Annotated in this window: 53 protein-coding genes and 1 tRNA gene (2 of these 54 cut by a window edge); 19 read left to right on the forward strand and 35 right to left on the reverse strand. The window is 70.9% G+C overall.

The genetic code is table 11. From position 1 onward, the window contains the following. The 8 genes from mce to ACFYO9_RS01935 form a co-directional block, all read left to right on the forward strand. Nucleotides 1–29: the final stretch of a methylmalonyl-CoA epimerase gene (mce, locus tag ACFYO9_RS01900; RefSeq protein WP_355802740.1), read on the forward strand. It extends 412 nt beyond the left edge of the window; 29 of the gene's 441 nt are visible here — the last part of the coding sequence; the start codon falls outside the window, past its left edge; its stop codon occupies nt 27–29. Nucleotides 30–268: 239 nt separating this feature from the next. After that, complete coding sequence (scy, locus tag ACFYO9_RS01905; RefSeq protein ID WP_355802742.1) at nt 269–4273, forward strand: polarized growth protein Scy; 4005 nt, start codon at nt 269–271, stop codon at nt 4271–4273. 182 nt (nt 4274–4455) lie between these two features. Beyond that, nucleotides 4456–5391, forward strand: coding sequence for a cellulose-binding protein (locus tag ACFYO9_RS01910; protein WP_355802744.1), 936 nt, complete (start codon nt 4456–4458; stop codon nt 5389–5391). A 73-nt stretch (nt 5392–5464) separates the two neighbouring features. After that, nucleotides 5465–6439: an ABC transporter ATP-binding protein gene (locus ACFYO9_RS01915; RefSeq protein ID WP_355802745.1), complete on the forward strand. Its 975-nt coding sequence runs from the start codon at nt 5465–5467 to the stop codon at nt 6437–6439. A gap of 3 nt (nt 6440–6442) precedes the next feature. Further along, the gene (locus ACFYO9_RS01920) at nt 6443–7213 is read left to right on the forward strand and encodes an ABC transporter permease (RefSeq protein WP_355802747.1); all 771 of its coding nucleotides are present in this window, start codon (nt 6443–6445) and stop codon (nt 7211–7213) included. Between the two features lie 73 nt (nt 7214–7286). Next, nucleotides 7287–8114, forward strand: a complete 828-nt coding sequence (locus ACFYO9_RS01925; RefSeq protein WP_358776815.1) for a hypothetical protein — start codon at nt 7287–7289, stop codon at nt 8112–8114. A gap of 132 nt (nt 8115–8246) precedes the next feature. After that, nucleotides 8247–9455, forward strand: a complete 1209-nt coding sequence (locus ACFYO9_RS01930; protein WP_358776816.1) for an ABC transporter ATP-binding protein — start codon at nt 8247–8249, stop codon at nt 9453–9455. Nucleotides 9456–9577: 122 nt separating this feature from the next. Further along, the gene (locus ACFYO9_RS01935; protein WP_388665988.1) at nt 9578–10432 is read left to right on the forward strand and encodes an ABC transporter permease; all 855 of its coding nucleotides are present in this window, start codon (nt 9578–9580) and stop codon (nt 10430–10432) included. Nucleotides 10433–10454: 22 nt separating this feature from the next. Here ACFYO9_RS01935 and ACFYO9_RS01940 read toward each other — a convergent pair whose 3' ends face one another. Beyond that, nucleotides 10455–10787, reverse strand: a complete 333-nt coding sequence (locus tag ACFYO9_RS01940) for an ATP/GTP-binding protein (protein ID WP_355802753.1) — start codon at nt 10785–10787, stop codon at nt 10455–10457. Nucleotides 10788–10995: 208 nt separating this feature from the next. On the opposite strand from ACFYO9_RS01940, the gene ACFYO9_RS01945 reads away from it, so the two are divergent. Beyond that, entirely contained in the window at nt 10996–12030 is a 1035-nt protein-coding gene (locus ACFYO9_RS01945; RefSeq protein ID WP_358776817.1) for an LLM class flavin-dependent oxidoreductase, read from the forward strand. Between the two features lie 73 nt (nt 12031–12103). Here the strand turns inward: ACFYO9_RS01945 and ACFYO9_RS01950 are convergent, their stop codons facing one another. Then, nucleotides 12104–12496 (reverse strand): SCO5389 family protein, encoded by a 393-nt coding sequence (locus ACFYO9_RS01950; RefSeq protein ID WP_355802756.1) that lies wholly within the window; start codon nt 12494–12496, stop codon nt 12104–12106. A gap of 253 nt (nt 12497–12749) precedes the next feature. Here ACFYO9_RS01950 and nucS point away from each other — a divergent pair, with 253 nt between their 5' ends. Next, the gene (nucS, locus tag ACFYO9_RS01955; protein ID WP_355802758.1) at nt 12750–13421 is read left to right on the forward strand and encodes an endonuclease NucS; all 672 of its coding nucleotides are present in this window, start codon (nt 12750–12752) and stop codon (nt 13419–13421) included. An 85-nt stretch (nt 13422–13506) separates the two neighbouring features. Here the strand turns inward: nucS and ACFYO9_RS01960 are convergent, their stop codons facing one another. The 4 genes from ACFYO9_RS01960 to ACFYO9_RS01975 form a co-directional block, all read right to left on the reverse strand. Further along, the gene (locus ACFYO9_RS01960; protein ID WP_358776818.1) at nt 13507–16035 is read right to left on the reverse strand and encodes an ATP-binding protein; all 2529 of its coding nucleotides are present in this window, start codon (nt 16033–16035) and stop codon (nt 13507–13509) included. Between the two features lie 248 nt (nt 16036–16283). After that, on the reverse strand, nt 16284–16607 hold the full coding sequence (locus tag ACFYO9_RS01965) for an STAS domain-containing protein (RefSeq protein ID WP_030792181.1): 324 nt from the start codon (nt 16605–16607) through the stop codon (nt 16284–16286). 196 nt (nt 16608–16803) lie between these two features. Further along, nucleotides 16804–17652, reverse strand: a complete 849-nt coding sequence (locus ACFYO9_RS01970) for a 3-hydroxyacyl-CoA dehydrogenase family protein (RefSeq protein WP_358776819.1) — start codon at nt 17650–17652, stop codon at nt 16804–16806. A gap of 158 nt (nt 17653–17810) precedes the next feature. Beyond that, nucleotides 17811–18452, reverse strand: coding sequence for a TetR/AcrR family transcriptional regulator (locus tag ACFYO9_RS01975; protein ID WP_358776820.1), 642 nt, complete (start codon nt 18450–18452; stop codon nt 17811–17813). A gap of 84 nt (nt 18453–18536) precedes the next feature. On the opposite strand from ACFYO9_RS01975, the gene ACFYO9_RS01980 reads away from it, so the two are divergent. From ACFYO9_RS01980 to ACFYO9_RS01990, 3 genes are read left to right on the forward strand one after another with little or no spacing between them, the layout of a single operon-like run. Further along, a complete protein-coding gene (locus ACFYO9_RS01980; RefSeq protein ID WP_358776821.1) occupies nt 18537–19319 on the forward strand; it encodes an ATP-binding cassette domain-containing protein in 783 nt (260 codons plus the stop codon). Nucleotides 19320–19346: 27 nt separating this feature from the next. Next, nucleotides 19347–20102 carry an ABC transporter permease gene (locus ACFYO9_RS01985; RefSeq protein ID WP_358776822.1) on the forward strand — a complete coding sequence of 252 codons (756 nt, stop codon included), beginning with the start codon at nt 19347–19349 and terminating at the stop codon, nt 20100–20102. A 13-nt stretch (nt 20103–20115) separates the two neighbouring features. Further along, nucleotides 20116–20703, forward strand: a complete 588-nt coding sequence (locus tag ACFYO9_RS01990; protein ID WP_358776823.1) for a cob(I)yrinic acid a,c-diamide adenosyltransferase — start codon at nt 20116–20118, stop codon at nt 20701–20703. Between the two features lie 3 nt (nt 20704–20706). On the opposite strand, the gene ACFYO9_RS01995 is transcribed toward ACFYO9_RS01990, so the two are convergent. Next, a complete protein-coding gene (locus ACFYO9_RS01995; RefSeq protein ID WP_355802771.1) occupies nt 20707–21246 on the reverse strand; it encodes a hypothetical protein in 540 nt (179 codons plus the stop codon). A 153-nt stretch (nt 21247–21399) separates the two neighbouring features. On the opposite strand from ACFYO9_RS01995, the gene ACFYO9_RS02000 reads away from it, so the two are divergent. The 3 genes from ACFYO9_RS02000 (at nt 21400) to ACFYO9_RS02010 (ending at nt 25287) form a co-directional block, all read left to right on the forward strand. Next, complete coding sequence (locus ACFYO9_RS02000; protein WP_358776824.1) at nt 21400–22590, forward strand: histidine kinase; 1191 nt, start codon at nt 21400–21402, stop codon at nt 22588–22590. Next, nucleotides 22587–23237 carry a response regulator transcription factor gene (locus ACFYO9_RS02005; RefSeq protein ID WP_355802774.1) on the forward strand — a complete coding sequence of 217 codons (651 nt, stop codon included), beginning with the start codon at nt 22587–22589 and terminating at the stop codon, nt 23235–23237. The genes ACFYO9_RS02000 and ACFYO9_RS02005 overlap by 4 nt, the downstream gene beginning before the upstream one ends. A gap of 235 nt (nt 23238–23472) precedes the next feature. Next, nucleotides 23473–25287, forward strand: coding sequence for a glycoside hydrolase family 18 chitinase (locus ACFYO9_RS02010; protein WP_355802776.1), 1815 nt, complete (start codon nt 23473–23475; stop codon nt 25285–25287). Between the two features lie 131 nt (nt 25288–25418). On the opposite strand, the gene ACFYO9_RS02015 is transcribed toward ACFYO9_RS02010, so the two are convergent. The 25 genes from ACFYO9_RS02015 to ACFYO9_RS02135 form a co-directional block, all read right to left on the reverse strand. Then, nucleotides 25419–25868, reverse strand: coding sequence for a DUF2550 domain-containing protein (locus tag ACFYO9_RS02015; RefSeq protein WP_355802778.1), 450 nt, complete (start codon nt 25866–25868; stop codon nt 25419–25421). A gap of 146 nt (nt 25869–26014) precedes the next feature. Beyond that, nucleotides 26015–26386: a F0F1 ATP synthase subunit epsilon gene (locus ACFYO9_RS02020; RefSeq protein ID WP_355802780.1), complete on the reverse strand. Its 372-nt coding sequence runs from the start codon at nt 26384–26386 to the stop codon at nt 26015–26017. Nucleotides 26387–26516: 130 nt separating this feature from the next. Next, entirely contained in the window at nt 26517–27959 is a 1443-nt protein-coding gene (gene atpD / locus ACFYO9_RS02025) for a F0F1 ATP synthase subunit beta (RefSeq protein ID WP_355802782.1), read from the reverse strand. Then, a complete protein-coding gene (locus ACFYO9_RS02030) occupies nt 27959–28876 on the reverse strand; it encodes a F0F1 ATP synthase subunit gamma (RefSeq protein ID WP_355802783.1) in 918 nt (305 codons plus the stop codon). Before ACFYO9_RS02030 ends, atpD begins: the two co-directional genes overlap by 1 nt. Before the next feature lie 21 nt (nt 28877–28897). Continuing rightward, nucleotides 28898–30487 (reverse strand): F0F1 ATP synthase subunit alpha, encoded by a 1590-nt coding sequence (atpA, locus tag ACFYO9_RS02035; protein ID WP_355802785.1) that lies wholly within the window; start codon nt 30485–30487, stop codon nt 28898–28900. Between the two features lie 111 nt (nt 30488–30598). Continuing rightward, a complete protein-coding gene (locus ACFYO9_RS02040; protein WP_355802787.1) occupies nt 30599–31423 on the reverse strand; it encodes a F0F1 ATP synthase subunit delta in 825 nt (274 codons plus the stop codon). Next, nucleotides 31420–31968 (reverse strand): F0F1 ATP synthase subunit B, encoded by a 549-nt coding sequence (locus ACFYO9_RS02045; RefSeq protein WP_355802788.1) that lies wholly within the window; start codon nt 31966–31968, stop codon nt 31420–31422. Before ACFYO9_RS02045 ends, ACFYO9_RS02040 begins: the two co-directional genes overlap by 4 nt. A gap of 37 nt (nt 31969–32005) precedes the next feature. Next, nucleotides 32006–32248, reverse strand: a complete 243-nt coding sequence (gene atpE, locus ACFYO9_RS02050; RefSeq protein ID WP_355802790.1) for an ATP synthase F0 subunit C — start codon at nt 32246–32248, stop codon at nt 32006–32008. Nucleotides 32249–32324: 76 nt separating this feature from the next. Continuing rightward, on the reverse strand, nt 32325–33095 hold the full coding sequence (gene atpB / locus ACFYO9_RS02055) for a F0F1 ATP synthase subunit A (protein WP_355804134.1): 771 nt from the start codon (nt 33093–33095) through the stop codon (nt 32325–32327). Nucleotides 33096–33371: 276 nt separating this feature from the next. Further along, the gene (locus tag ACFYO9_RS02060; protein ID WP_355802792.1) at nt 33372–33809 is read right to left on the reverse strand and encodes a hypothetical protein; all 438 of its coding nucleotides are present in this window, start codon (nt 33807–33809) and stop codon (nt 33372–33374) included. Between the two features lie 290 nt (nt 33810–34099). Beyond that, complete coding sequence (locus tag ACFYO9_RS02065) at nt 34100–35425, reverse strand: MraY family glycosyltransferase (protein ID WP_355802793.1); 1326 nt, start codon at nt 35423–35425, stop codon at nt 34100–34102. 149 nt (nt 35426–35574) lie between these two features. Next, nucleotides 35575–36846, reverse strand: a complete 1272-nt coding sequence (gene glyA / locus ACFYO9_RS02070) for a serine hydroxymethyltransferase (RefSeq protein WP_355802795.1) — start codon at nt 36844–36846, stop codon at nt 35575–35577. Nucleotides 36847–36922: 76 nt separating this feature from the next. Next, nucleotides 36923–37576: a protein-tyrosine-phosphatase gene (locus ACFYO9_RS02075; protein ID WP_355802796.1), complete on the reverse strand. Its 654-nt coding sequence runs from the start codon at nt 37574–37576 to the stop codon at nt 36923–36925. Next, nucleotides 37573–38220: an L-threonylcarbamoyladenylate synthase gene (locus ACFYO9_RS02080; RefSeq protein ID WP_355802798.1), complete on the reverse strand. Its 648-nt coding sequence runs from the start codon at nt 38218–38220 to the stop codon at nt 37573–37575. Before ACFYO9_RS02080 ends, ACFYO9_RS02075 begins: the two co-directional genes overlap by 4 nt. A gap of 49 nt (nt 38221–38269) precedes the next feature. Continuing rightward, the gene (gene prmC, locus ACFYO9_RS02085) at nt 38270–39115 is read right to left on the reverse strand and encodes a peptide chain release factor N(5)-glutamine methyltransferase (RefSeq protein WP_355802799.1); all 846 of its coding nucleotides are present in this window, start codon (nt 39113–39115) and stop codon (nt 38270–38272) included. A gap of 48 nt (nt 39116–39163) precedes the next feature. Beyond that, complete coding sequence (gene prfA, locus ACFYO9_RS02090; protein WP_355802801.1) at nt 39164–40240, reverse strand: peptide chain release factor 1; 1077 nt, start codon at nt 40238–40240, stop codon at nt 39164–39166. Between the two features lie 116 nt (nt 40241–40356). Continuing rightward, nucleotides 40357–40578 carry a 50S ribosomal protein L31 gene (rpmE, locus tag ACFYO9_RS02095; protein WP_355802802.1) on the reverse strand — a complete coding sequence of 74 codons (222 nt, stop codon included), beginning with the start codon at nt 40576–40578 and terminating at the stop codon, nt 40357–40359. Nucleotides 40579–40764: 186 nt separating this feature from the next. After that, nucleotides 40765–41895 (reverse strand): LCP family protein, encoded by a 1131-nt coding sequence (locus ACFYO9_RS02100; RefSeq protein WP_355802803.1) that lies wholly within the window; start codon nt 41893–41895, stop codon nt 40765–40767. 330 nt (nt 41896–42225) lie between these two features. After that, a complete protein-coding gene (gene rho, locus ACFYO9_RS02105; RefSeq protein WP_358776825.1) occupies nt 42226–44313 on the reverse strand; it encodes a transcription termination factor Rho in 2088 nt (695 codons plus the stop codon). A gap of 393 nt (nt 44314–44706) precedes the next feature. Continuing rightward, entirely contained in the window at nt 44707–45624 is a 918-nt protein-coding gene (thrB, locus tag ACFYO9_RS02110; protein ID WP_355802805.1) for a homoserine kinase, read from the reverse strand. Nucleotides 45625–45897: 273 nt separating this feature from the next. Further along, nucleotides 45898–46956: a threonine synthase gene (thrC, locus tag ACFYO9_RS02115; protein WP_355802807.1), complete on the reverse strand. Its 1059-nt coding sequence runs from the start codon at nt 46954–46956 to the stop codon at nt 45898–45900. A gap of 6 nt (nt 46957–46962) precedes the next feature. Next, a complete protein-coding gene (locus ACFYO9_RS02120; RefSeq protein ID WP_358776826.1) occupies nt 46963–48255 on the reverse strand; it encodes a homoserine dehydrogenase in 1293 nt (430 codons plus the stop codon). Between the two features lie 106 nt (nt 48256–48361). Further along, entirely contained in the window at nt 48362–49753 is a 1392-nt protein-coding gene (gene lysA, locus ACFYO9_RS02125; RefSeq protein WP_355802811.1) for a diaminopimelate decarboxylase, read from the reverse strand. A gap of 239 nt (nt 49754–49992) precedes the next feature. Further along, nucleotides 49993–51063, reverse strand: coding sequence for an ArgS-related anticodon-binding protein NrtL (gene nrtL / locus ACFYO9_RS02130; RefSeq protein ID WP_358776827.1), 1071 nt, complete (start codon nt 51061–51063; stop codon nt 49993–49995). 196 nt (nt 51064–51259) lie between these two features. Further along, nucleotides 51260–51781, reverse strand: a complete 522-nt coding sequence (locus tag ACFYO9_RS02135) for a response regulator (RefSeq protein WP_388665914.1) — start codon at nt 51779–51781, stop codon at nt 51260–51262. A 211-nt stretch (nt 51782–51992) separates the two neighbouring features. Here ACFYO9_RS02135 and ACFYO9_RS02140 point away from each other — a divergent pair. Next, nucleotides 51993–52064, forward strand: a tRNA-Arg gene (locus ACFYO9_RS02140). A 328-nt stretch (nt 52065–52392) separates the two neighbouring features. Here ACFYO9_RS02140 and ACFYO9_RS02145 read toward each other — a convergent pair. Beyond that, complete coding sequence (locus ACFYO9_RS02145) at nt 52393–52959, reverse strand: hypothetical protein (protein WP_358711711.1); 567 nt, start codon at nt 52957–52959, stop codon at nt 52393–52395. Nucleotides 52960–53025: 66 nt separating this feature from the next. Next, nucleotides 53026–53391, reverse strand: coding sequence for a hypothetical protein (locus ACFYO9_RS02150; RefSeq protein ID WP_355802818.1), 366 nt, complete (start codon nt 53389–53391; stop codon nt 53026–53028). Between the two features lie 316 nt (nt 53392–53707). Between ACFYO9_RS02150 and ACFYO9_RS02155 the strand changes: the two genes are divergently transcribed. Then, nucleotides 53708–54493 (forward strand): alpha/beta fold hydrolase, encoded by a 786-nt coding sequence (locus ACFYO9_RS02155; RefSeq protein WP_358776829.1) that lies wholly within the window; start codon nt 53708–53710, stop codon nt 54491–54493. 43 nt (nt 54494–54536) lie between these two features. Here the strand turns inward: ACFYO9_RS02155 and ACFYO9_RS02160 are convergent, their stop codons facing one another. Next, a complete protein-coding gene (locus tag ACFYO9_RS02160) occupies nt 54537–55640 on the reverse strand; it encodes a Ku protein (RefSeq protein ID WP_358776830.1) in 1104 nt (367 codons plus the stop codon). 85 nt (nt 55641–55725) lie between these two features. Here ACFYO9_RS02160 and ligD point away from each other — a divergent pair, with 85 nt between their 5' ends. Further along, nucleotides 55726–56545, forward strand: partial view of a non-homologous end-joining DNA ligase gene (gene ligD, locus ACFYO9_RS02165; RefSeq protein ID WP_358776831.1) — the 5' portion only. Its footprint extends 65 nt past the window's final position; 820 of the gene's 885 nt are visible here — the first part of the coding sequence; it begins with the start codon at nt 55726–55728; its stop codon lies off the right edge, out of view.

A 56545-nucleotide genomic window follows, 5' to 3' on the forward strand; every position in this document is an offset into this window, starting at 1 on the left:
CGGCACCTTCCGAGGCCCTGGAGCACTGACCTCCGTATATCTGGGCCGGTAGGGTGAGGGGCGGCCGTCCGAAGTTTTGGGCGGCCACATGCCGGGGTCCGGGTTTCGGGGGACGAGCGTCGGGGCAGCAGCCCATGCTCCACTGTTGATCTGACACCATTCCCCCGGGGGCCTCGTCCGGCGGATGGACGGGGCTCGTTGGAGAGACGTGCGACCAGGGTTGGGGTATCCCCTGCTCGACGAGCTTGGGGAAGGATGGGACCGCGCAGTGCGGGGCTACGAACGCCAAGAGAACTCGCGGGCTGAGACCGACAGTCTGTCCCGGTTCGAGGCCGAGATGGACCGGCTGAAGACCGAGCGGGAGAAGGCCGTCCAGCACGCCGAGGACCTCGGCTACCAGGTCGAGGTGTTGCGCGCCAAGCTGCACGAGGCGCGCCGCAACCTCGCGTCCCGCCCTGCCTACGACAGCGCGGACATCGGGTATCAGGCCGAGCAGATGCTCCGCAATGCCCAGATCCAGGCCGACCAGCTGCGCACCGACGCCGAGCGCGAGCTGCGCGACGCCCGTGCCCAGACCCAGCGCATCCTCCAGGAGCATGCCGAACAGCAGGCCCGCCTGCAGTCCGAGCTGCACGCCGAGGCCGTCTCCCGCCGCCAGCAGCTCGACCAGGAGCTGGCCGAGCGCCGCCAGACCGTCGAGTCGCACGTCAACGAGAACGTGGCGTGGGCCGAGCAGCTGCGGGCCCGTACCGAACAGCAGGCCCGCCGCCTCCTCGACGAGTCGCGCGCCGAGGCCGACCAGGCACTCTCCGCCGCCCGCGCCGAGGCCGCCCGGATCGCCGAGGAGGCGCGCCGCCGGCTGGCCGGTGACGCCGAGGCCGCCCGCGCCGAGGCGGAGGCGATCCTGCGCCGCGCCCGCACCGACGCCGAGCGCCTCCTGAACGCCGCGTCCACGCAGGCCCAGGAGGCCACCGACCACGCCGAGCAGCTGCGCTCCACCACGGCGACCGAGTCCGAGCAGGCGCGCCGGCAGGCCGCCGAGGCGAGCCGGGCCGCCGAGCAGCGGATGGCCGAGGCCGAGACGGCGCTGCGCGCGGCGCGCGCCGAGGCGGAGAAGGTGCTCGCCGAGGCCAAGGAGACCGCCTCCAAGCAGCTCTCGGCCGCCGAGGGCGCCAACGAACAGCGCACCCGCACCGCCAAGGAGCAGGTCGCCCGGCTGGTCGGCGAGGCCACCAAGGAGGCCGAGTCCACCAGGGCCGAGGCCGAGCAACTGGTCGCCGACGCCCGCGCGGAGGCCGAGAAGCTGATCGCGGACGCCGCCGAGAAGGCGCGCACGATCACCGCCGAGGAGACCGCGGGCCAGCTCGCGAAGGCCGCGCGGACCGCCGAGGAGGTCCTCGACAAGGCCTCCAAGAACGCCAAGGAGACCACGAAGGCCGCCACCGAGGAGGCCGAGCGGATCCGCTCCGAGGCGGAGACCGAGGCCGACCGGCTGCGCGCCGAGGCGCACGACATCGCCGAGGAGCTCAAGGGCGCGGCGAAGGACGACACCAAGGAGTACCGCGCCAAGACCGTCGAGCTGCAGGAGGAGGCGCGCCGGCTGCGCGGCGAGGCCGAGCAGCTGCGCGCCGACGCGGTCGCCGAGGGCGAGCGCATCCGCGGCGAGGCGCGGCGCGAGGCGGTCAAGGAGATCGAGGAGGCGGCCAAGTCCGCCGAGGAGCTGCTCGCCAAGGCGAAGGCCGACGCCGAGGAGCTGCGCACCGCCGCGACCACCGAGAGCGAGCGGGTCCGCGCGGAGGCCGTCGAGCGCGCCACGACCCTGCGCACGCAGGCAGAGGAGACCCTGGAGCGCACCCGCGCGGAGGCCGATCGCCACCGCGAGGAGGCCGCCGAGCAGGCCGAGGCGACGAAGTCCGAGGCCGAGGAGGCCGCGCGGGCGCTGCGCGAGGAGACCGAGCGGGCCATAGCGGCACGACAGGCGGAGGCCGCCGAGGAGCTGACGCGGCTGCACACGGAGGCCGAGGAGCGTCTTTCCGCCGCCGAGCAGGCGCTGACCGACGCCCGCGCGGAGGCCGAGCGGATCCGCGGTCAGGCCACCGAGGAGACCGACCGGCTGCGTGCGGAGTCCGCCGAGCGGATCCGCACGCTGCAGGCGCAGGCCGAGACCGAGGCGGAGCGGCTGCGCACCGAGGCCGCCGCCGACGCCTCGCAGGCCCGCGCGGAGGGCGAGAACATCGCCGTACGGCTGCGTTCGGAGGCAGCCGCCGAGGCCGAGCGGCTCAAGACCGAGGCGCAGGAGTCCGCCGACCGGGTCCGCGCGGAGGCCGCTGGCGCCGCCGAGCGGGTCGCCGCGGAGGCCGCCGAGGCGCTGGCCGCGGCCCAGGAGGAGGCGGCCCGGCGCCGCCGCGAGGCCGAGGAGACGCTGGGCTCCGCGCGCGCGGAGGCCGACCAGGAGCGCGAGCGCGCCCGCGAGCAGAGCGAGGAGCTCCTCGCCTCCGCACGCAAGCGCGTCGAGGAGGCGCAGGCCGAGGCGGTCCGCCTCGTCGAGGAAGCCGACCGCCGCGCCACCGAGATGGTCTCGGCCGCCGAGCAGACCGCCCAGTCCGTACGGGACTCCGTGGCCGGGCTGCACGAGGCGGCGCAGGAAGAAGTCGCGGGGCTGCGTTCGGCCGCCGAGCACGCCGCGGAGCGCACCCGGACGGAGGCGCAGGAGGAGGCCGACCGCGTCCGCGCCGACGCCTACGCCGAGCGGGAGCGCGCCACCGAGGACGCGGGCCGCGTCCGGCGCGAGGCCGCGGAGGCGTCCGAGGCGGCGAAGTCCCTGGCCGAGCGGACGGTTTCGGAGGCCATGGCGGAGGCCGAGCGGATGCGCTCGGACGCCTCGGACCACGCCCAGCGGGTGCGTACGGAGGCGTCCGACACCATCGCGCAGGCCGAGCAGGACGCGTCCCGTACGCGCGCCGACGCCCGGGAGGACGCCAACCGCATCCGCGGCGACGCCGCGACCCAGGCCGACCAGCTGATCGGCGAGGCCCGCAGCGAGGCCGAGAAGCTGCAGAACGACACGATCGCGGAGGCCGAGCGCGTCCGCACGGAGGCCGCCGAGCAGGCCGAGCGGCTGCGCGCGGAGTCGACGGCACAGGCCGAGCGGCTGCGTGCCGAGTCGACCGCCGAGGCCGAGCGGCTCACGGCGGAGACCGTCACCGAGGCCGAGCGGGTGCGCGCGGAGTCGGTGGCGAAGGCCGAGCGGCTCATCGCGGACGCCTCCGGCGACGCGGAGCGGCTGCGCGCCGAGGCCGCCGAGACGGTCAACTCCGCGCAGCAGCACGCCGAGCGGATCCGCAGCGACTCCGAGCGGCTCAAGGCGGACGCGGCGCGCGAGGCCGAGCGGCTCACGTCCGAGGCGCGCGACGAGGCGGAGCGGACCCTCGACGAGGCCCGCCAGGCCGCCAACAAGCGCCGTCAGGAAGCCGCCGAGCAGGTCGACACGCTCATCACGGAGGCCGCGTCGGAGGCCGACAAGCTGACCTCCGACGCGCAGGAGAAGGCCCTCAAGGCGACCACGGAAGCCGAGGCGCAGGCCGACACGATGGTCGGCGCGGCCCGCAAGGAGGCCGAGCGGCTCGTCGCCGAGGCGACGGTCGAGGGCAACTCCCTGGTGGAGAAGGCCCGTACGGACGCCGACGAGCTGCTGATCGGCGCCCGCAGGGACGCCACCGCCATAAGGGAGCGCTCGGAGGAGCAGCGCGACCGCCTCACCGCCGAGATCGAGGAGCTGCACGAGCGCGCCCGCCGCGAGTCCGCCGAGACGATGAAGACCGCGGGCGAGCGCTGCGACGCGCTGGTCAAGGCCGCGGAGGAGCAGCTCGCCGAGGCGCAGGCGAAGGCCAAGGAGCTGCTGTCGGACGCCACTTCCGAGGCGAGCAAGGTGCGGATCTCCGCGGTGAAGAAGGCCGAGGGCCTGCTGAAGGAGGCCGAGGCGAAGAAGGCCGCGCTGGTGGGCGAGGCCGAGCGGATCCGGGCCGACGCCGAGGAGGAGGCGACGCGTACGGTCGAGGAGGGCAAGCGCGAGCTGGAGGTCCTGGTCCGCCGTCGGGAGGACATCAATGCGGAGATCTCCCGTGTCCAGGACGTCCTTGAGGCGTTGGAGTCCTTCGAGGCCCCGTCAGGCGGTGCGAAGCCGGGGGCCGGTGGCGGCTCCGGAGCGGGCGGCGTCAAGGCCGGGGCCGCGGCGGGGTCGACACGATCGGGTGGCAAGCAGTCGGAGGGCTAGCCAAAGAGCATCTGCCGTGCTCTGTAAGGACCTTTGGCCCTGTCGCTGGCAAGTGCTCTGGCGGTTAGCCACTCAAAAGGGGTGTCATTCTCCAGATCAAACGGGCATCTGCTCGATGACACGCCGCCTTGACCCCTAGGATTCCCTCTATCACCTCACCGGTCTCATTCGACAGGAACCCCATGAGCGACACTTCCCCCTACGGCTTCGAGCTTGTGCGGCGTGGGTACGACCGCGCTCAGGTGGACGAACGTATCTCCAAGCTCGTCTCCGACCGTGACAGCGCTCTTGCCCGTATCACTGCTCTGGAAAAGCGCATCGAGGAACTGCACCTCGAGACGCAGAACGCCCAGGCCCAGGTTGCCGACGCCGAGCCGTCGTACGCCGGTCTCGGTGCCCGCGTCGAGAAGATCCTCCGCCTCGCCGAGGAGGAGGCGAAGGACCTGCGCGAGGAGGCCCGTCGCGCGGCCGAGCAGCACCGTGAGCTCGCCGAGTCCGCGGCCCAGCAGGTGCGCAACGACGCCGAGTCGTTCGCCACCGAGCGCAAGGCCAAGGCCGAGGACGAGGGCGTCCGGATCGTCGAGAAGGCCAAGGGCGAGGCGAACGCCCTGCGTGGCGAGGCCCAGAAGGACGCGCAGTCCAAGCGCGAGGAGGCGGACGCCCTCTTCGAGGAGACCCGCGCCAAGGCCGCCCAGGCCGCCGCGGACTTCGAGACGAACCTCGCCAAGCGCCGCGAGCAGTCCGAGCGCGACCTGGCGTCGCGTCAGGCCAAGGCGGAGAAGCGCCTCGCGGAGATCGAGCACCGCGCGGAGCAGCTGCGTCTGGAGGCGGAGAAGCTGCGGACCGACGCCGAGCGCCGGGCCCGTCAGACCGTCGAGACCGCCCAGCGCCAGGCCGAGGACATCGTGGCCGACGCGAACGCCAAGGCGGACCGGATCCGCTCGGAGTCCGAGCGCGAGCTCGCGGCCCTGACGAACCGGCGCGACTCGATCAACGCGCAGCTCACCAACGTGCGCGAGATGCTGGCGACGCTCACCGGCGCGGCCGTGGCCGCCGCCGGTACGCCCGCCGACGACGAGCCGGTCTCGCGTGGCGTTCCCGCGCAGCAGACCCGCTGAAGCGGTCCGTCGGAGCAGCGAAGCCCCCCGCCACCGAGTGGCAGGGGGCTTTGTCCCGTTCTAGCGTGGGCGCATGATCGAGCTCCAGGGGCTGACCAAGCGGTACGGCGAGAAGGTGGCCGTCAACGAGCTGACCTTCACCGTGCGCCCCGGCATGGTCACCGGCTTCCTCGGCCCCAACGGCGCGGGGAAGTCCACGACCATGCGCATGATGCTCGGCCTCGACAACCCCTCGGCCGGCTCGGTGCGCATCGACGACCGGCAGTACGCGCAGCTGAAGGATCCGCTGAAGTACATCGGCGCGCTGCTCGACGCGAAGGCGATGCACGGCGGCCGCAGCGCCTACAACCATCTCCTCTGTCTGGCGCAGAGCAACGGCATTCCGCGGGCCCGGGTCTCCGAGGTCCTCGACACGGTCGGTCTGACCGCCGTCGCCAAGAAGAAGGCCAAGGGCTTCTCGCTCGGCATGGGCCAGCGGCTCGGCATCGCGGGCGCGCTGCTCGGCGACCCCGAGATCCTGATGTTCGACGAGCCGGTCAACGGCCTCGACCCCGAGGGCATCCACTGGATCCGGAACCTGATGAAGTCCCTTGCCGCCCAGGGCCGTACGGTCTTCGTCTCCTCGCACCTGATGAGTGAGATGGCGCTCACCGCCGACCACCTCGTCGTCATCGGGCAGGGCCGGCTCCTGGCCGACATGTCGATGTCGGAGTTCATCCGCCAGAACTCACGGTCGTACGTCAGACTCCGCTCCCCGCAGCGCGAACGTCTCCTCGACGTCCTGCACGAGGCGGGCATCACCGCCGTCGAGGCGGGCAACGGCGCCCTCGAAGTGGACGGGACGCCCTCGGAGCGGCTCGGCGAGCTCGCCGCGAGCCACCAGCTCGTCCTGCACGAACTGAGCCCCCAGCAGGCCTCGCTGGAGGAGGCCTTCATGCAGCTCACCGCCGAGTCGGTCGAGTACCACGCGCACACGGACGACAGATCGGCCGATCCGCCGCCGCCCGCCGGCTGGGGCGACGGCTGGCAGCAGCAGAAGGGGGTCTGAGCGATGGCCGCCGCACAAGTGCTGAAGTCGGAGTGGACCAAGATCCGCTCGGTCTCGTCGACCGTCTGGACGCTCGGTCTCGCCGTCGTCGTCACGATCGCGCTGGGCATGCTGATCAGCATCCTGTCCAAGAACGACTACGACAGCCTGGACACCGAGGACAAGCTGACGTTCGACCCGACCTTCATCAGCTTCGCCGGGATGTCGCTCGGCCAGCTCGCGATGATCGTCTTCGGGGTGCTCGTCGTGTCGAACGAGTACAGCACCGGCATGATCCGCACCTCGCTCGCCGCGGTACCGCAGCGCGCCACCTTCCTGTTCGGCAAGATCGCCGTCGCCACGCTGCTCGCGTTCGTGGTGGGCCTGGCGACCAGCTTCATCACCTTCTTCGTCGGCCAGGCGATGCTCGGGCAGTACAAGGCCCAGATCGGCGACCCCGGCGTGCTGCGCGCCGTGATCGGCGGCGCCCTCTACATGACGCTGATCGCGATGTTCTCGATGGGCGTCGCGGCGATGCTGCGCAGCCCGATGCTCTCGCTGGGCATCCTGATGCCGTTCTTCTTCCTGATCTCCAACATCCTCGGCAACGTCTCGGCGACCAAGAAGATCGGCCGCTTCCTGCCCGACCAGGCCGGCAGCAAGATCATGCAGGTCAAGACGCCGTTCGACGACGACACCCCGTACGGGCCGTGGGGCGGCCTCGGGATCATGCTGGTGTGGGTGGTGGCCGCGCTGATCGGTGGGTACGTACTGCTGAAGAAGCGGGACGCGTGATCGCGGCGTTCCGACGGGCGTACGGCCGATGCGTCGGGCGGGAGCGTACGGCAGAGGGGCCACAGGGGGGCGTGTGACGGCGCAGGGCCGCGGACTCGCGGCGCTCGGTCTCGACGGGGTGCCCGCCCTGCAGCCCCTCACCTACCCCGGACTGCCGGTCACGGTCCCCTCCCTGCTCACCGGCGCCGAACTGCTGCCGCTCCTGGCCCGGCGGGGCGGGCTCGGCGCGTGGACCGTCGACGGGGGCCACCGGCCCCACCTCGCGCTGGACGACGTCCTCGACGGCCTCGGGCAGCCGCCCGTCGCCGGCCGGCTGCCCGTGATCGCCGTCGGCTCGAACGCCTCCCCCGGGCAGCTCGCCCACAAGCTCGCCCGGCTCGGCGTGCCCGGCGCCGTGCCGATGGTGCCGGTGCGGCTGCGCGGCATCGGGGTCGGCCACTCCGCCCACATCGGCCGCGCCGGGTACGTCGCGGCCGCCCCCTACACCGCCCCCGAGGCGCACGGCACGCTCGTCGTCTCCTGGCTCGACCCGGCCCAGCTGGCCGCGGTCGACGCCACGGAGCTGCCCAATTACCGGCGGGTGGCGCTGCCCGGAGGGGCGTACGGGATGGTCCTGCCGACCGGCGAGCGGCTCGACGCGGCCCAGGTCTACGTGAGCGTGCGCGGGCTCCTCGCCGACCCGGCCACCGGACTGCCCCGGCCGGGCGGCGGCGACCAGGCGGCGCTCCTCGACCGGCTCCTCGACGCCTCGCCGCGGCTGCGCGAGCTGCTCGGGCCGGACGCCGCGACATGGGTGCGCCGTGCCGCGGGCGACCCGGAGCTGCGTGCACGGGGCACGCTTCTCTTCGCCGAGGAGGGCTGGGTGCTGCCCTGGACGGAACTTAACGCTCCGCCCGGCTGACCCCGGCCCTGGCCCCTCCCCCGCTCTTGAGTTCTGCTCGCTCTTGGCTGGAACCGTCAGCTCCCCGTTATCCTCCTAACCCTTACGGGGGCGTGTGCCCCGACGTCCTGAACCATTCGATGGGTGCGGAGAATGATCGAGGCAGTCGGCCTGACGAAGCGCTACGGCGCCAAGACAGCCGTGTACAACCTTTCCTTCCAGGTGCGGCCCGGTACCGTCACCGGCTTCCTCGGGCCCAACGGCTCCGGCAAGTCGACGACGATGCGCATGATCCTCGGGCTCGACGCTCCCACCACCGGGCAGGTGACGATCGGCGGCTACCCGTACCGCAAGCTCCCGAACGCGCCCCGCCAGGTCGGCGCGCTGCTCGACGCCAAGGCGGTGCACGGCGGCCGGCACGCCCGCAACCACCTGCTCTGCCTCGCACAGCTGTCCGGCATCCCGGCCCGCCGGGTCGACGAGGTGCTCGGCGTCGTGGGTCTGCAGGACGTGGCGAAGAAGCGCTCCAAGGGCTTCTCGCTCGGCATGGGCCAGCGGCTCGGCATCGCGGCGGCGCTCCTCGGCGACCCGCAGGTGCTGCTCTTCGACGAGCCGGTCAACGGCCTCGACCCCGAGGGCATCCTCTGGGTCCGCAACCTGATGAAGTCCCTCGCCGCCGAGGGCCGTACGGTCTTCGTCTCGTCCCACCTGATGAGCGAGATGGCGCTGACCGCCGAGCACCTCATCGTCATCGGCCGCGGCCAGCTCCTCGCCGACATGAGCGTCAAGGACTTCATCTCGCACAACTCCGCGGACTTCGCGCGGGTGCGGACCCCGGACACCGAGCCCCAGCAGCGCGAGAAGCTGACCGCCGCGCTGACCGAGGCGGGCGGCCAGGTGCTGCCGGAGGCGGACGGGGCCCTGCGCGTGACCGGCCTGCCGCTCCCCCGCATCAGCGACCTCGCGCACGACGCGAACGCCCGCCTGTGGGAGCTCTCCCCGCACCAGGCCTCCCTCGAAGAGGCGTACATGCGGATGACGCAGGGCGCCGTCGACTACCGCTCCACCGCCGACCAGCGCGCCGGCTTCGAGCAGCAGGCGCCGCCCGGCGCGCTGCCGCCGGGCGGACCGCAGCCGCCAGTGCCCGGCCAGGGCCAGCCCGGCTGGTACGCCCCGCCGCCGCCCCAGCAGGGCGGTCAGCCCTTCGCGCCGCCGCAGGGACCGGGCGCCCCCGGGACGCCGAACCCGTACGCGACGGCGCCCCAGCAGCCCCCGGCCGCAGCCCCGGCCGCCCCCGCGGCCCCCGCCCCCGCAGCCCCGGCCCCCGACATGACCAAGCGCGACAGCGAGGACCAGCGATGACCACGCCTCCGACTCCGCAGCCGCAGCCGCAGCCGCAGGCACAGCCCCAGCAGGCGTACGCACAGGCGGGCGCCCCGATGCCGGGCGCACCCGCACAGGGCGCCCCGATGCAGGCAGGCCCGATGCCGGGCGTCCCCGCGGCCCCCGCGCCCGCCGCCCCCGCGCCGCCCTCCGCCTGGCAGCAGGCGATGGCCAACGCCTACACCTCGCCGATCCCGGTCAAGAAGACCCACCTCGGCAACGCCCTCGCCTCCGAGTGGACGAAGATCAAGTCGGTCCGCTCCACGATGTGGACCCTCGGCGTCTTCCTGCTCCTGGTCATCGGCATCGGTCTGCTCGCCGTCGCGAACACGGACCCGGCCGACTACGCGGACATGCCGTTCACCGTCCCGGCCTTCTTCGGCCTGATGCTCGGCCAGATCTGCCTGATCACGCTCGGCGTGCTTGTCACCTCGTCCGAGTACGGCACGGGCATGATCCGTACGACGTTCACCGCGTCCCCGCAGCGCCACCGCGTCCTCACGGCGAAGATCCTGATCTTCTTCGTGGTCGCGTTCGTCGTCTCCGCCGGCTCCATCCTGCTGGTGGGCCTCACGGCGTCGGCCGTCAACAGCGGCCCGGAGGCGGGCGACCTGCCGTGGGCCGGCACGGTCTTCAAGGGCGGCCTGTACGTCTCGCTCCTCGGCGTGCTCGCGCTCGCCGTCGGCTCCATGCTGCGGCACTCCGCGGGCGCCATCACGGCGATGCTCGGCGTGGTGCTGCTGCCCGCGATCCTGGGCGGCTTCCTGATGATCTGGGAGAGCACGCAGCCGCTCGGCGAGAAGATGAACGACTACAACGCCATCACCGCCCTCGCCAAGGTCTTCGGCGCGGACGAGACCGGCGGCAGCGGCGGCTCGCAGCTGATGCTGCTCGTGGTCGTCACGGCCCTCGCCGTCGCGGGCGCCTTCGCCCTCCTGGAGAAGCGCGACGTGTAAGACGCGCCATCCGAGGGGGAGTTCAGTACCTCGGCGCGTTACGGGACCGCTGCACCCGCGTGGTGCGGCGGTCCTTCGCGTTCCAGCACGCCTTGTGCCAGTGCCTGCGCTCGTCCACGCCCGAGTGCTCCGGCCACGCCACCACGTGCGCGAGCCCCGAGGGGATCTCCTGGTCGCATCCCGGGCAGCGGTACCGCTTGCCCGCCGCGCTCGCGCCCGCCACATGGCGCACGCTCCACTCCTCGCCCTGCCAGCTCTCGGCGCTCTGGAAGCCGCCGTAGCGGCCGGACGGTTCCGCGTCCGCGGACGTCCTCGGCTCTCCGGCGCCCTTGGGGCGGTTGCGACGCGGGGACACGAAACACCTCACGGGCTGTACGGCGGTCAGGAGGGTGACCAGCCTACGCGCCGCGCCGAGGGGCGGCCGTCCCGCGCGGGACGGCCCGATCCCGGCCACTGCACGGAAAATCCAACAATCTTTCTGCCAGGCCGTGCCTTTGGCACGTGTCACGCGTTGTTGCCCGTAGGGGGAGTGCCTGCGTCGGCGCCAAGGAGGCAGGAGTTCGATGCGTGTAGGTAGTTTTGTTCTCGCCGCTCAGTTTCCCGGACAGGGGCAGGGGGAGGCGCTGCACCGTGCGGTGCGGTCCGCCGAGGTGGCCGAGGAGGCGGGGCTCGACTCCGTCTGGCTCGCCGAACACCACTTCGTGCCGTACGGCACCTGTCCGTCGGCGGTGACCCTCGCGGCGCTGCTGCTCGGCCGGACCCGGCGGATCCACGTCGGCACAGCCGTGAGCGTACTCCCGACCGCCCACCCGGTGGCGCTCGGCGAGCAGGCCGCGCTGTTGCACGTGACGTCCGGCGGACGGTTCTCGCTCGGGGTCGGACGCGGCGGCCCGTGGGTGGACCTGGAGGTCTTCGGAGCCGGCCTGGAGGCGTACGAGAAGGGGTTTCCCGACTCCCTCGACCTGCTCCTGCGGTGGCTGCGCGAGCCCCGTGTCGACGGCCGGGGCGAGCGGTATCCCTTCCGCGAGGTCGCCGTCGTCCCGCGTCCGCAGGAGGCCCTCGACGGTTCGGGCGGCAAGGGCCCCGAGGTCGTCGTCGCCTGCACCTCGCCGTCCAGCGTCCGGCTCGCCGCCGAGCGCTGTCTGCCCATGCTGCTCGGCATGCACGTGGGCGACGACGAGAAGGCCGAAATGGTGGCCTTGTGGATTCGCCATGCGCGTGCCTCCGGCCACCCGCCCGAGGACATCACCGCCGCCTCACACGTCTCGGCCGGTGTCGCCCAGGTCGCCGACCGTCGTCCGGAGGCGGCGGAGGTCTTACAGAAGGCCATGCCCGGCTGGCTGAGGCAGGGGCTGGAGGCCCATGTGACCGTCGACGGCCGCCACCGCGCCATGCGGGACCCGCTCGCGTACACCGAACTGCTCTGCGGGCTGCACCCGGTGGGCACCCCGCAGGTGTGCGCGGACCGGCTCGCCGCCACCGCGGAGCGCACCGGCATCACACGCTTCGCCCTGCTCGTGGAGGGCTCGGGCGACCTCGCGGCCACCGAGGAGAACGTACGCAGGCTGGGCGCCGAAGTGCTCCCCCAGCTCGGCTGAGACCCGCCGTCGGCGGTGGAGCTGCCGCTCCGGACTGACACACCTCCCGCGTACGGAGCGGCAGCAACAGACGTCAGCAGTCCCGCAGTTCCGGTGACTGGTTGAGCAACTGGCCCCGGATCGAGGTGAAACGGGCGAGCCGGTCGTCCACCGACGGATCCAGCGGGAAAACCGCCACACGGTGGCAGTTCTGGAAGGCGAGGCGTACGCCGAAGTGCCGCTGCAGGGCACCGCGGATGGCGTCGCTCGCGAGAGCGCGCAGCAGCTGGCCGCGCGCCTGCTCGTCCGGCGGCGGGGTCTGGTTGTCGGCGAACTCGCCGCCGTCAACCTTCAGCTGGGCCACCAGGGAGCTGATCATCTCCCACGCGTAAGGCAGGGAGGTCCGGACGCAGTCGACGAATTCCGCTTCGTCCACCTCGCCTCGCTCGGCCTGTTCCAACAGTGCCGGTGAGACGTCGAGCGACATGGGTTCTCCTCTCGCACCCCCGTGGAGCGGGGGCCTACGGACAGGGATGGAGTCCGCCTACGCAGCGTGCACGGATGACGACCTCTTGCTTCTACGGTAGGCACCGGGCCGTGACCGCACCAGGAGATTGGGCGCATAACCGGCCAGGATCGAACAGGTCCATCGGCGGACAAGTCGCGCGGCCGCGGCCTCGCCGCGGCCCGGCGGCGGGCGAATCGCGTACACCGCCCCGAGTCGAGTAGCGTTGCGCCCCATGCGTCTCGTCATTGCCCGATGCTCCGTGGACTACGCGGGCCGGCTCACCGCCCATCTCCCGTCGGCCCCTCGCCTGATCCTGGTGAAGGCGGACGGCAGCGTCTCCATCCACGCGGACGACAGGGCCTACAAACCGCTCAACTGGATGTCGCCGCCGTGCACCTTGAAGGAGGGCACCGGGGACGACGCGGGCGTGTGGACCGTCGTGAACAAGGGTGGCGAGAAGCTCATCATCACGATGGAGGAGATCCTGCACGACTCCTCGCACGAGTTGGGCGTGGACCCGGGTCTCATCAAGGACGGCGTGGAAGCACACCTTCAGGAGCTCCTCGCCGACCGGATCGAGACACTGGGTGAGGGATATTCGCTCATCCGCCGCGAGTACATGACGGCGATCGGCCCGGTGGACATCCTCTGCCGCGACGCCGAAGGGCAGACCGTCGCCGTGGAGATCAAGCGGCGCGGTGAGATCGACGGCGTCGAGCAACTCACCCGCTATCTGGAGCTGTTGAACCGCGACCCGCACCTGGCGCCCGTCCGGGGCATCTTCGCCGCCCAGGAGATCAAGCCGCAGGCACGCGTGCTCGCCACGGACCGCGGGATCGGCTGCGCGGTCCTCGACTACAACGCGCTGCGCGGCATCGAGGACGACAAGCTGCGGCTGTTCTGACCTGTCGCGGCAGTACCTGTCGCGGGGAGTCCGCAGGAGGGCCGGGTCCTGGTGGACCCGGCCCTTCGTCGTGCGTACGGGACGCTCAGCCCGCCGTCGCCGACGCGCCGTCCGCGCCGTCCGTGTCGCTCGGGGACGCGCCGGAGCGGCTCGCCGAGTCGGAGATCTCGGGCGAGGAGGGGGCGTCGCTGGAGTCGGAAGGGGTCGGCTCCTGCGTGGGCGGGTCCGTCGGCTCGTGCGTCGGCGGGTCGGTCGGCTCGTGCGTGGGCTTGGTGGGCTCGTCGGTGGGCTTGGTCGGCTTGTCCGTCGGCTTCGTGGGCTTGTCGGTCGGCTCGGTCGGCTTGCCGCTCGGGGTGCCGGAGGGCTTGCCGCTGCCGCTCGGACTGCCGGAGGGGTCGGCGGCGCTGCCGCTCGGCGTCGGGTCGTCGGCGGTGCCGGTGACGCCGTCCTCGCCGGGGTCGACGGGGCGGCTCGTGGAGTCCTGCCCGGGCGGGTCGGCGTTGGTGCCGTCGCCCTCGCCCTCCGGGGTCGCCGACTGCTCCGTCTTGACCTTGTCGCCCTGCGGGGCGTCGTTGTCGGAGGTGGCGCCGAGAGTGACGACGGTGCCGAGGACGGCGGCGAGCAGGGCGCCCGCGCCCGCGGCGACGAGGTTGCGCCGGGTGCCGTGGATGATGGAGCGGCGGCTGGGCGCGGGCCCCGGGGCGACGACGGTGGGCGTCACCTTGTGGGTGACCACGGTCTCCGGTTCCGCGGGCGGTACGGGCAGCGCGAAGGCGGCGGGGATGCCGCCGGGGGGCGACGCCGACTCCTCGTGCCGGGCTTCGGGCAGCTCCTCGCCGGCCGTGGCGTCGCCGATCGCGACGGACCGCATGCCGCCCGAGCGGTCGGCGACCAGCGCGAGGGCCCTGCGCCCCGAGATCATGCCGCGCTTGTCGGCGAGCACGCCGCGCAGCCCGATGGACGCCTCCAGCTCGGCGCGGGCCCGGTCGAGCTGCCCGCCGCAGAGCGCGAGGATCCCCAACTCGTGGTGGAAGTACGCCTCTTCGGCGACCTCACCGGCATTGCGCGCCGCCTCCTGGCCGGACCTGAGGGCCCGCTCCCAGGCGGCCCAGTCGAGCCCCCCGGCGAAGGCGGGCGCCGCGGTCCTGGCGAGCAGCACGGCGGCGCCGCTCTCCGTGGCGACCAGGGCGGCGAGCGCGGCCTGCACGGCGTCCGCCTCGGCGGCGACCCGCTCCGGGGAGACCGAGGGGTGCCCGGCCCACCAGGCGTAGTGCTGGGCGGCGGCCAGGGCGTGGGCGGCCGCGTCGTCGGCGTACCCGACGGATTCCAGTTGGGTCCGCACCCCGGCGGCGAGGCGGTAGTGCGCGCCGACCGGGGTGACCAGGGCGCAGCTCACCAGCTCGGCGAGGGCGGCGTCGGCGTGGGTGTCGCCGACGAGGGCGGGCAGGTGGGCCTGGTGCGGCAGCTCGCCGCCGAGGGCGACGGCGAAGGTCAGCGTGGCGCGGGCGGCCGGGCTCAGGCGTGAGGCGAGCAGAGCGGCGGGCGCGGCGCCGTCGGCGAGCGAGGGCAGCGGTACGTCCGGTGCGTCGTCGTCGAAGGGCGCGTCGGCCGGGGCGCCGTCGAAGGGGCCGTGCTCCTCGAAGGCGTGCGGGTCGGCGCGGAGCTGGTCGCGCTGGCGGAGCAGGGCGCCGGCCTGGGCGAAGCGCAGCGGCAGTCCCTCGGACTCGAACCACAGGTCGCCGGCCCAGTTGGCCTCCTCGTCGTCGAGGATCCGGCCGACGGCGCGCTCCAGGAGTTCGAGGCCGCCGCCCCGGCCGAGGCCGCCGAGGAAGACCTCTTCGAGGTGGGAGTCGGCGGAGGGCGCGGCGACGTCGGGGGTGGCGGCGACGAGGAAGGCGCACTCGGGGGTGGCGTCGAGCAGCTCGTCGAGTCCGGCGCCGCCGAACTCCAGGTCGTCGAGGACGACGACGGCGCCGATGTCGCGGACGAGTTCGAGCAGCAGGCCGCGCTCGGGGCGGTGCAGCGGAGCCTCGTAGACGACCGCGAAGAGGTCGTGGAGGAGTTCGGTGGGGGTCCTGCGGTAGCCGGAGAGGCGGACGACGCCGTCGGGCGCGAGGTCGGCGCAGTCGTCCGCGACGGCGTTCAGGAGCGCCGTGCGCCCCGATCCGGCGGGTCCGGTCAGCCGTACGGAGCGGCCGCGGGCCAGGAGCCGTACGAGGCGCTCGCGCTCCTCCTGGCGCTCAAGGAGCGGCAGCCGGGGCAGCGCGGGTCCCGGCGGCACGGGCGGCAGGGCGGCGCGGCGCAGTTCGGCGCGGTCGTCGGCGGTGCGTTTGGCGGGCCGTTCGGGGCGCTCTCCCCCACTCTCGGCTTCGCTCGAGCGGGAGGTGCCCCCAGGCGGGCAGGGTTCGATCTCGCTGCCGTCGACGGGGTTGACGGTGAGCAGGAAGTCGCCGGAGACGAGCCGGACGGTGCGGGCCTGGGCGGGCGCCGGCTGGCCGAAGTCGGGCGTCGCGGGCTCGCGCGGCGGGCGTCCGGGGCCCGGCGTGCCGTCGCCGCGGTCGTCGTCCATGCCGTCGTGGCCGTACTCTTCGGGTCCCCGGTTCATCGGGTTCATGGTCCTAGCCCCCCAGATGCGTGGTGTGCAGAGCCCCCTCCGGCCTTCGTGCACACTGCGCTGTCGCTTCTGGTCCGGTGCCCCCGTGCGGGTTCGTATATCGGTGGCGACCGAACCCTAGACGTTGGCCCAGTATCTCCGGGAGGGCGGGGTGCCGTCCCGTCCGAGACGTCACAGGTTCGTGAGGATTGTGCGCCCTCGGTGTGCTGTCGGGCGGTTCCGGGTGCGATGGGTGCCCGGGCGGTGCGTCAGGCTCTGGGGAGCGATTCGACTCCGATGCCGCCCTCGATGGCGAGGATGCGGTGCAGTCGGGTGGCCACGAGGAGGCGCTGCATCTGGGGCGGCACGTGGCGCAGGACGAGTCTGCGTCCGCACCGCCCGGCGCGGCGGTGCGCGCCCATGATGACGCCGAGTCCCGTGGCGTCCCACGAGTCGAGTTCGGACAGGTCGAGCACCAGGTCGCCGGCGCCGTCGTCGACGGCCGAGTGCAGGACCGTGCGGGCGTCCGCCGCGCTGCGTACGTCGAGGCGGCCCCCGACGACCAGCTGGGCCTGGTCGCCCCTGATGTGCATATGCGCTCCCCGAGAGTGCTGTGTCTGCGGTGACGCCCGATACGTAGGGCGTCTGCGTATGTCACTGCAACTGACTGCCGCGTGGGCGAGGAAGTTGCCGTCTGTAAGCGAACCGATACCGAATTCACTCCGAGGGGTGACCCGTGGGGCGGCGATGCGCCCGACGGGTCGTCAGACGGCGTACGTCAGTGCTGGTTCAGTGCTTGTAGAACCCCTGCCCGCTCTTGCGCCCGATGTCACCGGCGTCAACCATCCGGCGCATCAGCTCCGGCGGCGCGAACTTCTCGTCCTGGGACTCCGTGTAGATGTTGCTCGTGGCGTGCAGCAGGATGTCGACGCCGGTCAGGTCGGCCGTCGCGAGCGGCCCCATGGCGTGCCCGAAGCCGAGCTTGCAGGCGATGTCGATGTCCTCGGCGGTGGCGACGCCCGACTCGTAGAGCTTCGCCGCCTCGACGACGAGCGCGGAGATCAGACGGGTCGTCACGAAGCCGGCCACGTCGCGGTTGACGACGATGCAGGTCTTGCCGACGGACTCGGCGAACTCCCGGGTGCGGGCGAGGGTTTCGTCGCTGGTCTTGTAGCCGCGCACCAGCTCGCAGAGCTGCATCATCGGCACCGGCGAGAAGAAGTGGGCGCCGACGACGCGCTCCGGACGCTCCGTCACGGCCGCGATCTTGGTGATCGGGATGGCGGAGGTGTTGGAGGCGAGCACGGCGTCGTCGCGCACGAGCTTGTCGAGCGTGCGGAAGATCTCGTGCTTGACCTCGAGCTTCTCGAAGACGGCCTCGACGACGATGTCCGCGTCGGCGACCGCGTCCAGGTCGGTGGTCGTGGTGATGCGGGCGAGCGCCGCCTCGGCGTCGTCGGCCGCGAGCTTGCCCTTGCCCACGAACTTGTCGTACGACGCCTTGATGCCGTCGGTGCCCCGGGTCAGGGCCTCGTCGGTGACGTCGCGCAGGATGACGTCCCAGCCCGCCTGGGCGGAGACCTGAGCGATGCCGGACCCCATGAGTCCGGCTCCGATGACGGCGAGCTTCCCTGCCACTGTTCCGACTCCCCTACCGCTGATCACGCTTGGCTCACACGCTCTTTACGTATGCCTCTTCGGCGCACGTTAGCGGTCGTGAGGTCGCCTGTGGCAGTGAAGTAACGCGCGTCACGTCTCACATGACGGACATCACACCGGTACGCACCCGGTACGTGTCATTCGGCGGCGCGCGGCGCGTAGTTGAGGACCTTCTCGCTCAGCAGGTCCTCCATCTCGTCCAGCAGGCCGAGGGCGTCACGGGAGACTTCGGCCGGCGGCCGGCCCTTGGTCATCTCGTCGCCGATCCACGCCATCAGCGTGCTGTGCACCCAGGAGAGCTGACCCGCGACGAGCCCGGGCAGCGGGTCGCCCTCGGCGGCCCCGGTCTCCTCGGCGAGGGTCCTGGTGAGGTTGTCGAGGGCCTCCTGCTGGATGGCCCAGAGCCGGGAGCGCAGGGCGTGCGCCTCGGTGATGACCTTCATGAAGTCGGCCCAGCCGGGGAAGAGCCCGACGGTCGGCGAGACGCCCTCCACGTCGGTGCGCAGCTCGCGCAGGACGGCGTCGGCCGCGGACTCCCCGGCGCGGCGGCCGCGGACGTGGCGGGAGAGCCGGTCGACGACGTCGCCGCCCCGGTCGAGGAAGAGGTCCTCCTTGGCCGGGAAGTAGTTGTAGACCGTGTTCACGGAGACGTCGGCGGCTTCCGCGACGTCCGCGACGGTCACCGTGACGAAGCCGTGCTCCAGGAAGAGCCCGGTCGCGATGTCCGAGATCCGCTGCTTCGTCTGCCGCTTCTTGCGCTCCCTGAGACCTTCAGCCATGGCCCCACCCTACGGCCCCTTTCTTGGGGAACTGAAAACTTGGGGCGATTGCAGAATTTAAGAGACTCTGTTTTTGTGGTCGCCATGGCAATCATCAGCACGGCCGGACTCACCCGGACCTTCCGGACCAAGCGCGGCCCCGTCGACGCCGTGCGCGGCATCGACCTCACCGTCGCCGCCGGCGAGATCCTCGGCTTCCTCGGACCCAACGGCGCGGGCAAGACGACGACGCTGCGCATGCTGACCACGCTCCTGGCCCCCACCGGCGGCGCGGCCACCGTCGCCGGCCACGACCTGGCCCGCGACCCGGCCGCCGTGCGGCGCGCGATCGGGTACGTGGCCCAGTCGGGCGGCGTCGACCTCAGCATCTCCGTACGCGAGGAACTGGTCACCCAGGGCCGCCTCTACCGCCTGACGAAGGATCACGCCACGGCGCGCGCGAGCGAGTTGGCGGACGACCTCGGCCTCACCGACTTCCTCGACCGCCCCTGCGCGACCCTCTCCGGCGGTCAGCGGCGGCGCCTGGACATCGCCATGGGCCTCATGCACCGGCCCGAGGTCCTCTTCCTCGACGAACCGACGACGGGGCTCGACCCGGGCAGCAGGGCCGACCTGTGGGCGCTGGTGCGGCGGCTGCGCGACGACCACGGCACCACCGTCGTCCTGACCACCCACTACCTCGACGAGGCCGACGCGCTCTGCGACCGCCTGGTGATCATCGACAAGGGCGTCGTGGTCGCCGAGGGCATGCCGAGCGCGCTCAAGCTGCGGTACGGCGGGTCCATCGACGCCTCGCTCCAGGACACGTTCCTTGCGATCACCGGGCGCGACCTCACCCCCAAGGACGCGGCACCGGCCGCCGTCTGAGCCCTCACACCCCACGGGATTCCACCTATGTCTGCGTTTCTCACCGACACCGCGCTGATCTTCGGGCGGTACGCCCGCCAGACCCTGCGCTCCCCGTTCCAGATCCTCTTCGGCGTCCTGATGCCGCTGCTCTACCTGCTCTTCTTCGGCCCGCTCCTGACCGGCCTGCCGCTCGGCTCGCGCGGCGACTCCTGGCAGGTGCTCGTGCCGGGGCTGCTGCTCCAACTCGGCCTGTTCGGCGCCTCGTACAGCGGGTTCGCGCTCATCATCGAGAAGCAGTTCGGGGTGGTGGAGCGGATGCGGGTGACGCCGGTCAGCCGGCTCGCGCTGCTGCTCGGCCGGGTGCTCCGCGACGCCGCGCTCTTCGTCTTCCAGGCGGTGCTGCTCGTCCTCGCGGCCGTGGCGATGGGGCTGCGGGCGCCGCTCGCCGGGATCCTCGTCGGCTTCGCCTTCGTCGGGGTCCTGACGATCGTCCTCGCGTCCCTCTCGTACGCGCTCGCGATGCTCGTCTCCAAGCCGCACGAGTTCGGTCCCGTCGTCAACGCCGTCAGCATGCCCGCGATGCTGCTCTCCGGCCTGATGCTGCCGATGGCGCTCGCGCCCGGCTGGCTGGACGTGCTCTCGCACTTCATGCCGTTCCGCTATCTGGTGGACGCGGTGCGGGCCGCGTACGTGGGTGACTACGCGAGCACGGCGATGCTGTACGGCGTCCTGACGGCGGCGGCCCTCACGCTCGGGTCCGTGACGGTGGGCACACGTGTCTTCCGCAGGGCGGGCGCGTAACTAGGCTGACCCCATGGTCAATCTGACGCGCATCTACACCAGGACCGGCGACCAGGGCACCACCGCCCTCGGCGACATGAGCCGCACCGCCAAGACCGATCTGCGGATCGCGGCGTACGCGGACGCCAACGAGGCCAACGCCGCGATCGGCACGGCGATCGCCCTCGGTCAGCTCGACGCGGAGGTCGTCAAGGTCCTGGTCCGGGTGCAGAACGACCTCTTCGACGTGGGCGCCGACCTCTCCACCCCCGTCGTCGAGGACCCGAAGTACCCGCCGCTGCGCGTCGAGCAGTCCTACATCGACAAACTGGAGGCGGACTGCGACCGCTTCCTGGAGGAGCTGGAGAAGCTCCGCAGCTTCATCCTGCCGGGCGGCACACCCGGCGCGGCCCTGCTGCACCAGGCGTGCACGGTGGTGCGGCGGGCCGAGCGCTCGACCTGGGCCGCCTTCGAGGTGCACGGCTCCGGTGCGGAGAACGGCAGCATGAACCCGCTCACCGCCACCTACCTCAACCGCCTCTCCGACCTGCTCTTCATCCTCGCCCGTACGGCGAACAAGACGGTCGGCGACGTCCTGTGGGTGCCGGGCGGCGAACGGTAGGCCTCACGCCCCGACGGGCGCCTTCTTCGGGAAGAGCGTGTACGTCCCGGCGATGATGACGTTGATCCCGATCACCCACAGCATCCGCTGCTGCCACATCCGCAGCGAGGAGACCTCGCCGTCCCCGCCCACGTACCAGATGGCGCCCTGCAACAGCGCCATCGCGATGAGGGCGGCGAGGACCCAGCGGGCGGCGATCTTCCACTCGTGGACGGCGCGGGCCGCGCCGTACTTCGGGGTCGAAGGGGCGGGGCCGCCCGCGAAGCGGTGGGCGACGCGGACGTCGACCCACTTGACCGTGTAGTGGCCCAGGGCGATCGAGTAGCCGATGTACACGGCGGCCAGGCCGTGCTTCCAGTCCGGCTCGGCGCCGTTCTTCAGGTCGATCGCGGTGACGACGAACAGCAGGACTTCGAGCAGCGGCTCGCACAGCAGCACGGCCACGCTCGCACGCGGCATCTTCGCCCAGTAACGCAGGACGAGCCCGGCGGCCAGCAGCACCCAGAAGCCGGCCTCGCAGATGATGATCAGCGCGACGATCACGACGCTCTCCTCTCGTTCACCCCTCCAGACTTCCGTCGCACCGGGTCACGATCATCGTCGTCAGTGACGAAACGGCACTGCATCCTTCGATGTAGCGGGCGGTTCCTCCCTCAGGACCAGGCAGGCCACCACCCCACCGTGTTGGATGGACGCATGGCCCCGACCCTCCCCCGCCCGCAGCGCGTCGACGTGCAGATCGCCGTGGGCAGCCTGCTGTGCGGGCTCGCGCTGTGGGCGCTCGGCCTCGAGTCGCAGAGCGGCCGGCCGCTGGGCACCCACTGGGCGCTGGTGCCGCTCCTCGTCCTGGCCGGGCTCGAACTGCTGCGCAGCAGCAGACCGCAGTTCGCCCTCGTCGTCGCCACCTTCGCGCTGGTGGCCGACCAGTTCACGGCGGGCAACCTCGCGTCGATCCTGATGTTCACGGACATCATGTACGCGGCCGTCGTCTACGGGACCCCGGCCGCCGCCCGGCGCATCCCGATCACCACCGGCCTCATCACGGTGGCCCTGACCATCGCCTTCCTCGCCTGGTGGCAGGACCCGCAGGCCGTCCTGCTCGGCGTGGCGACCGCGATCGTGGCCTTCACCCCCGCCGCCACCGGCGTCCTGGTGCGCAACCACCGCGAGGCGACGGCCGCGGCCAAGCTGCGGGCCGAACAGACCGCGCTGCTCGCCGAGATGGACCGCGTCCAGGCCGTCTCCGCCGAGCGCGCGCGGATGGCCCGCGAACTGCACGACATGGTCGCGGGCCACCTCTCCGCGATCGCCATCCACTCCACGGCCGCGCTCTCCCTCGACGATCCGGCGACGAGCAGGGACGCGCTCGCCGTCATCCGCGAGAACAGCGTCGAGGGGCTCGCCGAGATGCGCCGCCTCATCGGCATCCTGCGCGACCAGAGCGGCGACCTGGAACCGGCAGCCGCGCCCACCCTGGAGGGCCTGACCGCCCTGCTCGACGGTTTCCGCACCAACGGCCTCGACGTCGCGCTCGACGACGCCCGCACCCCCGCGGGCCCGAAGCTGCCAGCGCCCGTGGAGCTCGCGGCCTACCGGATCGTGCAGGAATCCCTGACGAACGCACTCAAGCACGCCTCGCCCGGCGTCGTCACGGTCGCCATCGAGCAGCTGCCGCGCGCCCTGACGATCCGGGTGAGCAGCCCGTACGGCGATCGCTCGGGGCCCCGCGCGCCGGGCTCGGGAGCCGGGCTCGTCGGCATGCGCGAGCGCACCGAACTCCTCGGCGGCGCCTTCGAGTCGGGCCCCGAGAGCAGCCCCGACGGCAAGGTCTGGAACGTCTGCGCGACCCTGCCCGTCGACCCCGCGGACGAAGGAGCCAAGGAATGATCCGGGTGTTGGTCGCCGAAGACCAGTCGGCCGTGCGCGCGGGGCTGGTGCTGATCCTGCGCAGCGCCCCCGACATCGAGGTCGTCGGCGAGGCCGCTGACGGCGAGGAGGCCGTCGCGCTCGCCCGCGAACTCCGCCCCGACCTGGTCCTGATGGACATCCAGATGCCGCGCATGGACGGGGTGGCGGCGACCCGGCAGGTCGTCGCCGAGCGGCTCGCCGACGTCCTGGTCCTGACCACCTTCGACCTCGACGCGTATGTGTTCGGGGCGCTGCGCGCGGGCGCCGCCGGCTTCCTGCTGAAGAACACCGAGGCGAAGGACCTCCTGGAGGGCGTCCGTACGGTCGCGCGCGGCGAGGGGCTCATCGCGCCGGCCGTCACCCGTCGGCTGATCGCCGAGTTCGGCGCCCCCTCTAGGGCCGTACGGGACCAGAACGCGCCGGACCCGGCCGTCCTCGACAGCCTCACCCGCCGCGAGCGCGAGGTGCTCTCCTGCATCGGCGAGGGCCTGTCGAACGCGGAGATCGCCGCCCGGCTCGCCATGGCGGAGGCGACGGTGAAGACGCACGTCAGCCGGATGCTCGGCAAGCTGGAACTGCGCAGCCGGGTCCAAGCCGCCGTACTGGCGCAGGAGTTGGGCGTCTGACCGGCGCGGCCGAGGTTTCGACCGGCGCGAACCGGCCACTGGTACAGACCTCTTGACCGATGGTCCAGACCTTTCTATTCTCACCGCACTGCGGTGAGCACTCCCCCACGTGTCCACGTGCTCACGGGCGGCGCAGGGTCCCAACCCCTCAGACCCCCCGGAACTCACCCGAGGAGCACTCGTGCGCTTCACTCACAGCACCGCACGCCCGAGAGTCCGATCCAGACACCGGGCCGTGGCGGCGGTCACCACACTGCTGCTCCCGCTCGCCACCCTGGTGGCCCTCGGCGGATCCGCCGAGGCCGCCCCGGACGCCGCGCCCGCGGCCACCGCCACGTACGCCAAGACCCAGGACTGGGGCAACGGCTTCGAGGGCAAGTGGACCATCAAGAACACCGGCACCACCGCGATCAGCTCCTGGAACGTCGCCTGGGACTTCCCCTCCGACACCAAGGTGACCTCCGCCTGGGACGCCACCGTCACCAACTCCGGCACCCGCTGGACCGCCAAGAACCTCGGCTGGAACGGGACGCTCGCCCCCGGCGCCTCGGTCTCCTTCGGGTTCAACGGCAGCGGTCCCGGCGCCCCGTCCAAGTGCGAGCTGAACGGCGCGAGCTGCGACGGCGGCAGCGTCCCCGGTGACAACCCGCCGAGCGCACCCGGCACCCCGACCGCGTCCGGCATCACCGACACCGCGGTCAAGCTCGACTGGAAGGCCGCCACCGACGACAAGGGCGTCAAGAACTACGACGTCCTGCGCGACGGCGCCAAGGTCGCCACGGTCACCGGCACCTCGTACGGCGACACCGGACTGACCGCCGGCACCGACTACTCGTACACCGTCCAGGCCCGTGACACCGCCGACCAGACGGGTCCCGCGAGCGGCGCCGTCAAGGTCCGCACCACGGGCGGCGGCGGCCCCGACCCCGAGCCCGGCGACAAGGTCAAGCTCGGCTACTTCACCGAGTGGGGCGTCTACCAGCGCAACTACCACGCGAAGAACATCGCGACCTCCGGCTCGGCGGACAAGATCACGCACATCAACTACAGCTTCGGCAACGTCCAGGGCGGCAAGTGCACCATGGGCGACTCCTACGCGGCGATCGACAAGGCCTACACCGCCGACCAGAGCGTCGACGGCGTCGCCGACACCTGGGACCAGCCGCTGCGCGGCAACTTCAACCAGCTGCGCAAGCTCAAGGCCAAGTACCCGAACGTCAAGATCCTCTGGTCCTTCGGCGGCTGGACCTGGTCCGGCGGCTTCACCGACGCCATGAAGAACCCGGCGGCCTTCGCCAAGTCCTGCCACGACCTGGTCGAGGACCCGCGCTGGGCCGACGTCTTCGACGGCATCGACCTGGACTGGGAGTACCCGAACGCCTGCGGTCTGTCCTGCGACACCAGCGGCCCGGCCGTCTTCAAGACCATGATGCAGGCCTTCCGCAACGAGTTCGGCGCCAAGAACCTCGTCACCGCCGCCATCTCCGCGGACGGCTCGGACGGCGGCAAGCTCGACCTGGCCGACTACGGCGGCGCCTCGCAGTACGCCGACTGGTACAACGTGATGACGTACGACTTCTTCGGCGCGTGGGACGCGAAGGGCCCGACGGCCCCGCACTCCCCGCTCACGTCCTACCCGGGCATCCCGAAGGAGGGCTTCAACTCCGCCGCCGCCATCGCCAAGCTGAAGGCGAAGGGCGTCCCCTCGGCCAAGCTCCTGCTCGGCATCGGCTTCTACGGCCGCGGGTGGACGGGTGTCACCCAGAAGGAGCCGGGCGGCACGGCCACGGGCGCGGCGCCCGGGACGTACGAGGCGGGCATCGAGGACTACAAGGTCCTCAAGAACTCCTGCCCGTCCAACGGCACGGTGGCCGGGACCGCGTATGCCCACTGCGGCACCAACTGGTGGTCCTACGACACCCCCGCGACGGTGCGGGCGAAGATGACGTGGGCCAAGCAGCAGGGGCTCGGCGGCGCGTTCTTCTGGGAGTTCAGCGGCGACACGGCCAACGGTGAGCTGGTGTCTGCCATCAACGACGGCCTCAAGTAGTCCTCGGGGCCGTTCCACGAACGAAGCCGGGAAGACGGGTTCGCCCCCTGTCTTCCCGGCTTCTCATGTTTCGCGGCTGCGGGTTGTTCGTGGCTGGTCGCGCAGTTCCCCGCGCCCCTGGGAGACTGCGCCTAAGCCACGTTCACGCGCTGGCCCGGCGGTGCCGCCTCCAGCCAGGCCAGGAAACCCGTCAGGGCGTCCTCGCTCATCGCCAGTTCCAGGCGGGAGCCACGGTGCAGACAGCCGAGGACGATCGCGTCGGAGAGCAGGGCCAGTTCCTCCTCGCCGTCCGGCGCGCGCCGGTCCACGACCTCGATGGCCGAGCGCTCCAGGACCCGGCGGGGCCGCGGCGCGTACGAGAAGACGCGGTACCACTCGACCCGGTCGCCGTTGTAGCGGGCGACCCCGTACCCCCAGCCCTTGCCGGAGGTGTCGCCCTTCTCCGGGGCGTTCCAGCGCAGGCTGCAGTCGAAGGTGCCGCCGGAGCGCTGGATCAGCCGGCGCCGCAGTCCGAAGACGAAGAGCCCCACCAACACCAGCACGATCAAAGCAAGTCCGCACACGAGCAGAGTGAGGATCATCGGCACCGACCTCCTCGCCTCTACCGTCGGCCGAAGGGCCGACAACGGACCAACACATTGCACCCGCATTGCCTCAGCCGCGACCCGGTCCGGAATGTTCCCGGACCTGGCCGCGGCTGAGTCACGTTACGCCGCGCGCGCTGAGGTCAGCGCGTCGCCGCACGCAGTCGGACGTCGGCACGCCGCTCGGCGGAGGCGTCGGCCTCCGACTTCGCGCGCTCCAGCGCCCGCTCCGCGCGCTGGACGTCGATCTCGTCGGACAGCTCCGCGATCTCGGCCAGCAGCGACAGCTTGTCGTCCGCGAAGGAGATGAATCCTCCGTGGACGGCGGCGACGACCGTGCCGCCGTCGCTCGTACGAATGGTCACCGGGCCCGATTCCAGCACACCGAGCAGCGGCTGGTGACCGGGCATGACGCCGATGTCGCCGGACGTGGTGCGCGCGACGACCAGGGTGGCCTCACCGGACCAGACACTGCGGTCCGCTGCGACCAGCTCGACATGCAGCTCAGCAGCCAAGGGTGGCTCCTCGGGTCACCACCCGGCGGCTTCGCCGGGTGTTGGGTCAAATTCTAGTGGGCGTACGGAGAGGGGCGGGACACGGCCCCTGCGCGGGGTGTCCCCGCCCCTCTCCGGATCGAGCGAAGGCTCAGGAGACGCCGAGCTCCTTGGCGTTCTTCTTGAGGTCCTCGAGACCACCGCACATGAAGAAGGCCTGCTCGGGGAAGTGGTCGTACTCGCCGTCGCAGATCGCGTTGAAGGCCGTGATCGACTCCTCGAGGGAGACGTCCGAGCCGTCCACGCCGGTGAACTGCTTGGCGGCGTGGGTGTTCTGCGACAGGAAGCGCTCCACGCGACGGGCACGGGCGACGACGAGCTTGTCCTCTTCGCTGAGCTCGTCGATGCCGAGGATCGCGATGATGTCCTGGAGGTCCTTGTACTTCTGGAGGATCCCCTTGACACGCATGGCGGTGTTGTAGTGGTCCTGCGCGATGTAGCGCGGGTCCAGGATGCGGGACGTGGAGTCCAGCGGGTCCACGGCCGGGTAGATGCCCTTCTCCGAGATCGGACGGGAAAGCACCGTCGTCGCGTCGAGGTGGGCGAACGTGGTGGCCGGGGCCGGGTCGGTCAGGTCGTCCGCGGGGACGTAGATCGCCTGCATCGAGGTGATCGAGTGACCGCGGGTCGAGGTGATGCGCTCCTGGAGGAGACCCATCTCGTCGGCCAGGTTCGGCTGGTAGCCCACCGCGGAGGGCATGCGGCCGAGCAGGGTCGAGACCTCGGAACCGGCCTGCGTGAAGCGGAAGATGTTGTCGATGAAGAACAGCACGTCCTGCTTCTGCACATCGCGGAAGTACTCCGCCATGGTCAGACCGGCCAGGGCGACGCGCAGACGCGTGCCCGGCGGCTCGTCCATCTGGCCGAAGACCAGCGCGGTCTTGTCCAGAACGCCGGCTTCCTCCATCTCGACCATGAGGTCGTTGCCCTCACGGGTGCGCTCGCCGACACCGGCGAAGACGGAGACACCGTCGTGCAGCTTGGCCACACGGACGATCATTTCCTGGATCAGCACGGTCTTGCCGACACCGGCACCACCGAACAGACCGATCTTTCCACCCTTGACGTACGGGGTGAGAAGGTCGACGACCTTCAGGCCGGTCTCGAACATCTCGGTCTTGGACTCGAGCTGGTCGAAGGCCGGGGCCTTGCGGTGGATCGTCCAGCGCTCGGCGTCGGCGACCGTGGACGGGTCGTCGTTCAGGACCTCGCCGAGGGTGTTGAACACCCGGCCCTTGGTCACGTCGCCGACCGGCACCGAGATGCCCTTGCCGGTGTCGGTGACGGGCGCCTGGCGGACCAGGCCGTCGGTGGGCTGCATCGAGATCGCGCGGACCACGCCGTCACCCAGGTGCTGGGCGACCTCGAGGGTCAGCGTCTTCTTCTCGCCCGGCGTGGCCGGGTCGTCGACCTGGGCGTGCAGCGCGTTGTAGATCTCCGGCATCGCGTCGACGGGGAACTCCACGTCGACGACCGGGCCGATGACCCGGGCGACGCGGCCCGTGGCAACGGCCGTCTCAACAGTGGTCGTCATTACTTGTCACTCCCCGCGGTCGCGTCGGCCAGGGCTGCTGTGCCGCCGACGATCTCGCTGATTTCCTGGGTGATTTCGGCCTGGCGGGCCGCGTTGGCAAGCCGGGAGAGGCTGTTGATCAGATCCCCGGCGTTGTCGGTCGCCGACTTCATCGCGCGGCGCGTGGCGGCGTGCTTGGAGGCAGCCGACTGGAGCATCGCGTTGTAGATACGGCTCTCGACGTAGCGCGGCAGCAGGGCGTCGAGGACGTCCTCCGCCGACGGCTCGAAGTCGTACAGCGGAAGAAGCTCACCCTTGGTGGGCGACTCCTCCGCGACGTCCTCGAGGCTGAGCGGCAGCAGCCGGCCGTCGATGGCCGTCTGCGTCATCATCGAGATGAACTCGGTGTAGACGATGTGGATCTCGTCCACGCCGCCCTCAGCCGTCTCCTTCTCGATGGCCTCGATCAGCGGCACCGCGACCTTCTTGGCGTCCGCGTACGTGGGCTCGTCGGTGAAGCCCGACCACGACTCCGCGACCTTGCGCTCGCGGAAGTTGTAGTGGGACAGACCGCGGCGGCCGACGATGTACGTGTCGACCTCCTTGCCCTCGGCCTCGAGACGCTCGGTGAGCTGCTCGGCGGCCTTGATGGCGTTGGAGTTGAAGGCGCCGGCCAGTCCGCGGTCGCTCGTGAGGAGCAGAACCGCGGAACGGGTCGCCGTCTCCGCCTCGGTCGTCAGCGGGTGCTTCGTGTTCGAACCAGTGCCGACCGCCGTGACCGCGCGGGTGAGCTCGGTCGCGTACGGCGTGGAGGCCGCCACCTTGCGCTGCGCCTTGACGACGCGCGAGGCGGCGATCATCTCCATCGCCTTCGTGATCTTCTTGGTCGCGGTGACGGATCGGATGCGACGCTTGTAGACCCGGAGCTGGGCTCCCATGAGTCAGGTCCCTTCCTTACGTCACTTGGCGGCGGCCGGAGCGTCCTCGCCGAGAAGCTTCCCGTCCGAGGTCTCGAACTGCTTCTTGAACTCCGCGATGGCGTCGCCGACGGCCTGCAGGGTGTCGTCCGACATCTTGCCGCCCTCCTTGATGGAGGTCATGAGGCCCTGCTCCTTGCGGTGCAGGTACTCCAGGAGCTCGCGCTCGAAGCGGCGGATGTCCTTGACGGGCACCTCGTCCATGCGGCCCGTCGTACCGGCCCACACGGAGACGACCTGGTCCTCGGTCGCCATCGGCTCGTACTGCGGCTGCTTGAGCAGCTCGACCATGCGCTGGCCGCGCTCGAGCTGGGCCTTGGACGCCGCGTCCAGGTCGGAACCGAAGGCGGCGAACGCCTCCAGCTCACGGAACTGGGCGAGGTCCACGCGCAGCCGTCCGGAGACCTGCTTCATCGCCTTGTGCTGCGCGGAACCACCGACTCGGGAGACGGAGATACCGACGTTCAGCGCGGGGCGCTGACCGGCGTTGAAGAGGTCCGACTCCAGGAAGCACTGGCCGTCGGTGATGGAGATGACGTTGGTCGGGATGAACGCCGACACGTCGTTCGCCTTGGTCTCGACGATCGGCAGACCGGTCATCGAGCCCTTGCCCAGCTCGTCCGAGAGCTTCGCGCAGCGCTCGAGCAGACGCGAGTGCAGGTAGAAGACGTCACCCGGGTAGGCCTCGCGCCCCGGCGGGCGGCGGAGCAGCAGGGACACGGCGCGGTAGGCGTCGGCCTGCTTGGAGAGGTCGTCGAAGATGATGAGGACGTGCTTGCCCTCGTACATCCACTGCTGGCCGATGGCCGAACCGGTGTACGGCGCCAGGTACTTGAAGCCGGCCGGGTCGGACGCCGGGGCGGCGACGATGGTCGTGTACTCCAGCGCGCCGGCCTCTTCGAGGGCACCGCGCACGGAGGCGATGGTGGAGCCCTTCTGACCGATGGCGACGTAGATGCAGCGCACCTGCTTGTTCACGTCGCCCGAGCGCCAGTTGTCGCGCTGGTTGATGATCGTGTCGACGGCCAGGGCGGTCTTGCCGGTCTGACGGTCACCGATGATCAGCTGACGCTGGCCACGGCCGATCGGGGTCATCGCGTCGACGGCCTTGTAGCCGGTCTCCATCGGCTCGTGCACCGACTTGCGCTGCATGACCGTGGGGGCCTGCAGCTCGAGGGCGCGACGTCCGCTGGTCTCGATCTCGCCGAGGCCGTCGATCGGGGTGCCGAGCGGGTCGACGACGCGGCCGAGGTAGCCCTCGCCCACGGCGACGGAGAGCACCTCACCGGTGCGCTGCACCGGCTGGCCCTCCTCGATACCGCTGAACTCGCCGAGGACGACGGCGCCGATCTCGCGCTCTTCGAGGTTCAGCGCGAGGCCGAGGGTGCCGTCCTCGAACTTCAGCAGCTCGTTCGCCATCGCCGAGGGCAGGCCCTCGACCTTGGCAATACCGTCGCCGGCGACGGTGACCGTACCGACCTCCTCGCGCGAGGCCGCGTCCGGCTTGTACGCCTGGACAAAGTTCTCCAGCGCGTCCCGGATCTCCTCCGGCCGGATCGTGAGCTCCGCCATCTGGGTTCCCTGCTCTCCTTGTTGGGCCCGAAGTTTTCTTGGGGGGTCTGGGGTCAGCCCCCAGGAATCCTCTGCACGGCCCAACTAGGGCCGTAGGTCGTGCTTGTTGTCTTAACTGCCGGCCACGCGGCGACCGGCTTCCGCGATGCGGTCCGCGACGCTGCCGTTGATGACCTCGTCACCCACCTGGACCGTGATCCCGCCGAGGACCTCGGGGTCCACGTCGAGGTTGAGGTGCATCGGACGTCCGTACACCTTGGCCAGGACGGCGCCGAGACGCTCCTTCTGCCGGTCCGAGAGCGGAACGGCGGAGGTGACGACGGCGACCATGCGGTTGCGGCGGTCCGCGGCCAGCTTGGAGAGGGACTCGAGTCCCTCTTCCAGGCTACGTCCACGCGGCGCGGTCACAAGGCGCTCGATCAGCCGCTCCGTGACGTCCTCGGCGCGGCCGCCGAGCAGGCTGCGCAGCAGCTCGCTCTTGGCCGAACCGGTCGCGGCGCGGTCGGTCAGCGCGGCCCGCAGGCCGGTGCTCGAGGCGACGATCCGGCCGAACCGGAACAGCTCGTCCTCGACGTTGTCCAGCGCGCCCGTCTTCTGCGCACCGGTCAGGTCGGCGAGGTTGGCGAGCTCCTCGATGGCGTCCACCAGGTCACGCGACTGCGACCAGCGCGAGCGCACCATGCCGGCGACCAGGTCGGCGGCCTCGCCGCCCACCTGCCCGGACAGCAGGCGCGCCGCAAGCTCGGCCTTGGCCTCGCCGGACTGCGCCGGGTCGGTCAGGACCCGACGCAGCGAGACCTCGCGGGCGAACAGGGCCGTGACGGCCGCCAGCTCGTCCGCGAGCCGCTTGGCGTCGACCGAGGTGCTGTCCGTCAGCGCGTCGAGGCGCTCGCGCGCGGCGGCCAGGGCCTCGCGGCTCGCTCCGTGCGCTGTCATCGAGCAGCCTCGGCCTTCTCCTCGAGCTCGTCGAGGAAACGGTCGATCGTGCGGCTCTGCCGGGCGTGGTCCTCGAGGGACTCGCCGACGAGCTTGCCGGCCAGGTCGGTGGCCAGCTGGCCGACGTCCTGACGCAGCGCCTGCGCGGCGGCCTTGCGGTCGGCCTCGATCTGGGCGTGCCCGGCGGCGACGATCTCCTCGCGCTGACGCTGGCCCTCGGCCCGCATCTCGGCGATGAGCGTGGCGCCCTGCTCCTGCGCCTCCTGGCGCAGACGCGCGGCCTCGTGCCGGGCCTCGGCGAGCTGAGCCTTGTACTGCTCAAGAACGCTCTGGGCCTCGGTCTGCGCGGCCTCGGCCTTCTCGATACCGCCTTCGATCGCCTCCCGGCGCTCGTCCAGAACCTTGTTGATGTTCGGGAGGAGCTTCTTCCAGAAGAAGAAGAAGACAATGGCGAAGGCCAGTGTGCCGACGAGCAGCTCGGGGCCGGGCGGGATCAGCGGGTTCTGCTTCTCCTCGGCCGCCAGCTGAACCAGGTTGGCGATCACATCAGTGCCTTTCGTCGAAAGTGTCAGCTAGCAGTAATTACTGGCCGAACACGAACGGCATAACGATGCCGATGAGGGCGAGCGCCTCACAGAAGGCGAAGCCCAGGATCTGGTTGGCGCGGATCAGGCCGGCGGCCTCGGGCTGACGAGCGAGCGCCTGCGTGCCGTTACCGAAGACGATGCCGACGCCGATGCCGGGGCCGATCGCGGCGAGGCCGTAACCGATGGAACCGAGGGAGCCGGTGACTTCGCTGGCGGCAAGGGTCTGGAGAGCGGACATGCCGGTTCTTCCTTCTCTTTCATGGACCGGTGGGGGTTGGCCACCGGGCGATCTGGGGGCTTGAGGGCGGGCTGACTCAGTGGTGCTCGGAGACAGCGCCCTGGATGTAGGTGCAGGCGAGGAGCACGAAGACGTACGCCTGAACGGCCTGCACGAAAAGCTCGAAGATGACCATGGCCATGGTCATCACGAAGGAGACGCCGGCGGCCGGGATCATCCAGCTGTTCAGCAGGTACCAGGAGGCCACGGTGAACATGACCAGCATCAGGTGACCGGCGAACATGTTGGCGAAGAGTCGCACGGAGTGGGTGAACGGCCGCACCAGCAGGTTCGAGAAGAACTCGATGAACGACACGAGCCACTTGATCGGGCCGAGCGAGTTGTCGTAACCGGTGACGTTCTTCCAACCACCGACGAAGCCATGGCGCTTGAAGGTCAGCGGCAGCCAGATCAGGTAGACGATCGCCGCGAGCACCACTGGGTAGGCGAAGATCGACGAGACCGGGAACTGGGCCAGCGGAACCACGGACCAGATGTTCATGATCCAGATGAAGAAGAACATCGAGACCATCAGGGGGACGTACTTCTCGCCCTCCTTCTTGCCGAGGGTCTCGTAGACGATGCCTCGGCGTACGAAGTCGTAGCCGGCCTCGCCGATCATCTGCAGCTTGCCGGGGACGAGCTTCGCCTTGCCGAACGCGGCGTAGAAGAACGTCACGACGATGAGCGTCGCCAACAGGGCCAGCAGCATTACCTTGTTGAACTCGAACCCACCGGCCGTGAAGATCGGCTTGAAGAGGAACGAGTGCAGGCCCGGAGCCGGGAAGCCACAGCCGTTGTCGGACATGATCCGACAGCTCCAGTCAAAGGCGAGCTCAGTTTGGTCAGCACTCACCGCGGGCTCCTTCGGCGTGACGCATAGGTACGGCAACCTCGTTGTCGTGTCGGCGCGGCGCGCAGCCGCGGGTCGGCACCGGACTGGTGTTTCGGAAGTGTGAGCGGCATTCAGGCATCGAGCCTCGCGATCGTGCAGGCGTCAGCTCAGATGCCCGCGCCCGCAGTGCCGCAGTTGGCACCGGACGATAGCAGGATCTCGAACGGGCATTTATCCCGGCCCTACCCCTCACGTCGAAGACCCCGACTTCTCCGGCTTGTCACTGTTGTCGGAATCGGGTTCGACGTAAAGGATCTTGGCCTTCATGTGTGCACGGGCCTGAGCGCCCATCCATGCGACGGTGGCGACCACAAGGCCAACGGCGAACGCCTTCGGGTTGAACAGAGTGGTGTCCTTGAACAACGCCACAAAGACGAGCAGCAAGAGCAGTTGGGCGACATAGAGCATCAAGCCCATCGCCTGAAAAAGCTGCGGAAGCGATTTGGCCGTCCGCTGCAGGACGAACATCCCGAGCCCCATGAACGCGATCACGACCAGCGTGCCGACAACGGCCCCGATGACCCCCTTGCCCCCGGCGACCACACCACTGACCACGGCGACGATCGCGCCGACGGCAGCCGTGGGCACGGCGGACTGGAGGAGAGTTCGGGTGTCTTGAGACGGCATGGCGGCGCTCCGCTTACTGATGGGGGCAGGGTGTCGTCATGGACGAGCGTAGACCCGGGTCGAGAGGGTCCCTCGGGCCAATCGACCGTCGCACTACGGTCTTTCGGCTCTATCCCGGGATCTCGTGAACCGTATCACAAACTATTTGATGAGGTCTTTACCTGTTGGGTGTGCTCACTGTCACACATGAGAGGTAATCCGCGCGTCTGTGCATCTGAAGCGGCAAGTTGTCTGGTATTGGGGCGATTTCGAACGGGGCGTCAACGTGGCGTTCGGACGTCCCACCGGTTCTAGAGGTGGGAACGCTCGCCGACGGCAGTCGCTCCGTTGACGCCCGCGGAGACCGGAGTCTTCTGATCCGGGTCACTCGCGTCGCGTCCTTCCCCCACCGTCTCATCCGTCGCGTCGGCCTCGTGCGCCGCCCCGGCCACGTCCCGTCCCGCCGCCCGGCGACGCCGGTAGCGCGGCGGCACGAAGTTCTCGGCCCAGCGCGGGGTGCGCGGGGTGAAGCGCGGCAGCAGGAGCAGTACGAGACCGAGCCCGCTGAACGCGACGATGAGCAGCAGGATCCACACGCTCGTCGAGTGCACCGAGTACGCGACGGTGCCGAAGGCGATGAGCGCCGACCAGAAGTACATGATCAGCACCGCGCGGCTGTGCGAGTGGCCGATCTGCAGGAGCCGGTGGTGGAGGTGGCCGCGGTCGGCGGCGAACGGCGACTTGCCGTTCCAGGTGCGCCGGACGATCGCGAGGACCAGGTCGGCGAAGGGGATCGCGATGATCGTGAGCGGCATCAGGAGCGGGATGAAGACCGGCAGCATCGCGTGGGTCGCGTCGCGGCCGCCGCCGAAGTTCAGCCTCATCGTGTCCGGGTCGACCTGGCCGGTGACGGAGATGGCGCCGGCCGCGAGGACGAGGCCGATGAGCATCGAGCCGGAGTCGCCCATGAAGATGCGGGCGGGGTGCATGTTGTGCGGCAGGAAGCCCAGGCACATGCCCATGAGGATGGCGGCGAAGAGCGTGGCGGGCGCCGCGGCCTCGATGCCGTAGCCGTACCAGATGCGGTAGGCGTACATGAAGGACGCCGCCGAGGCGATGCAGACCATGCCCGCAGCGAGGCCGTCGAGACCGTCGACGAAGTTGACGGCGTTGATGGTGATGACGACGAGCGCCACCGTCAGGAGCGTGCCCTGGCCCGAGGTCAGTGAGACCGTGCCGACGCCGGGGACCGGGATCCACAGGATCGTGAGGCCCTGCATGACCATGACGCCCGCGGCGATCATCTGGCCGCCGAGCTTGATCAGGGCGTCGATCTCGAACTTGTCGTCGAGGACACCGATCAGCCAGATCAGCGCGGCTCCGGAGAGCAGCGCGCGCGGCTCGTTGGAGTTCTCGAAGACGGTGTTCAGGTTCGGCAGGTGGTCCGCGACCAGCAGGCCCGCGCAGAGCCCGAAGAACATCGCGATGCCCCCGAGCCGGGGCGTGGGCTCCCGGTGCACGTCACGGGCGCGGATCTCCGGCATGGCGCCGGCCACGATCGCGAACTTCCGCACCGGGCCGGTCAGCAGGTAGGTCACCGCGGCCGTGATGCAGAGCGTCAGGAGGTATTCACGCACGGGCTTCCCCACAGGTCTCGCTGGCCATCTCAGCCCCACACCCTAGCTTTGCGCGCATACGGTTGGGGACTTCCGGGTAGCGACGATGGTTGCACGGGTACCTGTCGGTCCCTGACACGGCCACCCCGACCCGGGCCCTTTCGTCTGGATCAGGCCGGGATCGCCGGGCCCGGGTACGGCGGAAATCTTCCCACCAGTTCGCGCACCTCTTCTCGTACGTTCGCGTGCTCGCGCACCGCCGCGATCAGCAGGGCCGCCACCCGGGTCAGCTCCGTGGCCGTCATGCCCTGGGTCGTGACCGCCGCCGTGCCAAGGCGCAGGCCCCGCTCCCTCGGTTCGCCGTGCGGCAGGGCGCAGGTGTCCAGGACGATGCCGGCCGCCGCGAGCCGGCCGCGGGCCGTGTGCGCGTCCACGCCGAGGGGCGTGGGGTCGGCCAGGATGAGGTGCGTGTCCGTGCCGCCGGTGGTGATCGCGAAGCCGCCCGCGGCCAGTTCGCCGGCCAGGATCCGCGCGTTCGCGACCACCTGATGGGCGTACGCCGTGAAGGCCGGTGTCGCCGCCTCGCCGAACGCCACGGCCTTCGCCGCGATCGTGTGCATCTGCGCGCCGCCCTGGGTGAACGGGAAGACCGCGCGGTCGATCCGCTCCGCGAGGTCCGCGCCGCACAGCAGCAGGCCGCCGCGCGGGCCGCGCAGCACCTTGTGCGTGGTGGCGCAGACGACGTCGGCGTGCGGCACGGGGCTGGGCGCCGCTCCCCCGGCGACGAGGCCCATGGGGTGCGCGGCGTCGGCGATGAGGTACGCGCCCACGTCGTCGGCGATCTCCCGGAAGGCCGCGTAGTCGATGTGCCGCGGGTAGGAGATCGAGCCGCACACCAGGGCCTTGGGGCGGTGGGCGCGGGCCAGGGCGTGCACCTCGTCGTAGTCGATGAGGCCGCTCTCGGGGTCCACGCCGTAGCCGACGAAGTCGAACCACCGGCCGGAGAAGTTCGCGGGCGAGCCGTGCGTGAGGTGGCCGCCGTAGGGCAGGCCCATCGCCAGGACGGTGTCGCCGGGCCGCAGCAGCGCGGCGTACGCGGCGAGCACCGCGGACGACCCGGAGTGCGCCTGCACGTTGGCGTGCTCGGCGCCGAACAGCGCCTTGGCGCGGTCCACGGCGATCCGCTCGGCGGCGTCGACCAGCTCGCAGCCGCCGTGGTGCCGGGCGCCCGGGTAGCCCTCGGCGTACTTGTTGGCGAGCGGGGAGCCGAGCGTGGTGAGGACCGCGGTCGAGGTGAAGTTCTCGGCGGCGATCAGCTGCAGCGCGTCGGACTGGCGGGCGAGCTCGCCGACGATGATCTCGGCGAGCTCGGGGTCCTGCCGGCGCAGCGCGTCGAGGTCCGTGTACGCCGCGGGGGCGGTGGGTGCGGTGCTGACCGTCATCGTGGGCTCCGGGCCTCGCAGGGGTGACCTCAGATCCAATGTAGGCCTGCGCGGGCGGGTGCGCGCGGGCCCGCGGCTACCTGTGTGCGCCCACCCCGGTCAGCGCCGTCACCACCGGGTCGAGGGCCTGGTTGATCTCGTCGCCCACCGACCGGAAGAACGGCAGGGGGGCCCCGTACGGGTCGTACACCTCGTCGGCCTCCACGCTCGGCGCGAGCAGCCAGCCGCGCAGCGCCGCGGCGGCCCGCACCAGGGCGCGGGCGCGCTCCACCACGCCGTTGCCGTCCGGCTCCGGCAGGGTCGTCGGGTCTATGGCCCGTACGAGGCGGGTGAACTCCTTGAGCGTGAACGTGCGCAGGCCGGCCGAGTGCCCCATGGAGATGACCTGCGCGCGGTGGTCGCGGGTCGCGGTGAGGACCAGGTCGGCGCGGATGACGTGGTCGTCGAGGAGCTCGCGGCCCATGAAGCCGGTGGGGTCCGCGCCGAAGTCGGCGAGGACCTGCTCGGCGTTGGTCTCCATCGGGGCGCCCTCGTGGCCCCAGGTGCCCGCGCTCTCCACGATCAGACCGCCGGTGAGGGGGTCGCCGAGGCGGTCGGCCAGGGCGTGCCGGGTCAGCCGCTCGGTGATCGGTGAGCGGCAGACGTTGCCGGTGCTGACGTGGAGGATGCGGAAGGAGCCCGCGGATCCCGGGAAGCCCGCTATGCCACGCCCCGTCTCAGGGGCTGTCAATTCGCCACCTCGAGGTCGGGTACCACCTTGCGCAGCTCGTCCGCGTCGAGCGCGCCCGCGCGGAGCAGCACCGGCACCTTGCCCGTGACGTCGACGATCGACGACGGGACGATGCCGGGGGTGCGGCCGCCGTCCAGGTAGACGGAGACGGAGTCGCCGAGCATCTCCTGCGCGGCGTCGCAGTCCTCGGGGGCGGGGTGTCCCGTGAGGTTGGCCGAGGAGACGGCCATCGGGCCGACCTCGGTGAGCAGCTCGATGGCGACGGGGTGCAGCGGCATCCGGATGGCGACCGTGCCGCGGGTGTCGCCGAGGTCCCACTGCAGGGACGGCTGCTGCTTGGCGACGAGGGTCAGGGCGCCGGGCCAGAAGGCGTCGACGAGCTCCCAGGCCATCTCGGAGAAGTCGGTGACCAGGCCGTGCAGCGTGTTCGGCGAGCCGATCAGGACGGGGGTGGGCATGTTGCGGCCGCGGCCCTTGGCGTCCAGCAGGTCGGCGCAGGCCTCCGGGGTGAAGGCGTCGGCGCCGATGCCGTAGACGGTGTCGGTGGGCAGCACGACCAGCTCGCCACGGCGGACGGCGGACGCGGCCTCGCGCAGACCGGTCGTACGGTCGGTCGCGTCGTTGGTGTCGTATCGCCGTGCCATTAGTCCGGACTCCTCACTGAAACGTACTGCTGACGTGACGTGTTGGTGCTCACGGCATCGCCTTGCGGGCGGTCGCGAAGCGCGGGCGGTTGTTCAGGTCGGGGTGGTCGGCCGCGTCGGCCCAGCCCCGCTCCTCCGTGAAGATCCACGGGACCTGGCCGCCCTGGGTGTCGGCGTGCTCGATGACGACGACCCCGCCGGGGCGCAGCAGCCGGTGGGCGGTGCGCTCGATGCCGCGGATCAGCTCCAGGCCGTCCTCGCCGGAGAAGAGCGCCAGCTGGGGGTCGTAGTCGCGGGCCTCGGGGGCGACGTACTCCCACTCGGTGAGCGGGATGTACGGCGGGTTGGAGATGACGAGGTCGACCTGGCCTTCGAGCTCCGGGAAGGCCTCCCTGGCGTCTCCCTGGCGGAGCTTGACCCTGGACCCCTCGACGTTCTTCCGCGTCCACGTGAGGGCGTCCTCGGAGAGCTCCACGGCGTGCACCCGCGAGCGCGGCACCTCCTGCGCCATGGCGAGGGCGATGGCGCCGGAGCCGGTGCACAGGTCGACGATGAGCGGTTCGACGACGTCCATCGCGCGGACGGCGTCTATGGCCCATCCGACGACGGACTCGGTCTCCGGGCGCGGCACGAAGACGCCGGGTCCGACCTGCAGCTCCAGATAGCGGAAGAAGGCCCGCCCGGTGATGTGCTGCAGCGGCTCACGGGCCTCGCGGCGCGCGATCGTCTCCCAGTAGCGGGCGTCGAAGTCGGAATCCTTGACGGAGTGCAGCTCGCCCCGCTTCACGCCGTGCACGAAGGCGGCGAGCTCCTCCGCGTCGTTGCGCGGCGAGGGCACGCCGGCGTCGGCCAGCCGCTGGGTGGCCTGGGCCACTTCCGCGAGCAGCAGGTTCACGCTGGTCCTCCGGGGGCGGTCGTGAAGGGGGCGTACGGCGGGGGTGCCTTACGCGGCGGCGAGCTTGGCGGCGGAGTCGGCGTCGACGCAGGCCTGGATCACCGGGTCGAGTTCACCGTCGAGCACCTGGTCCAAGTTGTACGCCTTGAAGCCGACGCGGTGGTCCGAGATCCGGTTTTCCGGGAAGTTGTACGTACGGATCTTCTCGGAGCGGTCGACCGTGCGGACCTGGCTGCGGCGGGCGTCGGCGGCCTTGCTCTCGGCCTCCTCCTGCGCGGCGGCGAGCAGCCTGGAACGCAGGATGCGCATGGCCTGCTCCTTGTTCTGCAGCTGGCTCTTCTCGTTCTGGCAGGAGGCGACGACGCCGGTCGGCACGTGGGTGATGCGCACGGCGGAGTCGGTGGTGTTGACGGACTGGCCGCCGGGTCCCGAGGAGCGGTAGACGTCGATGCGCAGGTCGTTGGCGTGGATCTCGACGTCGATCTCCTCGGCCTCCGGCGTCACCAGGACACCGGCGGCAGAGGTGTGGATGCGCCCCTGCGACTCGGTGGAGGGCACGCGCTGCACGCGGTGCACGCCGCCCTCGTACTTCAGCCGCGCCCAGACGCCCTGGCCGGGTTCGGTCGCGCCGTTGCCGCCCTTGGTCTTCACGGCGACCTGGACGTCCTTGTAGCCGCCGAGCTCGGACTCGGTGGAGTCGATGATCTCGGTCTTCCAGCCGATGCGCTCCGCGTACCGCAGGTACATGCGCAGCAGGTCGCCGGCGAAGAGGGCCGACTCGTCGCCGCCCGCGCCCGCCTTGATCTCCAGGATGACGTCCTTGTCGTCGGACGGGTCCCGGGGCACGAGCAGCAGCCGCAGCTTCTCGGTGATCTCCTCGCGCTGCCGCTCCAGGTCCTTGACCTCGGCGGCGAAGTCGGGGTCGTCGGCGGCGAACTCGCGCGCCGTCTCGATGTCGTCCCCGGTCTGCTTCCAGGAGCGGTACGTCGCGACGATCGGGGTCAGCTCGGCGTAGCGCTTGTTGAGCTTGCGCGCGTTGGCCTGGTCGGCGTGGACCGACGGGTCGGCGAGCTTCTTCTCGAGATCGGCGTGTTCGCCGATCAGTTCCTCGACCGCCTCGAACATTCGGGGGCTCCTGGTTTTCTACGCGGTGGTTCTACGCGAATCGGCTGCGGGACGGCAAAAGCGCCGGTCCCGGCCGCCCCCTCCCGAGGGCGGCCGACGACCGGCGCAGTGGCTCGCTACTTCTTGGCAGCCGCAGCCTTGCCGAAGCGGGCCTCGAAGCGGGCCACGCGGCCACCGGTGTCGAGGATCTTCTGCTTGCCCGTGTAGAACGGGTGGCACTCGGAGCAGACCTCGGCACGGACGGTGCCGCTCGGGATCGTGCTGCGGGTGGTGAACTCCGCGCCGCAGGTGCAGCTGACCTGGGTCTCGAAGTACTCGGGGTGGATGTCGCGCTTCAAGGTGTCTCCTAGTTTCGGGAGGGCGCCGGGTCGTACGCGCGGATTGCTCGTACGTGAACCGGGGCCGACGTACCAGTCTGCCAGGACCGGCCGTATCTCCCAAAACCGGGGTAGGTGCCGATCTATTCCCCGGGGGCCCGCACGGGGCGCGCACCGGGCCCCGCGCCGCCGCTCGGCAGCCGCCGCTCAGCCGCCGGCGACCACGTCGCCCGCGTCGCCCTTGTCGCCCGCGGACTGGTCGGTGGCGGACTTGGGGATGGGCTTGTCGGCCCTGAGGGCGTCCCAGACCTCCTGGTCGGCCTTCTCCAGGGGCAGCACGCGGTTGGGGTCGTTCGGGTCGTACTGGATGGGCAGCGTGACCATCTTCATGTCCCCCGCGCCGATGCCCTTGAGCCCGTTCGCGAAGCCCGCGAGGGACTTGACGTCGTTGAGGTCGGAGTCGGTGGTGATGGCGCTGGTCGCGTCGTCCGCGAGGTCGTACATCTTCTTCGGGCTGCTGAAGACGCCGACGTCCTTGACCTGGTCGAGGAGGGCCTTGATGAACGCCTGCTGGAGCTGGATGCGGCCGAGGTCGCTGCCGTCGCCGACGCCGTGCCGGGTGCGGACCAGGCCGAGGGCCTGCTCGCCGGTGAGCGAGTGCTTGCCGGCTTCCAGGTCGAGGTGGCTGTCCTTGTCGTGGATGGCCTTCTTCGTGGTGATGTCGACGCCACCCAGGGTGTCGATGAGCTTCTTGAAGCCCGTGAAGTCGACCTCGAGGTAGTGGTCCATCCTGATGCCGGACATCTTCTCGACGGTCTTGACGGCGCAGGCGGGGCCGCCGACCTCGTACGCCGTGTTGAACATCTGCCGCTGACCGCCCGGGTCGGTCCTGTCCTCGTCGGTCTTGCACGAGGGCCGGGATATGAGGGTGTCGCGGGGTATGGAGACGATGCTGGCCTTCTTGTGGCCCTTGTAGACGTGCACGATCATCGCCGTGTCCGAGCGCGCCGCGCCCTCGTCCTTGCCGTACTTGGCGTTGTCGCCGGAGCGCGAGTCGGAGCCGAGGACGAGGATGTCCTGCGAGCCGTTGTCGACGTCCGCGGGGCGGTCGGTGCCGAGCGCGGAGTTGATGTCGACGCCGTTGATGTTGCCGTTGAGCTTGAAGTACAGGAACCCCGCGCCCACTCCCCCGAGGACGACCACCGAGGCCGCGGTCCAGGCCGTGACGACGAGGACCTTGTTGCGCCGGCGGGGCTTGCGGCGCCGGCCGCCACCGCCGCCGCGGGAGCGCCTGGGCTTCGCGTCGTCCGTACCCGCGGGCGTGCTCTCGTCGGTCATGCGCTCCTCAGTCCTCGTCGGTCGGTTACCCCCTGCTTTCAGGGCCAGGTAGCGGTGTCTCGTCACTTGTCAGACGGCGAAACCGCTTGAAGGGTTGCACAGCGGACTGTGCGCGCCCCGGGCACCACCAGTGACGGACCGTGTTCCCCTGCCCCTCGATTTCAGGCCTCACCTGCGGCTTTTTCCGCCACCGGGCTACTGCCCGTGACCGTGAGAATCTCTTATGCGTGTGGCCAACGTCTCTCGGTCTCTCCTTTGGACCCGCGTGCACCAAAAGGGCCGCCCCGTCACGGCTGTGACGGGGCGGCCCGGTGCGAGCTATGCGGACGACTAGTCGTTGCCGTTGCCCGGCGTCGGGGTCGTCTTCTGGATCTGCAGCAGGAACTCGCCGTTCGACTTCGTCTGCTTCATCTTGTCGAGCAGCAGCTCGATCGCCTGCTGCTGGTCGAGCGCGTGCAGCACGCGGCGCAGCTTCCAGGTGACGGCGAGCTCGTCGCTGCCGAGCAGGATCTCTTCCTTGCGGGTGCCGGACGCGTCCACGTCCACCGCCGGGAAGATGCGCTTGTCGGCGAGCTTGCGGTCGAGCTTGAGCTCGGCGTTGCCGGTGCCCTTGAACTCCTCGAAGATGACCTCGTCCATGCGCGAACCGGTGTCCACCAGCGCGGTCGCGAGGATGGTCAGCGAACCGCCGTCCTCGATGTTGCGCGCGGCACCGAAGAAGCGCTTCGGCGGGTACAGCGCCGTGGAGTCGACACCACCGGACAGGATGCGGCCGGAGGCCGGGGCGGCGAGGTTGTACGCACGGCCGAGGCGCGTGATCGAGTCGAGCAGCACGACGACGTCGTGGCCCAGCTCCACCAGCCGCTTGGCACGCTCGATGGCGAGCTCGGCGACCGTGGTGTGGTCCTCGGCGGGACGGTCGAAGGTCGAGGAGATGACCTCGCCCTTCACCGACCGCTGCATGTCGGTGACCTCTTCCGGACGCTCGTCGACCAGGACGACCATCAGGTGGCACTCGGGGTTGTTCACCGTGATCGCGTTGGCGATCGCCTGCATGATCATGGTCTTGCCGGTCTTCGGCGGGGCCACGATCAGACCGCGCTGACCCTTGCCGATGGGTGCGACGAGGTCGATGATGCGGGTGGTGAGCACGCCCGGGTCGGTCTCCAGGCGGAGCCGGTCCTGCGGGTAAAGGGGCGTCAGCTTGCTGAACTCCGGCCGCCCGCGCCCGGATTCGGGCGCCATGCCGTTCTGCGAGTCCAGGCGGACCAGCGCGTTGAACTTCTCGCGGCGCTCGCCGTCCTTGGGCTGGCGCACCGCACCGGTGACGTGGTCACCCTTGCGCAGGCCGTTCTTGCGGACCTGGGCGAGGGAGACGTACACGTCGTTGGGGCCGGGGAGGTAGCCCGACGTACGGATGAACGCGTAGTTGTCGAGGATGTCCAGGATGCCCGCGACGGGGATCAGGACGTCGTCCTCGGAGACCTGCGGCTCGTTGCCGAAGCCCTGCTCGTCGCGGCCACGACGGCCCCGGCGGTCGCGGTAGCGGCCCCGACGGCCGCGGCGGCCGCCCTCGAAGTCGTCGTCATCCTGCGGGCCGTTGTCGCGCTGGCGGTCCTGGCGGTCCTGACGGCCGCCGCCACCCTGCTGCTGACGGTCCTGACGGTCCTGCCGGTCCTGGCGCCCGCCGCCCTGCTGGTCCTGGCGTCCGCCGCCCTGCTGGTCGTCGCCCTTGTTGCCGCGGCGGTCACGGTCGCGGCCGCGGCCCTGCCGGTCGCGGCGCTCGCGGCGGCCGTCGGCGTTGTTGTCGCCGGAGCCGTCGCCGCCCTTGTCGCCCTTGGACTCGGCCGCGTCGCCCTTGGCGTCGGCCTTCGGCTCGGACTTCGCCTCAGCGGCCGTCTCCGGGCTGCCCGCGTCGGCGGTGGCGCGGCGCCTGCGGCGCTCGCCGGCCGGCTGGTCGCCTTCCCCGCGCTCGTCGCTCCCGCGCGCGCCCGCGGGCTGGCCGGGGATGTCGATCTGCTGCTGGGCGGCCTTGTCGGCCTTGCCCTCGGCCTTGTCCTCGGCGCTCGCCTTGCCGGCGGGCTCCGCGGACTCCTCGCCCGTACGAGCCTTGGAGGTGGCACGGCGCTTGGGCTTGCTCTCGGCGGTGTCACCGGAGGCCGGGGCGCTCTTCGCCGGGGCTCCGCCCCCTGCCTGCGCCTCCTTGATGACCTCGATCAGCTGGCTCTTGCGCATGCGCCCGGTGCCCTTGATCCCAAGGCCCGATGCGACCTGCTGCAGTTCCGCCAGCACCATGCCCTCGAGGCCGGTGCCGCGGCGCCGCCGGGACCCGGCCGAAGCACCGGTGGCAGGCGCCGCGGAGGCGTCCGTGGCGGGCGTGTCGGCAGTCACGCCCATCAGATCGGTGGTGTCGCTCACGAAGGGTCCTTCCCTGGAGCGGACGTCGGCCTGTCTGGCTCGGCGACCGGTTGTGCTGTCCGGCGGCGGTCCTGGCTTTTCCGTGGACCGTGCCGGGGCGGTGGTCCGCCAACGCGGCGGAAGAATTCATTGGTGATGGCGATTCCCGGTGCGGTGCCACTGAAGTGCGGTGTCACGCGGCTCGGTCACGCCGGTTCCGGAGCGTGCTCAGGACCGCTCAGTGCAGGGCACGAAGCAGTTTGGAGGCTCCCGGAAGAATGGTTGTCCCGGACGGGGACACAAAGCACCTCGCCATGGTGAGGTCGGGTGCAGACTTGAGATTAACACTACCGGATCCAACAAACATTCCCCCTCTCGGGATCGGGACACCCCGAAATCCCTGTCTTCACTGCGTCAGGGCGCGAGCGGAAGCACGCTCGTTCCCTTGGCGTCGAGCGCCAGGCGATTGGCCGCCCAGCCCTCTCCCGCCAGGCGTGCGACCTTGTCGGCCGCACTGTCTTCGGCCAGCGCGAGGACCGTGGGGCCCGCGCCGGAGATCACCGCGGGCACGCCGTCGGCGCGCAGCCGGTCCACCAGGGCGACGCTCTCCGGCATGGCCGGGGCGCGGTACTCCTGGTGCAGCCGGTCCTCGGTGGCAGGGAGCAGCAGCTCGGGGCGGCGGGTCAGGGCCTCCACGAGCAGGGCCGCACGGCCCGCGTTGGCGGCGGCGTCGACGTGCGGCACGGTGCGCGGGAGCAGCCCGCGGGCCGTCTCGGTGAGCACCGGCTTTCCCGGTACGAAGACCACCGGAACGACGGAGGCGGCCGGGTCCATCCGGATCGCCCTGGCCGTTCCGCCGTCCATCCAGGAGAGCGTGAAGCCGCCGAGCAGACAGGCGGCGACGTTGTCGGGATGGCCCTCGATCTCGGTGGCGAGTTCGAGCAGCGCCGCGTCGTCGAGACGGGCCTCGCCGCCTATCGTCACGGCGCGCGCGGCGACGATGCCGGCGCAGATGGCGGCGGACGACGAGCCGAGACCGCGGCCGTGCGGGATGCGGTTGGCGCAGACGATCTCCAGGCCGCGCGGCTGTCCGCCGAGCAGGTCGAAGGCGGTGCGCAGGGATCGTACGAGCAGATGCGACTCGTCGCGCGGGAGGTTGTCGCTGCCCTCCCCGGCGATGTCGATGTTCAGGCCGGAGTCGGCCACCCGGACGACGACGTCGTCGTAGAGACCCAGCGACAGACCCAGGCTGTCGAAGCCCGGACCGAGGTTGGCGCTGGTGGCGGGGGTGCGCACCCGGACGGCGGCGGCGCGGAACGCGGGACCGGCCATCGCTCGATGACTCTCCTTGAGCTGCGTGTTTTTGAGGCTCCGTATTTTTCAGTACGTGCCACATGTACGGAACACCCGAAGGCCGCGGACGACGGCGGCACCCGGCATATGCGCGGGGTGGGTTCGGTACAGCCTATCGAAGGAAGGTTCTGTGGCGACATAGGGCGCACAGGAGGCGCACGATGCGTGTCGTAAGCCCCCTGTGCCACCCCCTGTACGGAGTTGCGGGTTCTGCCCGCGGGTGCGGGCCGTGGCCCGCGACGCCCTCGGGCGTTACGCCAGGCCGAGGCGCTCGGCGGCGGCGGCCGAGTCGACCGGGACGGTGACCGGCTGCGGGGCGCCCGCGACGGCCCAGTCGGGGTCCTTCAGGCCGTTGCCGGTGACCGTGCAGACGATCTTCTGGCCCTTGTCGACCTTGCCCTGCTCGGCGGCCTTCAGCAGACCGGCGACGGACGCGGCCGACGCGGGCTCGACGAAGACACCCTCCTGGGACGCCAACAGCTTGTAGGCGCGCAGGATCTCACGGTCCGTCACCTCGTCGATGAGGCCGCCGGACTCGTCGCGCGCGGCGAGCGCGTGCTGCCAGGACGCGGGGTTGCCGATGCGAATCGCGGTGGCGATCGTGGACGGGTCCTTGACGACCTCACCGCGCACGATGGGCGCGGAGCCGGAGGCCTGGAAGCCCCACATCCGGGGGGTACGGGTCGACACCGCGTCGGCCGCGTACTCCTTGTAGCCCTTCCAGTAGGCGGTGATGTTGCCGGCGTTGCCGACCGGGAGGACGTGCAGGTCCGGTGCGTCGCCGAGGGCGTCGACGATCTCGAACGAGGCGGTCTTCTGGCCCTCGATGCGGAACGGGTTGACCGAATTGACCAGCGCCACCGGGTAGTTCTCGGACAGGGCCCTCGCGAGGTTGAGGCAGTCGTCGAAGTTGCCGTCGACCTGGAGGATCTTCGAGCCGTAGACGAGCGCCTGGCCCATCTTGCCGAGCGCGATCTTGCCCTGCGGCACGAGGACCGCACAGACCATTCCCGCCCGTACGGCGTAGGCGGCGGCGGAGGCCGACGTGTTGCCGGTGGAGGCGCAGATGACGGCCTTCGCGCCCTCCTCCTTGGCCTTGGTGATCGCCATGGTCATGCCGCGGTCCTTGAAGGACCCCGTGGGGTTGGCTCCCTCGACCTTGAGGTGGACCTCGCAGCCGGTGCGCTCGGAGAGCACCTGTGCGGGCACGAGCGGCGTACCGCCCTCGCGGAGCGTCACGACCGGCGTGGTGTCGGAGACCGGAAGACGGTCCCGGTACTCCTCGATGATTCCGCGCCACTGGTGGGTCATTGCTGCTTACTCCCCTTCAACCCGCATGATGCTGGCGACACCGCGCACGGTGTCCATAGTGCGCAACGCGTCGACGGTGCCGGTGAGGGCGGCGTCGGGCGCGCGGTGGGTGACGACGACGAGGGAGGCCTCGCCGTCCTTGCCCGTCTGGCGGACCGTGTCGATCGACACGCCGTGCTCGGCGAAGACCGTCGCCACCTGGGCGAGCACGCCCGGCTTGTCGGCCACGTCGAGGCTGATGTGGTACCGCGTGACGACCTCGCCCATGGAGCTCACGGGCAGCCGGGTGTACGCGGAGTCGCCGGGCCCGGTGGCCTCGGCGAGCTTGTTGCGGCAGACGGCGACGAGGTCGCCGAGGACGGCGGACGCGGTGGGCGCGCCACCGGCGCCGGGCCCGTAGAACATCAGCTGTCCGGCGGCCTCGGCCTCGACGAAGACGGCGTTGTAGGCCTCGCGCACGGACGCCAGCGGATGGCTGAGCGGGATCATCGCGGGGTGCACGCGCGCGGTGACGGAGTCGCCGTCGGCGGCGCGCTCGCAGATGGCGAGGAGCTTGATGGTGCAGCCCATGCGCTTCGCGGACGCGAAGTCGGCGGCGGTGACCTCGGTCATCCCCTCGCGGTACACGTCGTCGAGGCGCACGCGCGTGTGGAAGGCGATGCCGGCGAGGATGGCGGCCTTGGCGGCCGCGTCGAAGCCCTCGACGTCGGCGGTCGGGTCGGCCTCCGCGTACCCGAGCGCGGTGGCCTCGTCCAGGGCCTCCTGATAGCCGGCACCGGTGGTGTCCATGGCATCGAGGATGAAGTTCGTGGTGCCGTTGACGATGCCGAGGACGCGGTTGACCTTGTCGCCGGCGAGGGACTCGCGCAGCGGCCGGATCAGCGGGATGGCGCCGGCGACGGCGGCCTCGTAGTAGAGGTCGCGGCCGTGCTCGGCGGCCGCCTCGTGCAGCGCGGCGCCGTCCTGCGCGATGAGCGCCTTGTTCGCGGAGACGACGGACGCGCCGTGCTCGAAGGCCGTGGTGATGAGGGTCCTGGCCGGCTCGATGCCGCCGATCACCTCGACGATGACGTCGATGTCCCCGCGTTTGACCAGTGCGGTCGCGTCGGTGGTGATGAGGGAGGGGTCGATTCCCTCGCGCACCTTGGAGGGGCGGCGGACGGCGACCCCGGCGAGCTCCACCGGGGCGCCGATCCTGGCCGTGAGGTCGTCGGCGTGCGTCGTCATGATGCGCGCCACCTCTGAGCCGACAACCCCACAGCCCAGCAGCGCCACCTTCAGCGGACGCGTACGCATCATCCGACCTCACTTCTTTTACATCTACGGTGGGACCAGTCTCACGCACCGGAACGGACTTTCCGTCCACTGTCCGGAGCGTGAGACGACTATTTCATTATGCGATTGATTATCCGACGTCGAGACGCAGGAGGTCCTCCTCCGTCTCGCGCCGGACGATCACCCGCGCCGCTCCGCCGTCGACGGCGACGACGGGCGGGCGGAGCGCGTGGTTGTAGTTGCTCGCCATCGAGCGGCAGTACGCGCCGGTCGCGGGCACGGCGATCAGGTCGCCGGGCGCGAGGTCGGCCGGCAGGAAGGCGTCCCGTACGACGATGTCCCCACTCTCGCAGTGCTTGCCCACGACGCGCACCAGGACGGGCTCCGCGTCGGAGGAGCGGGAGACGAGGGCGACGGTGTACTCGGCGTCGTACAGCGCGGTGCGGATGTTGTCCGACATGCCGCCGTCCACGGAGACGTACGTGCGCAGCCCTTCGAGGGGCTTGATGGTGCCGACCTCGTAGAGCGTGAAGGCGGTCGGCCCGACGATGGCGCGGCCGGGCTCCACGGAGATGCGCGGGGTGCGGAGGTTCGCGGCGTCGCACTCGCGCGTGACGATCTCGCCCAGCGACTTGGCGATCTCGTGCGGCTCGCGCGGGTCGTCGTCGGAGGTGTAGGCGATGCCGAGGCCGCCGCCGAGGTCGATCTCGGGCAGCTCGACGCCGTGCTCGTCGCGCACCTCGGCGAGCAGCTGCACGACGCGCCGCGCGGAGACCTCGAACCCGGCCATGTCGAAGATCTGCGACCCGATGTGCGAGTGGATCCCGATCAGTTCGAGCCCGTCCAGCTTGAGCGCCCGCCGCACGGCCTCGGCGGCCTGGCCGTCGGCGAGGGCGATGCCGAACTTCTGGTCCTCGTGCGCGGTGGCGATGAACTCGTGGGTGTGCGCCTCGACGCCGACGGTCACCCGGATCTGCACGCGCTGGCGCTTGCCGTGCCGCTCGGCGATGTGCGCGACGCGCACGATCTCCTGGAAGGAGTCGAGGACGATGCGCCCGACGCCGACGGTGACGGCGCGCTCGATCTCCTCCACCGTCTTGTTGTTGCCGTGGAAGGCGATGCGCTCGGCGGGCATCCCGGCGTCGAGCGCGGTGGCGAGCTCCCCGCCGCTGCACACGTCGAGGTTCAGCCCCTCCTCGTGCAGCCACCGCACGACGGCCCGGGACAGGAACGCCTTGCCGGCGTAGAAGACGTCGGCCTCGCTGCCGAACGCGTCGCGCCAGGCCCGGCAGCGGGCGCGGAAGTCGGCCTCGTCGACGAAGTAGGCCGGGGTGCCGAACTCCTCGGCGAGCCGGGTCACTTCGATGCCGCCCATGGCGACGACCCCTTCGGGGGTACGGGTGACGGTGCGGGACCAGACCTTGGGGTCCAGGGCGTTGAGGTCGGCGGGCGGCGCGGAGTAGTGCCCCTCGGGCAGTACGTCGGCGTGGCGGGGGCCTGCGGGGTGCGCGGAACGGCTCATGGCGGTGTCGTCTCTCTCACGTGCTCACGTGTGCGTGTGCCTGTGCGTGGGCCTGTGCGTATGCCTGTGCGGGTGCAATGTCTGAGGCATCCGTCACGTGGAGCGCGCGGACCGCACGCGTCACATGCTCCCCCATGGGCGCGCGTGTCGCGCCGTGCGGCGTGCGCTGCGTCTCGCTCACAGATGTCCCGGTATGCACAGGAAGGTGGTCATTCACAGGTATGCGTCACAGGTATGCGTCACAGGTTTTCGGGTGCGCTGATGCCGAGCAGGGACAGGCCACCGGCGAGCACCGTCCCGGCGGCTTCGGCGAGCGCGAGCCGGGCGCGGTGGGCGGCCGAGGGTTTCTCGTCGCCGCGGGGCAGGACGGAGCCCTGGAGCTCGAGCAGGGCGTCGGCGGTGCGGACGAGGTGGCGGGCGAGGCGGTCCGGGGCGCGGTGGCGGGCCGCGGCGGCGAGGACGGCCGGATGGGCCTCGACGGCGTCGAGCAGCTCCGGCGCGTCGACCTCGCCGGGTGCGGCGTCGAAGCCGAGGCTGTCGGCGTTGCGACTGAGGGCACGGGCGCGGGCGTGGGCGTACCGCACGCGGAAGAGGGGGTTGCTCTCCCGCTGCACGAGGTGCCCGTCGCCGCCCTGCTCGGGGGTGACGCGGGGGTGGTCGTGGGGGGCGGGGTGGAGCAGGGCCCACCGGGCGGCGTCCCGGCCGAGGCGCAGGGTGGCGGCCGCCGGGGCGGGGACGGGGCGCAGGGTGGGCATCGGCTCGGGGGGCCGTCCGCACGCGTCCACGCGCACGCCGAGCCGATCGGCCCAGGCGGCCGGCGGCTCGGCGTCACAGGTGACGCGGACGAGGACGCCCTGGGAGCGCAGGATGCGGCGGACGCTGTCGGCGAGGACGACGGCGCGGAGCTCGCGGGGCGCGTGCAGCTGGGCGAGCTCTCCGGTGTCGGGGTGGACGTGCCCGTAACAGTGCCCGTCCTCGCGTACGCGGCGTACGAGCTCCGCGGCCGCGGCGGCGCGTGAGCCCGCGAGGGTGATGTTGAGGAACCCGGGCCCGGTGATGTCGACCCCGGCGATGCCGGGCTCGGCGGCGAGCCGGGGCGAGAGGACCTCGGCCACCTGCCGCGGCGAACGCTCGGCGGCGCGGGCGATCTGCAGGGCGAGGTTGGTGGCGTAGTCCCCGCACCCGCCGGGCCGGGGCCGCTCGACCCGCACGGCGCGCCCGTCCGGCACGGCCACACCGCGAAGCTCCCCGGCATCGACGGCGGCACGCAGGGCGTGCAGCACGGTGCGGGAGAGCTCGACGGGGGTCACGGCACCAGCGTATGGGAGGAGGGGGGTGGGAAGGCGAGTCGGTTTGGCGGATGGTCCGGGATGTGGACGGGACCCGGGCGCGGGGCGCGGGGGCGGTTACGGGTTACCGGAGGGCGGGGGCGCTCTGTCACCCCGGTGGGCCGTCTCGGTGGCCGTTGGCCGTCCTGGTGGCCGTTGGCCGTCCTGGTGGACCCCGTCAGCCTCCGGGCTGAGCGGCGCGCTCGGTCTCGCCGGCGCAGCCACCGCCGCGGCGGTCACGTCCGTGAGGGGGGTGCGGGTGGTGCGCCTGGTGCTCCGGCTGTTCCTGACCCCCGTGGCCGGCGGCGTCAGACTCCTCCGCCCTGTCCGGAATCAGCAACTGCCGTACGATGCCGACGAGTTCGTTCGGCTCGAAGGGCTTGGCCAGAAACGCGTCGACGCCGACTTCGAGGCCGCTCTCGACCTCGTACTGCGTGCAGGCACTGATGACGACGATGGGCAGGTGCCGGGTCCGCGGATCGGAGCGCAGCCGCGCCGCGGTACGCAGTCCGTCGAGCCGGGGCATCACGACGTCGAGGGTGACCACGTCGGGCTGCACTTCATCCACGACGTCCAGGCACTCGACACCATCGGCCGCGGTCACGACCTCGAAGCCCTCCAGCTCGAGGTTGACCCTGATCAGCTGCCGGATGACCTTGTTGTCGTCCACAACAAGCACGCGGCCGGGCACGCCTGGCACAACTCGAGACTAGGTCCGCGCCCACCGCCGCGTCCCGGTTTTCCCCACTTCCACCCCGTGCGAGGCCGCCCCGCCAGGCACCGGACCATCCGGAAGACCCCCCTCCGCACAGGCCGCCCCCGGGTCCCCCGGAACCGAAGAAATACCTGTTCATGATGAGCCCCGGAGAGCTGGTAGGGTTCTACCCGTCGCCGCGCAAGCGAGTCGATACGCCCCCGTAGCTCAGGGGATAGAGCAACGGCCTCCGGAGCCGTGTGCGCAGGTTCGAATCCTGCCGGGGGCACACTGTTAAGGTGTGTCCAAGACCCCGTCACCAGCGGAAACGCTGAGGCCGGGGTCTTCGCGTTTGTGCAGGCAGATGCAGCCCGAAGCGGCCGCATGTCAGGGTTTCCACCAGCCTGCCTCAGCGCGACAGAGTGACGAGGCGCGCTGTTCGAGGCGCAGGGCGACAGGCCGGATACACGGCAACCAGATCCCACTGAATGCGCCGCCCCACGGTGGCGTCCGGACCGTATCCGCTGCACTGTCTCGTTCAGCCGCTCAGTCTCTCGACGACCTCACGCCACAGGTTCGAGTCCTCCCTCGCAAAGCCAACCGCCGAGCGTGCCGGCTCAGGACGTGGGGCATTTCTCGTCGTTGGGCACGACCTCGAAGGTCACGCTGTCCTCGACGATCTCGTGAGCTGCGGGAGTGGTCCGGCAGACCCGCCAATCGTTCTCGTCGTCCGTACTGCGCCCCTCTCCAGTGACGTCCACCGCCGTCACGTCACCAGTGAGGGCTGCCATCTGGTCCATCGCGTCCATGAGGTTGCGCCCGACGTAACCGGGCATCTCGTCACCCGGCATCGCCAGGTAACCCTTCGTGGACGCGGGGCACTTCTCGCCCTCCTTGACCGCCGAGAAGACGACCAGAGTGTCCGGGTCCGCCTCGCCGGGCTTCGGGTCCTGCGCGCAGACGCGCCAGTTCCGATCCCATACCTGGGCGCGCCCCCGCCCCGTCGCATCCTCGGAACTCAGGTTGTGGAAACCGGCGCTCTGCGCGCGGTCTTGTGCCACTTGGAGTTGCGACCCGACCATGTTCGGCAGTTGCTCGGCCGACGAGCACGCGCTGACCGCCGTCCCGACGAAGACCGCCATCACGCCGACGCCTGCGATTCTTCGTGAAAGCGGTCCAGTCATCTTGTCCCCCCATGATCATCAACCCCGTGAGAGGTGATCTTAACCACCGGGAGAGCGTTCGACTCGTCAGTCGCGCCGGGCTTCAGCTTGGCCGGTTGCGATGCCGCTCAGCTTGAGTGCGACGTCCCGCAGGAAGTACGCGGCAGCGGCCGGGTGGTGCTTGAACGGCCCTTCGAGACGGGCCGCGTTGATATAGACACCGATCTTGGAAGACGGCCGGTAAAGGACCACCTCCTCCACCTCGCGCGAGGGCAGCGGCGATGGGAGGTGCGCGATCTCCTGACTCGTGAGCCAACGGCTTATCTCGGCTGCGCGACTGGCGCTGAGGCGCCCCCACTCGGGGTCGTAATGCTCTCGTAGCCAGCCCATCGATACTGCGGTGACTCCGTTGTCCGCCTCAAGCTCCCGCAGAATGCCAGCGCGCCGATCCACCGTTGTCCCCCTTTTGTGTGCTGGAGAGATTTTGACACCCCGGCGCCACATCAGTGCGTTCGGGTAGCAAATGGACGGTTACGCACCTTCAGGAGTGTGCGGGGCAAGTTGCCGCGTTGCGCGCGTTCAGTGCCCCGCCGATGACAAGCAGGCGCCACGGTCATGGCCCGGTCAGCAGCGGGGTGGCGGCTTCAGGCATGCTGGCCGGCGGCGGCGGTTGCGATCGGTGGGCGCCGCTTCGCGTCGTGCCGTGGACAGGCGTCGCCGTACAGAGAACCTGCGTCGCCCCGGGCGACGCACGAAAGGAGGCTCGCTCGTGAGCGAGTGGATACGTTGCTTCCACCCTGCCCCCGACGCCCGCGCCCGGCTCGTCTGTTTCCCGCACGCGGGGGGTTCCGCCAGCTCGCACCACGCGCTGTCGGCCGCCCTCACGGGGGCCTTGGAGCCGCTGGTCGTCCAGTACCCGGGGCGCCGGGAGCGGTTGCGCGAGCCGTTCGCCGAGCGGGCCGACGAGGTCGTCGACGCCGTGCTCGGCGCGCTCCGCGTGCGGGGCGCCGGTACGCCCACCGTCCTGTTCGGGCACAGCATGGGCGCGGTCCTCGCCTTCGAGACCGCGCGCCGCATGAGCGCCGAAGGGCGGCCGTCCGTGGCGCTGTTCGTCTCCGCCGCGCAGGCCCCCTCGGTGCCTCGGCGGGCCTTCGCCGGGCGGCGGCCGGTCAGCGAGATGCCCGACCGTGAGCTCGTCGCGTACATGCGCGAGCTGTCCGGCACCGCCGACGAGGTGCTGTCCTCCCCCGACCTGCTGCCGCTCATCCTGCCGCCGGTCCGCGCCGACTACCGGCTCCTGGAGCGCCACGTCCACCGGCCGGGACCGCCGCTCGACTGCCCGGTCGTCGCCCTGGCCGGCGACACCGACCCACGCGTCGCGGTCGAAAACGTCCGGCCCTGGGAGAGCGAGACCCGCGGCACCTTCTCCTGCCATGTGCTGCCCGGCGGCCACTTCTTCCTCGACGCGCACCTTTCGTACGTGACGGAACTCGTCGCATCCGCCCTCCGGGGCCAGGACCAGGGGCTTGCGCGGCTGCGGGAACAGGGGCGGTAAGGCGGCCAGGCAGACGCGCCCGGCTCAGGCAGACGGGCCCGGTTCAAGCCGAGGCGCGCCGCTTCTGCGTGGTCGTCTTCTTCGCCGCTCCGGACCCCGTGGACTTCTTCGTCGCCGTCGCCGTCTTCTTCGTCGTCCTGCCCGCGGCGCCCGCCTTCGTCTGAGTCGCCTTGGTCTCCGTCGGCTTCGCGACCGTCGTCTTCGTCGTCCGTTTCCTGGCCGTCGCGGCCTTCTTCGTCGCCGCGGTCGCGGACGACGTCGACTTCTTGCCGCCCACCTGCTTCGGCGTCCGCTTGGGCGTCGTACGGGACGACTTGCGCGCGATCGGGGTCACCTCGGCCACCGTCTCGTCCGCCGGCTCCTCGCCCCGCGCCGTACGCGCCGCGCGGACGCTGCTCTCCAGCGCGGCGATCAGGTCGATGACCTTGCCGCCGCCCCCTTCGGCCGCCGGGGTCCGCTCCGCCGGGGCCGTGCCCTCGACCTTCGCGGCGATGAGCTCCTCGACCGCCTCGCGGTAGTCGTCGTGCAATGTCGAGATGTCGACCTCGCCGAGCGTGTCCATCAGGGCGTCCGCCAGGTCGAGTTCGGCCTCGCGGACGGTGACGTGCGTCTCGGGGGCCACCCCTTCGGGCGCGCGGATCTCGTCCGGCCACAGCAGCCCGTGCATGGCGATCACGTCGTCGACCACCCGCAGCATGCCGAGCCGCTCACGGCCCCGCAGCGCGTACTTCGCGATGGCCACCTTCTGGCTCCGCTTCAGCGCCTCGCGCAGCAGCGTGTACGGCTTGGCCGCGGGGGTGCCGCTCGCCGAGAGGTAGTACGCGGCGTCCATCTGGAGCGGGTCGATGCGGTCCGCCGGGACGAACGCGACGATCTCGATCGTCTTGGCCGTCGGGATCGGCAGCGCGGCCAGGTCCTCGTCCGTGATCGGGATGATCGAACCGTCCGCGTCCTGGTACCCCTTGCCGATCTCCGCCGACGACACCTCGCGCTCCTCCAGCTCGCACACCTTGCGGTAGCGGATCCGGCCGCCGTCCTCGGTGTGGATCTGGCGGAAGGAGACCGAGTGGCTCTCGGTCGCGTTCACGAGCTTGATCGGGATGCTGACCAGGCCGAAGGAGATGGCACCGTTCCATATGGATCGCACGTCCGACACCTCACTGGGGCGGGGAGGGCAGGTGGGAGCTATGAGTATTACGAGCGCTATGAGCATTTTGTGGGAGTCTCATCGTATGACGCCTATCACCGAGGTGGAGGGGCGACGGCTCCCGCTCAGCAACCTGGAGAAGGTGCTGTATCCCGCGAGCGGCTTCACCAAGGCCGAGCTGCTGCACTACTACGCGAGCACGGCCGAGGCCCTCCTCCCCCACCTCCGCGACCGGCCCGTCTCCTTCCTGCGCTATCCGGACGGGCCCGAAGGTCAGCAGTTCTTCGCCAAGAACGTGCCGCCCGGTACCCCCGACTGGGTGCAGACGGCCGAGGTGCCCCGCTCCGAGGGCGGCGTGCGGCAGATCCTCGTACAGGATCTGCCGTCCCTCATGTGGGCGGCCAACCTGGTGACCGAGTTCCATGTGCCGCAGTGGCGGGCGGACGCCCCGGCGCGGGCCGACCGGATGGTGTTCGACCTCGACCCGGGCTCGCCCGCCACCGTCGTGCAGTGCTGCCGGGCGGCGCTCTGGCTGCGGGCGCGGCTGACGGCCGACGGGCTGCACGTGTACGCCAAGACGTCGGGCAGCAAGGGGCTGCATCTGCTCGTACCGCTGGAGCCGACCCCGTCCGACCAGGTGACCGCGTACGCCAAGGGGCTGGCCGTCGAGGCCGAGCGGGAGCTGCCCGAGCTCGTCGTGCACCGCATGACGCGGAGCCTGCGCCCCGGCAAGGTCTTCGTCGACTTCAGCCAGAACGCCGCCGCGAAGACCACCGCCGCGCCCTACACACTGCGGGCCCGCCCCGAGCCGACCGTCTCCGCGCCCGTGACGTGGGCCGAGGTGGAGGGGTGCGCGGGGCCGGAGCAGCTCGTCTTCACCGCGGACGACGTCACGGCCCGGCTCC

Source organism: Streptomyces sp. NPDC005863, from assembly GCF_042871345.1.
Lineage (GTDB): Bacteria > Actinomycetota > Actinomycetes > Streptomycetales > Streptomycetaceae > Streptomyces.

Excerpts from the sequence above, each read along its gene's own strand:
- ACFYO9_RS01910 (WP_355802744.1), top strand. The coding sequence starts at position 4,456 with ATGAGCGACACTTCCCCCTACGGCTTCGAGCTTGTGCGGCGTGGGTAC.
- ACFYO9_RS01915 (WP_355802745.1), top strand. The coding sequence starts at position 5,465 with ATGATCGAGCTCCAGGGGCTGACCAAGCGGTACGGCGAGAAGGTGGCC.
- ACFYO9_RS01920 (WP_355802747.1), top strand. The coding sequence starts at position 6,443 with ATGGCCGCCGCACAAGTGCTGAAGTCGGAGTGGACCAAGATCCGCTCG.
- ACFYO9_RS01930 (WP_358776816.1), top strand. The coding sequence starts at position 8,247 with ATGATCGAGGCAGTCGGCCTGACGAAGCGCTACGGCGCCAAGACAGCC.
- ACFYO9_RS01935 (WP_388665988.1), top strand. The coding sequence starts at position 9,578 with ATGCCGGGCGTCCCCGCGGCCCCCGCGCCCGCCGCCCCCGCGCCGCCC.
- ACFYO9_RS01945 (WP_358776817.1), top strand. The coding sequence starts at position 10,996 with ATGCGTGTAGGTAGTTTTGTTCTCGCCGCTCAGTTTCCCGGACAGGGG.
- ACFYO9_RS01950 (WP_355802756.1), bottom strand. The coding sequence starts at position 12,496 with ATGTCGCTCGACGTCTCACCGGCACTGTTGGAACAGGCCGAGCGAGGC.
- nucS (WP_355802758.1), top strand. The coding sequence starts at position 12,750 with ATGCGTCTCGTCATTGCCCGATGCTCCGTGGACTACGCGGGCCGGCTC.
- ACFYO9_RS01960 (WP_358776818.1), bottom strand. The coding sequence starts at position 16,035 with ATGAACCCGATGAACCGGGGACCCGAAGAGTACGGCCACGACGGCATG.
- ACFYO9_RS01965 (WP_030792181.1), bottom strand. The coding sequence starts at position 16,607 with ATGCACATCAGGGGCGACCAGGCCCAGCTGGTCGTCGGGGGCCGCCTC.
- ACFYO9_RS01975 (WP_358776820.1), bottom strand. The coding sequence starts at position 18,452 with ATGGCTGAAGGTCTCAGGGAGCGCAAGAAGCGGCAGACGAAGCAGCGG.
- ACFYO9_RS01980 (WP_358776821.1), top strand. The coding sequence starts at position 18,537 with ATGGCAATCATCAGCACGGCCGGACTCACCCGGACCTTCCGGACCAAG.
- ACFYO9_RS01985 (WP_358776822.1), top strand. The coding sequence starts at position 19,347 with ATGTCTGCGTTTCTCACCGACACCGCGCTGATCTTCGGGCGGTACGCC.
- ACFYO9_RS01990 (WP_358776823.1), top strand. The coding sequence starts at position 20,116 with ATGGTCAATCTGACGCGCATCTACACCAGGACCGGCGACCAGGGCACC.
- ACFYO9_RS02000 (WP_358776824.1), top strand. The coding sequence starts at position 21,400 with ATGGCCCCGACCCTCCCCCGCCCGCAGCGCGTCGACGTGCAGATCGCC.
- ACFYO9_RS02005 (WP_355802774.1), top strand. The coding sequence starts at position 22,587 with ATGATCCGGGTGTTGGTCGCCGAAGACCAGTCGGCCGTGCGCGCGGGG.
- ACFYO9_RS02015 (WP_355802778.1), bottom strand. The coding sequence starts at position 25,868 with ATGATCCTCACTCTGCTCGTGTGCGGACTTGCTTTGATCGTGCTGGTG.
- atpD (WP_355802782.1), bottom strand. The coding sequence starts at position 27,959 with ATGACGACCACTGTTGAGACGGCCGTTGCCACGGGCCGCGTCGCCCGG.
- ACFYO9_RS02030 (WP_355802783.1), bottom strand. The coding sequence starts at position 28,876 with ATGGGAGCCCAGCTCCGGGTCTACAAGCGTCGCATCCGATCCGTCACC.
- atpA (WP_355802785.1), bottom strand. The coding sequence starts at position 30,487 with ATGGCGGAGCTCACGATCCGGCCGGAGGAGATCCGGGACGCGCTGGAG.
- ACFYO9_RS02040 (WP_355802787.1), bottom strand. The coding sequence starts at position 31,423 with ATGACAGCGCACGGAGCGAGCCGCGAGGCCCTGGCCGCCGCGCGCGAG.
- atpE (WP_355802790.1), bottom strand. The coding sequence starts at position 32,248 with ATGTCCGCTCTCCAGACCCTTGCCGCCAGCGAAGTCACCGGCTCCCTC.
- atpB (WP_355804134.1), bottom strand. The coding sequence starts at position 33,095 with ATGTCCGACAACGGCTGTGGCTTCCCGGCTCCGGGCCTGCACTCGTTC.
- ACFYO9_RS02060 (WP_355802792.1), bottom strand. The coding sequence starts at position 33,809 with ATGCCGTCTCAAGACACCCGAACTCTCCTCCAGTCCGCCGTGCCCACG.
- glyA (WP_355802795.1), bottom strand. The coding sequence starts at position 36,846 with ATGACGGTCAGCACCGCACCCACCGCCCCCGCGGCGTACACGGACCTC.
- ACFYO9_RS02080 (WP_355802798.1), bottom strand. The coding sequence starts at position 38,220 with ATGGCACGGCGATACGACACCAACGACGCGACCGACCGTACGACCGGT.
- prfA (WP_355802801.1), bottom strand. The coding sequence starts at position 40,240 with ATGTTCGAGGCGGTCGAGGAACTGATCGGCGAACACGCCGATCTCGAG.
- ACFYO9_RS02100 (WP_355802803.1), bottom strand. The coding sequence starts at position 41,895 with ATGACCGACGAGAGCACGCCCGCGGGTACGGACGACGCGAAGCCCAGG.
- thrB (WP_355802805.1), bottom strand. The coding sequence starts at position 45,624 with ATGGCCGGTCCCGCGTTCCGCGCCGCCGCCGTCCGGGTGCGCACCCCC.
- thrC (WP_355802807.1), bottom strand. The coding sequence starts at position 46,956 with ATGACCCACCAGTGGCGCGGAATCATCGAGGAGTACCGGGACCGTCTT.
- ACFYO9_RS02120 (WP_358776826.1), bottom strand. The coding sequence starts at position 48,255 with ATGATGCGTACGCGTCCGCTGAAGGTGGCGCTGCTGGGCTGTGGGGTT.
- lysA (WP_355802811.1), bottom strand. The coding sequence starts at position 49,753 with ATGAGCCGTTCCGCGCACCCCGCAGGCCCCCGCCACGCCGACGTACTG.
- ACFYO9_RS02145 (WP_358711711.1), bottom strand. The coding sequence starts at position 52,959 with ATGACTGGACCGCTTTCACGAAGAATCGCAGGCGTCGGCGTGATGGCG.